The organism is Arthrobacter monumenti, from assembly GCF_054511255.1.
Genome location: NZ_JBTNCY010000005.1, coordinates 111,114 through 167,924, shown reverse-complemented (window position 1 = coordinate 167,924; position 56,811 = coordinate 111,114). Strand labels below are relative to the sequence as shown.

Below are 56,811 nucleotides of genomic sequence, written 5' to 3'. Positions count from 1 at the left end.
TGGGAATCGGGTTCATTTGCTACGTGGCCAGCATCTTCTTCCGCCGCCCAGGGAAGCGCCGATAGCCTGCAGGTACTTGTAGGCTGGATGCAGACTCAACCTACATGCCTACAGAATGAGGAGTTCCATGGCCATCGATCCTGATTTGGCCGGCCGCAGCTACCCGGCCGGGGAGCCGTATCTTGTTGGGCGGGAAAAGATCCGGGAATTCGCCCGTGCAGTCAAGGCCACCAATACGGCCCACTACGACGTCGATGCGGCCCAGGAGCTTGGCTACCGGGATTTGGTGGCGCCGCCGACGTTCGCGATCATCGTTTCCCAGCGCGCTGATGCACAGCTGATCGAGGATGACAGCGCCGGAATCGACTTCACGCGGGTTGTGCATGCGGATCAGCGGTTCACGCACCATCATCCGATTGTGGCCGGTGACGAGCTGGTTGCCGAACTGCACGTCGATTCGGTCCGGGCAATGGGCGCCGGCGCCATGGTTACCACGCGGGCGGAAATTTCCACCGTCGAGGGCGAGAAAGTCGCCACCACCAAGTCTTCGATCATCGTGCGGGGGGAAGAGCAGTGAGCGTTTCGCTGGAGCAACTCGAAGTCGGTCAGCAGATCGGTACGACAACCATTGAGGTCACACGCGCGGACCTGATCCGCTACGCCGGCGCGTCCGGAGATTTCAACCCCATCCATTGGAATGAGCGGTTCGCCAGGTCTGTGGAACTGCCCGGCGTGATCGCGCACGGCATGTTCACCATGGGTGCGGCGGTCCAGCTGGTGGTCGACTGGGCCGGTGACCCTGCCGCCGTCGTGGATTATCAAACCCGTTTCACGAAGCCTGTTCCCGTCGAAGACCTGGATGAGGGTCCGGGTGCGGAAATCGAAGTCACTGGCGTGCTGGGCGCCATTGATGCCAACAATTCGACTGCCAGGGTCGACTTGACGGTCACGTCGGCAGGTCAAAAGGTGTTGGTCAAGGCGCAGGCGGTCGTTCGGCTTTGGTGACATCCACGGTTAATCTGGCGGAGCTGACGACGACGGCGGTCGGCGGCCCGGCCCGCAAATACGTCAAGGCGCATACCGAGCAGGAAATTGTTGACGCAGTTCGTGCGGCAGACGCCGCCGGAGAACGTCTGCTGATTGTCGGCGGTGGATCGAATCTCATCGTGTCCGACGACGGCTTTCCGGGCACGGTGCTCCAGATCGCCTCCGAAGGTTACACAATCAAGTCCAGGGATACGATGGCGGGGGTGTTCGTCGAAGTCCAGGCGGGCCATCCATGGGACGACTTTGTCCGTACCGCCGTGATGCATGCCTGGTCCGGCCTGGAAGCGTTGTCCGGCATTCCTGGACTGATGGGGGCATCACCTGTGCAGAATGTCGGCGCCTACGGCGCTGACGTTTCGCACACCATAGCGAGCATCCGGACCTGGGACCGGGAAAAGAACGCCATCAAGACTTTCGCCAATTCGGACCTCAAGTTTGAGTATCGGGATTCGCTGCTCAAGCGCACCACGGTGGACGGCTCGCCCCGGTATGTGGTCTTGACCGTCCAGTTCCAGCTGGCTCTGGGGCGGGGGAGCGCACCAATCCGGTATGCCGAACTCGCACGGGTGCTTGGGGTTGAGCCCGGGGAGCGTGCCAACGCATTGCAGACGCGCAAGGCAGTCCTCAAACTGCGTGCTTCCAAGGGCATGGTTCTCGATTCGGAGGACCGGGACACCTTCAGTACCGGGTCCTTCTTCACCAATCCCATTGTGGACCGCACAGTCGCCGACACGCTGCCGGCCGGCGCCCCCCGCTATCCGGTGGTGGCCGGCCTCGCAGAGGCCGACGACAGGGTCAAGCTCAGTGCCGCCTGGCTGATAGACCAGTCCGGCTTCGCCAAAGGATTCGGGCTGCCGGATGGCCCTGCCTCCCTGTCGACGAAGCATACGCTGGCTGTCACGAATCGGGGCGGGGCCAGCGCCCAGGACCTCCTGGACGTCGCGCGCACCGTACGCGACGGAGTCGAGGCGAAATTCGGCATCAAGCTGGTTCCCGAACCGCTGCTGATTGGCTGCACCCTATAACCCGTGCGAGGACCGCGGATCCCGGGTGTAGCCTTGCCTGGCATGTTCAACTGCGATCCGCGCCTCGATCAAGGCGCAACTGTCCAGCTGGGTGTCGACCAGTCCGCGGCTGCAGAGCCACTGGGCCAGCCTCGATGTCTGGCTGATCTGGGTACGCCTGTCGTTGCCGTCATGGAGCAGCCACGGTTCACGCAGAAAGTCTGCCAAGGCATGAACAAGGTCCTCGGCGATCATGATCCTGGAGCACGCGCCATCCAGCTCGTACGCCTGCTCCAGGCCGAGCAATTCAACCTTGGAACTCTCCAGGAAGCGGTGTCCCGTTGCCTCCAGGTACCGCCGCAATTGAGCATCGACCCGTCGATAGCGTGAACACGTGGCAGGTTGTTTGTTGAAGCAGCTGGTAGCCAGGAATCCGGTCAGTATCTCGTCAACTGTTGGGTTTTTCATAGCCCCCACAGTGCCAGCCGGCACCGACAGAAACTGAAGTAGTGAAGCCGGGGTGCTACAGGTTTCCGGTGGCGATACGGAGCATCCGGCGCAACGGCTCCGCGGCGCCCCACAGCAGCTGATCGCCGATGGTGAAGGCGCTGAGGTACTCAGGTCCCATTTCCATCTTGCGCAACCGGCCGACGGGTACGTCCATGGTCCCCGTGACGGCAACGGGCGTGAGCTGCTCCATGGTCGCTTCCTTGGTATTGGGAACGACCTTTGCCCATTCATTGTCCTGCTCGATGAGCTGTTCGATTTCCGCCAGCGGCAGGTCTTCAGTGAGCTTGATCGTCAGCGCCTGCGAATGTGAACGCATGGCTCCGATCCGGACGCACAACCCGTCGAAGGGAATCCTGGCGCCATCGGTGACATTGAGGCCGAGAATCTTGTTGGTCTCTGCGCCGGCCTTCCACTCTTCCTTGGACTGGCCATTGCCCAAGTCGGCATCGATCCACGGGATGGCCGAACCGGCCAAGGGGACACCGAAGTGTGAGGCGTCCATTTCCGGGTTCCGCTGCTGGGTAACAACGCCGCGGTCGATCTCCAGGATCGCGGAGGCCGGGTCAATGAGGTGGTTGGCAACGGCGCTGTGAAGCTCACCAAACTGGTTGATGAGTTCGCGCATATGCCGGGCACCGCCACCGGAGGCCGCCTGGTAGGTCATCGCCGTGGCCCACTCCACCAGACCGTTCTTGAACAGTCCACCCAGGCCCATCAGCATGCAGGATACCGTGCAGTTGCCGCCGATGAAGTCTTTTACCCCACGGGAGAGGCCGGCGTCGATAACATCCCTGTTGACCGGATCCAGCACAATGATGGAATCGTCATTCATCCGCAGCGTCGAAGCGGCGTCGATCCAGATGCCATCCCACCCTGCATCGCGCAGCTTCGGATATATCTCGGAGGTGTAGTCGCCACCCTGGGCAGTGACAATGATGGGCAACTTGGCGAGTGTCTCGACGTCGTAAGCATCCTGCAGCTTCCCGGCACCGGCTGCAAAGTCAGGAGCCTCCCCACCGGCATTCGAGGTGGAGAAGAAGACCGGATTGATCAGGTCGAAGTCACGCTCATCCTGCATGCGCTGCATCAGCACGGAGCCGACCATGCCGCGCCAGCCAATGAGGCCTACAGAAGGAGTTGAGCTGCCGGATACGAAGGAAGTCATACCTCCATTCTAGTTTTCCGGCGCAAATCGCCAATTTGATGACGACGACGTTCCGTTCCGGCCGGAGTCCATTCGGTCCGTGCCGATCACCATATAGTGCTCAAGGGCTCGAAACGTTGCATCGTTTCGTCAGCCGTAATGAGCGTGGCTCCTTTGACGAGAGGCCAAGGAATCCAAGTGCGCGTTTGGCCGGACGTTCAAGTTTGACCAGCTTGGCAACAGGGTGCCCCGAGCGGGCGATAATAACCTCGTCGCCACGTTCCACAAGTTGCAACAGCTCCGAGAAGCGGGTTTTGGCATCCTGGACGTTGTACTGTCCCATGTTGACCAACTCTAGTTGGTCAACCTCCGCTGTGAAAGGATCAGGGCGGAGGACTAGCGGTTATGCGGTTTGCTCAGGAGCCGTTTCGTGTCCAGGTTTCGATGCGGTAGCGCGCGTCCTTGCGGGATTGGTGCCAACCTTGTTCCGGATCGCTGGCAGTTAGTGTCCAGCCGTCCTTCAGGGCCGGGGCGAAGGTGTCGCCGGCTTCATCGACGTCGATGACAGTCACCGAAGCGGTGTCGGCTCTACCCAGCATGGATTCGAAGATTCCGGCACCGCCAATGACCCAGATCTCCTCGCCGCCCTCACTGGCCGCCGCGGCATCCAAAGCTGCCTCCATGCTCCCGACGGCGATGGCCCCGGCATCGGCCAGGGCCTGCCGCTGGTCCTGATTGCCGCTAATGACGATGTTCGCGCGGCCGGGCAGCGGACGGAACTGCGCAGGAAAGGATTCCCAGGTCCGCCGGCCCATAATGACCGGGTGGCCCCTCGTCGTCGAGGTGAAGTGAGCCATGTCCTCGGGGACATCCCACGGCATGGTGCCATCGCGGCCGATAACTCCATCCGGTGTCTGGCCCCAGATCATGCCGATCATACGGCGACCGGCGCTTTGATGGTCGGGTGGTGCTGATAGTTCACGATGTCGAAATCCTCGTATTCGTAATCGAAGATCGAAGCCGGCTTCCGTCCGAGTTGCAGCTGCGGATAGGGATAGGCGTCCCGCGTCAACTGTTCGGTCACCTGGCTCATATGGTCGTCATAGATGTGGCAGTCTCCGCCGGTCCAGATGAATTCGCCGGGCTCAAGGCCGGTCTGCTGCGCGACCATTCTGGTCAACAGTGCATAGCTGGCAATGTTGAATGGCACTCCGAGGAACAGGTCCGCGCTGCGTTGATAGAGCTGGCAGGAGAGCTTCCCATCCGCCACATAGAACTGGAACATTACGTGGCATGGCGGCAGCGCCATGTTGTGCAGCTCGGATACGTTCCAAGCGGACACAATGTGCCGGCGTGAATCCGGATTCGTTTTCAGTCCCTCGACAACCTGGGCAATCTGGTCGATGTGGCCGCCGTCGGGCGTCGGCCACGAGCGCCACTGGACGCCATAGATCGGGCCGAGATCGCCGTCGTCACCTGCCCACTCATTCCAGATCTTGACCCCGCGCTCCTGCAACCACTTCGCGTTCGAGTCGCCGCGCAGGAACCACAACAGTTCGAGGGCGAGGGACTTGAAGTGCACCCGCTTGGTGGTGATAAGCGGGAAACTGTTGCTCAGATCGAAGCGAAGCTGACGGCCGAAAACGCTGCGGGTGCCGGTGCCGGTCCGGTCGGATTTGGACGTGCCGTTGGCCAGCACGTCGCGGAGGAGGTCTTCATACGGGGTCTCAATGCTCACTCGTCCATCCTATCCACCGAGTCATCGACGAGGGTGCGGCGAACGTGCTGGGAAACAAAATGATCCTGGTTTAGCGGGGAACAAGAAGGAGGAGCGACCTCAGCCCCTGGCGTGTGCCGGGCCAATGCCGTTCGAGTGCTTCGGGACCTGCAGCATGGATGACGGAACGAAGCGCGAGAACAACGATGATCGCGTCGTCTGCGTAACCGATAACCGGAATGAAATCCGGTACGAGGTCGATCGGTGAGAGCAGATAGGCCAACAGCAGCCACAATCGAACCCGCACGCTGCCGGGCAGTGTTTTGTCGGAGGCCAGGCGGCGGAGCAACCGAACGACGTCTGGCAGCAACCGGAGCGCCTCCCGCAGCGACGCCGGCTCTTTCTGCCCTCTCTGTGCAATCCATAAAGCGGCAAGCAGGAGCAGCCAGAGCAGTAACAGTCCGGCGGTGACTACCATCAGCGTTTCCCACCACATGTTTCAACTCCAATCAAGCGGACTTGTGCATCCGCCGGATTTGACCGTTGGGCCGGAGACGGGAACTGCCGGTACTTAGTCGTCGAAGGGTTTGACCTGTTCGACCGCGACGATCCGCTGGCTGTCCAGGGCGCTGACGTGCAGAATGATGATCTCACCAGGACTGAGGTAAGGATCCGACGTCGGGAGCTTGGCGGCGTCTTCGTCGCTCATTTTCGGGGCGAATACCTCGAGCAACGTGGGCAAAACCGGCCTGTGGGTGCAGATGATGACCGGTTTACGTTTCTCGAAAACACCCTCGGCAACCGCGCGTGCCTTCTTCGGCTGGCGCTTGTGCGACGCTTCCGTCAGCGCATCGATCTGCTTGATCTTCAGTTTGGCGGTTTTGGCATACGGTTTCAGCGTCTGTACACAGCGCACCCAGGGACTCGTCAATGCACGGTTGGGGCCCCAGGCGGTCAGCAGGCGTCCGACCGCTTTGGCCTGCCGCTGCCCGGACGCGACCAGGGTCCGGTCTCCTTCGGCCAGGGTCCAGGACGAGCGCGGCTTGGCCTTGGCATGCCGCAACAGGATGATGGGCCAGGTCGGCAGGTGGCCCTCCTCGAAAGCTTCGACCAGAGCGTTCAATGGATCGATATCGGACGGGTTGGAGAGCAGCGCCTTGGCCTTGTCGGGACTGACCCATTCAGCTTGATCGACTTCGTCGCCGTCCGGAAGCGGCTCCTGTTCGTCCACGTGAGCAGCCCAGTAGAGGACTTCCTTCATCCCGGAGTTGACCTTGTATTGGATGGACGGAAGCGGGATACCGAGCTTGATCCGGATACCAACCTCTTCAGCAACCTCGCGCACGGCGGCCTCCGGAAGGGTCTCGCCGTCGTCGAGCTTTCCCTTTGGCCAAGACCAGTCATCGTAGCGGGGACGATGAATCACCAGAAGCTGGAGTTCGCCTCTACGGCTGCGCCAGCACAGAGCACCTGCCGCGCGCACCGCCATACCGGCGTATCCGGCGCGCCGGGACTTTCCGGCCATCAGCGGCGGGCCGCCGCTCGCTGGCGGGCACGGGAGGCCAGCAGCCAGGACTGAACGTCGCTAAGCGGCTTTCCGTCTTCGTCAAGGTGATGGCGGGTCCATTCTCCGGAGGGTTCAAGGTGCCAGCTTGATGTGGCGTCATCCATATAACGGTCAAGCAGTGCCACCATGGCGGAAATATCCTCTGTTGAACTGAGCTGGACCAGGGCCTCGACCCGGCGGTCCAGGTTGCGGTGCATCATGTCGGCGGAACCCATGTAGACCACTTGGTCACCGGCGTTGGCGAAGGCAAAGATCCGCGAGTGTTCCAGGAACCGCCCGAGAATGGAGCGGACCCGGATGTTCTCGCTCAGCCCGGGTACTCCCGGCCGCAGCGAGCAGATACCGCGGACCACGATGTCGACGCTCACTCCAGCCTGCGAGGCACGGTAGAGGGAGTCGATAATGGCTTCATCAACCATGTTGTTGACTTTGATCTGCACCCGGGCGGCGAGGCCGGCCTTCTTGTTGGCGATCTCCTTCTCGATCCGGTCGATCAGCCCGGAACGGACCGACCTTGGGGCAACGAGGAGCCGTTTGAACGTCGATTTAGGGGCATAGCCGGAGAGCTGGTTGAACAACCTCGAGAGATCTTCGCCGACTTCGTCGTTCGCGGTGAGCAGGCCGAGATCCTCGTAGTAACGGGCGGTGCTCGGGTGATAGTTGCCGGTGCCGATGTGGCAGTAGCGGCGCAGCCCGTCGACTTCCTGCCGTACGACCAGGGACAGTTTGCAGTGCGTTTTCAGGCCCACGATGCCGTACACCACGTGCACGCCGGCCTGCTCCAGTTTGCGCGCCCAGGAAATGTTCGCCTGTTCATCAAACCGCGCTTTGATCTCCACCAGCGCCAGGACCTGCTTACCGGCCTCGGCCGCATCCACCAGGGCATCGACGATGGGTGAGTCGCCGGAGGTTCGGTACAGCGTCTGCTTGATGGCCTGCACCTTGGGGTCCGATGCGGCCTGTTCCAGGAAAGCCTGCACCGAGGTGGAGAACGAATCGTAAGGGTGGTGCAGCAGGATGTCGCGGCGGCGCATGGCGGCAAAGACGTTGGCCGCCTTGGAGGTCTCGCTCTCATTCAGGAAACGGCTGGTGTGCGCCACATGCCGCGGATACCGCAGATCCGTGCGCTCGATGTTTCCGATCACGCTCAATCCACGCAGATCCAGCGGCGCCGGAACCTCGTAGACCTCATCCTCCTCGACGCCGAGCTCGCGCACCAGCAGGGACTTGATGCTCGGATTGATGTCGGTGGTGACTTCGAGCCGCACCGGCGGGCCGAACCGGCGTCGCAGGAGTTCCTTTTCCAGCGCCTGCAGCAGGTTCTCGGCGTCGTCCTCCTCCACCTCGAGGTCCTCGTTGCGGGTGACGCGGAAGGTGTGGTGCTCGCGGACCTCCATGCCGGGGAAGAGCTGGTCCAGATGCTCGGCAATGACGTCCTCGAGTGGAATGAACCGTGCCACCCGGCCAGGAACCCGGCCGGCACGCGGTCCGTCCACGGAGATCAAACGCGGCAGTTGGTCGGGGACCTTCAGACGGGCGAAGAGTTCCTTTTCGCTGATGGGATTACGCACGACGACGGCGAGGTTCAGCGACAGCCCGGAAATATAGGGGAATGGATGCGCCGGGTCCACGGCCAGTGGCGTCAGGATAGGGAAGACCTTCTCCGAAAACAGGTTTCGCAGGTAGGTCTTGGACTGCTCATCCAGCTCGGCCCATCGTGTGAGGTAGATGGACTCGTCTGCCAACGCCGGACGGATCTGTTCCTCGAAAATCCGGGCATGGCGCTTGGTCAGCTCCTGCGCTTCATCGCCAATCAGCTCGAGCTGTTCCACCGGGCTGAGTCCGGCGGGGGAGGGAACGGCCAGCCCGGCCGCAATCCGGCGCTTGAGGCCGGCCACGCGGACCATGAAGAATTCGTCCAGATTGGAAGCGAAAATGGAGAGGAAATTCACCCGCTCCAGCAGGTACATGTTCGGATCCTCGGCCAGCTCCAGCACCCTGGCGTTGAAGTCCAGCCAGCTGACTTCACGGTCGAGGAAACGGTCCGGACCGACATCGCCGGCCGGCGTCAGGCTCGGCTCAAACTCCGGTATGTCGATGCGGTCCTGGGTGGCACGCGCCGGGGCGACCTCGGACGAGCCGAAGCGTGTTGTGGGAATCGCCGCTGTCTGGGGTTCCATGACATTCTCCTTCTGGCTCGATCCGGTTGACTGCTCCAACCTTACAAGCCGGCACCGTCCGTTTTTGGCCCGTACATCACGTCCACATCCCAGCGGGTGAAACCGAGTTTTTGGTACAGCGTGACGGCGGCCTCATTATCGGCATCGACGTAGAGCATAATCGCATTCAGCCCTGCCTCGTGGAGATATTCGATTCCGGCAATGGTCAGCGCTTTACCCAGTCCCAGTCCTTGCGCGTCAGGGGAGACTCCGACGACGTACACTTCGCCGATAGCAGGGTGGCTGCCGCTGCGCGGATGAACCTTGGTCCAGTGGAAGCCGAGGAGTTCGCCGTCGCGCTCCGCCAGCAGGAAGCCGTTCGGGTCGAACCAGTCCTCCTCCATCCGGGCCTTCAGATCGTTCAGGGTGGTGGCTCCCTGTTCCGGGTGATGGGCAAAGGCCGCGGCGTTGACCTTCAGCCATGCTTCCTCGTCCTGACCCGGTACGAACGGGCGCAGCCGCACGCCGTCGGGCAGTTCATAGTGCAACTGGGCCGCCGACTGCGACGCCCTGGTCAGGCGCATCCGCCACAGTTCGCGGACCGAGGTAAATCCGTACCGACCCGCCAGTTCCACGGCCGCCTCATGATTGCCGTGCGACCACGCGCGCAGACCGGTCAGCTTCGTGGTCTCCTTGAGGGCGCCGACCAGCGAGGTGCCGATGCCCTGGTTGCGGTAGTTCGGATGGACCACCAGCTCAAGGACCCCATGGGGATTGGTCTGCGCCTCCGGATCCAGGCTGACGACGGCGACCCCGGCCAGCGAACCGTCGTCGGAATCGCTGTATTCCTCTTCTGGAATATAGGTGGCGAAGCTGAGCATCGTGGTCTCGTCGCAGTCCTCGGAGCGGAGGTTCACCAGTGTCTGCTCGGACAGTGGCGGATTGCCGTCAGACTCATTGGCGGCGTCGGCAAGGGTGGAAATATCCCGCAGCAGGTCCCTATTGGGGCGGCCCTTGATGGTGTGCACCGGCCATGTTCCGGAGGTTGTCTGACTCATAATCGTTGACTCCTTCGCTGTAGTACCGGCCCGGCCCAGGCCGTGCATCTAAGACTAGCGCGATGGGCGCGCGATCCGCTTTGTACTACGTCTCCGAACCGACCGGGGCGTTCTCATCGGAAAGCGTACGGGTGAAGTGGTAGCCGACGTTGCGTACGGTCCGGATCAGGTTTTCGTGGTCCGCACCGAGCTTCGCCCGCAGCCGCCGGACGTGGACGTCGACGGTCCGGGTACCGCCGTAATAGTCGTAGCCCCATACTTCGTGCAGCAGCTGGTCCCGGCTGAACACGCGGCCCGGATGCTGGGCGAGGTATTTCAGCAGTTCGAATTCCTTGAAGGTCAGGTTGAGGAGCTTGCCGTTGACCTTGACGGTGTAGCTTGATTCATCGATGACGACGCCGGCAACCCGGATCTCCGTTTCGGCCGGTTCATCGGTGTTGGCTCGGACGACAACCAGCCTCAGCCGTGCCTCCACTTCGGCCGGTCCGGCAGTGTCGAGTATGACGTCGTCGGCCATCCAGCTGGGGGCGACGGCGGCCATGCCGCCTTCGGTCAGCACCAGCATCAGCGGCGCGCTCAGGCCGGTGGCTTTGATCAGCTGGGCCAGCGAGCGGGCTCCGGCCAGGTCTTTGCGGGCATCGATCATGACGACGTCGGACGGTGTGGATTCCAGCAGCGCCGTCGGTTCGGCGGGGAGAATGTGGATGCGGTGTTCGAGCAGCTCCAGGGCAGGCAGGACATCGACGGATGAGCCTTGGCTGTTGGTCAGTAACAGGATCTGCGACACGGTTCCTCCACGGTGCGTAGTCGTCCTTAAGGGGAGAACTGGCGCATCATTGAGCGAGCGGGGCTGCCTTGACTATACCGTGGCGGTTCGACGGCGGCACGGCTGGTGTTGCCTGCACGGCGCTTTCTCGCGCCGAATCGAGCGATAAGGCAGGATGGCATGGTGAAGTCTGCCAGTATTGCCGCCGCGGCGGCGGTGAGTTTGTGCGCCATCATCGGCGGCGCCTATCTCTCGCTTCCCGTCGTCGTCGTTGTACTGAGCCTGGCGTCCCTGATTGTCGGTTTCGGGTGGCCGCACCTGCTTGGAGTGCCGGCGAAGAAAACCCTCGGCAGCATCATCGCCGGATCCGGCATCGCCTCCACCGTCACTGCCAGCGTGCTCGACGGCGGACCCCTGCTGCTCTGGTTTCCCGCCATCGTGGCGGTCGGCGTGGCGCTGGTGTTCCTGGTGCAGCTGCTGCGCGGCACCGGCCAGAGCCTACGCCTGGAGTCGACGATCGGCGGCACCGCCGGTGTCCTGATCTGCGCAATGGGAGGTGGCTGGGCCGCCGCGGAGCAACTGAGGTCCAACGCGGAGGACTCGGGCATGATGCTCGTCACAGGAACCAGCGTGGTGGTAGCCCTTTTGGTCTCCTTGCTGCCATGGCCGGACCGGATCATCGCACCGGTCGGACTCGTGCTGGCGACCTCGGCCGGGCTCCTCGGCGCGATCCTGCTGGCCGACGTGCCAAACCTCGCCGCCGCCGTCGTCGGCCTGGTCTGCGGCGCCGTCGTCGTTAGTTTCCGCCGGCTGATTGTTGCCAGGCGGGGCCCGAACACGCTGGCCGGCGCGCTGGCGGTGGGCGTGGCCCCGATCGCTGCGCTGGGAACCATGGTCTATTTCCTGGAGAAGCTGCTGCTGGTCTGACGGCATGTTCATCCACGCCCCACGGTGTCACCAACGGGAATTCTGTCCGAACTTTGCGGTAGCCTTGAGCACATGAACTTGCTTGCTCTGGAGATCTTCTACATCAGCCTGCTGGTCATTGCCGGCGGCGCAATGGCCTGGTTTGCCGGATTCGTCGTCTGGCGTATGTATAAGGGACAGAAGTAAGGGCTCTAATGCCTATTGAACTTCCCACGGATTTAACGCCTGAACTTGTTCCGCTTTACTGGCTGATCGGCCGGTGGGAGGGCGTCGGTGTCCTCGGTTACGGGGATATCGAACAGCAGCAGTTCGCCCAGGAAGTGAATTTCACCCACAACGGCCTGCCGTACCTCGAGTACAGCGCGCAGAGCTGGTTGATCGACGACGACGGCAACAAGCTGCGTCCGCTGAGCTGGGAATCCGGCGCCTGGCAACTGGACCGCGAACTCAATGAGTCCGACGGCGGTCCGGGGCTTATTCCCGCTGAGATTGTTCCGGCATTGAAATCCGCTGAGGAAGTCGAGAAGCTGCGCAACAAGGACGACGGCTTCGACATCATCGCCAACGTCGTGCATCCTGGCGGAATCTGCGAACTCTACGTCGGCCAGGTCAAAGGGCCGCGGATCGACCTGTCCACCGACGCCGTGATGCGTGCGCCGGGGGCGAAGGACTACAGAGCCGCCACCAGGTTGTACGGCCTGGTCGAGGGCGACCTGCTCTGGGCCTGGGATATCGCCGCGCTGGGCCGTTCCCTCGAATCGCACGCTTCCGCCCGGTTGAAGAAGACCGCCTAATCCGCTGGGCTGAAGAAATCCGCCTGGAAATCCGCCGCCGGAATAGCGCGGCAACGCGAGGACGTTGACCCTATATGACTTACCGCAGCCCGCTACTGAACACGCCCGGAGCCGTTGAAGCAGGCGGGCCGGATGCCGGCGTCGCCGCCCATTACGGAAGCCCGCTACCCGAACAAAAGCACCTGGCCGCCGGTTCCGCCGTCGTCGATCTATCGCACCGTGGCGTTGTGACCGTGACCGGCCCCGACCGTCTGAGCTGGCTCAACACGCTCTCCTCGCAGGCACTGACCAGCCTGGCTCCCGGCGTCGGCAGTGAGACGCTGTTGCTGTCGATTCAGGGCCGCATCGAATTTGATGCCCGCGTGGTAGACGACGGCGAAACGGTCTGGTTGCTGGTTGAGACTGAAGAGGCTGCCGGTCTGACGGACTGGCTGAACAAGATGAAGTTCGCCCTGCGGGTGGAGATCGCCGACGTCTCTGCGGAGTGGGCGGTTCTCGGGTCAACCGCCGGGGTTGATGATTTTGCCGGCCGGATCGCGTGGCAGGACCCTTGGCCGAATCTTGGCGAGGGCGGCTACGCCTACACCGCGGCCGAGGAATCCACGCATCCGGGTTACGAACGGACCTGGTTCGAGTACCTGATTCCGGCCGGTGAGTTGGAGAGTGCCGTGGCCGGGCGCGGTCTGGCCGGTGTGTGGGCGGCCGAAGCCCTGCGGATCGCCGCCTGGCGGCCGCGGTTCGGCGTCGATACCGACGAGAAAACGATTCCGCATGAGCTGGACCTGATCCGCACGGCGGTGCATCTGTCGAAGGGTTGCTACAAGGGCCAGGAAACCATCGCCCGGGTGCACAACCTTGGCCATCCTCCGCGCCGGTTCGTCTTCCTTCAGCTCGACGGATCGCAGCATACGCTTCCGGCGCCGGGCAGCACGGTGATGGCTGGCGAACGGGCCGCCGGAAAGGTCACTTCGGTTGCGCAGCATTACGAAATGGGCCCTGTTGCGCTCGCCATGATCAAGCGCAATGTGGACCCGGAGCTGGAACTGGTGGTCGACGACGACGGCGAGCACTATCCGGCCGTGCAGGAGCTCATCGTCGCGCCCGACGCCGGACAGGTTATCGGGCGCCAGAAGGGTTTCATCCGCACACCGCGGTAATTGCCCCCGCGGCGGCCTGTTCCGGTGCCGGTAGCACACCCCGTGCCTGTTACCCGAGCAGTACCGTGGTTTGCGTTCCCGCCTGATCGAAGCCAAGTTTGGCCGCCGTCGCGCGCGAGGCATCATTGTCCAGCCGCGCGCGCCACTGCGGCACCAGGCCTGACGCCATCGCCTCCTCGACGGCCACGGCCGTGACATAGGTGGCCAAGCCCTGCTGGCGTAGCTCCGGGGTGACGAGCGTGCCGAGATGGGCGATGATGCCTTCCCAGATGTTGTATCCGGAGCCGGCGATGGCCAAACCGTCGCCGGTGACCAGGGCGAACTGTTCGTCCAGACCGGTCAAACCCACTTCGTTGACATCATCCGGCGGACACTGCCCCTCGACCTCGGCGCTGTGCTTCGGTTCCCGCGAGACGGCGGCCACCTCGGACGGGTCGATCTCCAGCAGGACGTCCGAGTAGTACAGCGCGGCCGCTCCCAAACCATGTCCGTCATGGTCGTGGGTCAGATCCAGCATGGTCGAATGCAGCGCCAGGGAATCATCGTCGACCTCGACGGCGGCATCGACGGCCCACTGCGGCCCGACCAGAACCCCGACGTCGAACAGCTTTACGAAGGTCACCGACTTGGCGTCGTCGTCGACTCTGGTGATTCTTTCCAGGCCATCGCGGCGGGCATTGGGGAACGCGTCGTCGGCCAGGCCCAGAAGTCTCGCCCATGCAAGTTCGACTATGGCAACGGTCGTCGGCTCAAGACTCATGTTTTCAGCCTAGCGGTTGGCGAAAACCGTGCGGACCAGCAGGGAAGCTCTAGCCGAAAAGGATGGCGGCTTCGTCGTAGCGGTGCTGCGGCACGGACTTTATCTGGCCCAGCGCATGGTCAAAGTCCACGTGCTCGACGTCGGTTCCGTTCAGCGAGACCATGGTGCCCCAGCGGCGGTCCACTACGGCGTCGATGGCGGCCATGCCCAGCCGGGTTGCCAGCACCCGGTCGAAGGCTGACGGAACACCGCCGCGCTGGATGTGGCCCAGGACGGTGGCACGTGTTTCCAGCCCGGTGCGGCGTTCAAGCTCCGGCACCAGCTGGTCGCCGATCCCGCCCAGCCGCGGCCGGCCGAAGGTATCCAGACCACGCTCGGAATGCGGCGCCTCCATGTGGTCCGGCACAAAACCTTCCGCGACGACCACCAGCGGCGCGCGGCCGCGTTCGTGTGCTTCGGTCACCCATTCGGCAATCTGCTCGATGCTGACCTGCTGCTCCGGGATGAGGATCGCATGGGCGCCGGAGGCCATGCCCGCATGCAGCGCGATCCAGCCCACGTGGCGCCCCATCACTTCGGCGATCATGCAGCGGTGATGCGATTCGCCGGTGGTGCGCAGCCTGTCGATGGCCTCGGTCGCAATCTGCACCGCGGTGTCAAAACCGAATGTGTAGTCGGTGGCGTCGAGATCATTGTCCACGGTCTTGGGCACGCCCACAATGTTCAGTCCGGCGTCGGTCAGGCGCTTCGCCGCAGCCAGCGTTCCCTCGCCGCCGATGGCGATCATCGCATCGATTCCGAGCCGGTACAGGTTCTCCTTGATTTTCTCCGGACCGCCGCCATTATCGAACGGGTTCGTCCGGGACGTTCCGAGGATGGTGCCACCCTGCTTGGAGATACCCCGGACGCTGTGCCGCGGCAGCTCCATGACGTCGCCTTCGACCACGCCCCGCCAGCCGTCTCGGAAACCGACGAATTCCTGGCCATGGACCTTGATGCCCTTGAGGACGGCACCGCGGATCACGGCGTTGAGTCCGGGGCAGTCGCCGCCGCTGGTCAGAATTCCGATCTTCATACAGGTCTCATCCTTGCAAGGGTGGGGGATTGCGTCACGGGCGCGACGTAAGAGTTCAGTTGATACTCTAACGTTCCCTCAATCGAAGGTTCGATTGCGACGACGACGGTTACCGCTGCCTGCGAGGGGTCAGCGGATGCTTTTGTCGCTCCGGTTCTCCAGGAACCCCTGCATGACGATCTTGCCATTCTGCGCCGGCAGCAGCAGCCAGGCGACAATGTAGAAAACGAAAGCCGGACCGGGCAGCAGCGAGAAAAGCAGGAAGCCAATCCGGACGTATGTGACGTCGACGTTGAACTTCGCCGCCAGTCCGCCACACACCCCGGCGACCCACCGTTCCGGTCCACGCTTGAGATTCAGTCCACGGATAATGCGAAAAAACTTGTCCATACCTATAGCTTCCCGTCTCCTAAGGCTGCTTGTCATCTTTTTCCCGGTTTTTTGCCGATATCAGTCCACCGATGACCAACGCGAGGCCCGCACCGATCAGCAAACCGATCATCACCTGGCCGAAGTCGAGACTGATGGTGGCCACCTCGGCCAGGATCAGGATCCCGGCCAGCGCGATGATAATCAGGCCCCAGACGACGGTTCCCACCCTGGCGCGCCGTTGTTCGGATTCGGCGTTGTTGTCCACATCGGCTTGGCTGCTCGAAGCGGTGCTGCCGCTGACGCCGTCGTAATTGTTGCTCATTGTCCTGTTCCATTTCCTGCTTCGGCGATCGTTACCTGACTGAAAATCCCGCGCAAATCGAGGATGATTTCCTCCCCGGGAGCGTCTTCGTTGAGCGTCTGGTCCGAGGGGTTCCAGATGCCGCTGCTGGCCGTGCCATCGCCGTCGAAGTTCAACGAGCTGAAGGCCAGATTGGAACGGACCTCAACCGGAACGCCATCGGGCACAGTTACCGTCATGTTGCCCATAGCGACCTGCACCGGCACCACAATCTCCTCGTCGAGCGGTGCCTGCTCCGCCAGCTCCTCAAGCGCCAGATGCCCTTGGGCCATGGCGGTGGTGTAGCCGGACTCGGCAACGGCGGCGCTGGGTGGATCCCAGGTTGTGTTGCTGCCGACCACGAAATTATTCGACGTTGGCGCCAGCCCAAAGACCACGGCGGCCACCAGGGCGACGACGGCGAGGAAACCGGTGGTCCCGGAGGTCCGTCCCAGCAGGCCGGTAATGACAATGCTGATACCCAGTACGACGGCGGCCGCGGCTGCCGCGACTGAGTTGGCATGGGTGCCAAGGTCGATGGCGTTGAAGTAGTGCAGGGCGAGCAAGCCACCGCCGGCGAGCAAGGCCAGCCCGGCGGAGATGGCGACCATGGCCGCGGTCGGACCACGATTGCGCGACACCTTCTGCTGCGGTGGCTGATAGTTCCGTCCCGTGGCATCGGGATCGTACCGGTACTCGTCATAAAGCGGCGGAGGCCCGTACGAATCGGACTGGTAGGCCGCATAGGGGGAAGTTGGTGCGGTTGACGGTGCGTCAACTCCGGTGCCGGTCGACAGCGGCGCCGTCGGGGCTGTCGTCATTGGAGCAGTGGGAGCCGACGGCCAGTCTGCACCCGCCGCCGTCGTGTCTCCCGCCCCCGGGGCGCTTCCCGCAGTCGTCGTCCCTCTTACGCCAGTCGTCGTCCCGCCGGACACCGTCGCCGCACCTCTCCTTTTCCTGTCGCGGGCCTTGCTGAAAAGCCACGCGCCGAGGGCGATCAAGCCGCCAACCCAGATGAGGGTCCATAGCGCGTCACCGAAGCCCAGGGAGGTGTCCCAGAAGGCGCCGAAGGGTCGGAAGAAACCGACGATGCTGACGATCAACGCGCCGGTCATGCCATCCGACCAGTAGCCGCGCGCCGCCCCTTCGAGGTGGATGCGGCCGTCGGGTTCGGGCAGGAGCGCCCAGGCGACGCCGTACGCGAGGACGCCAATGCCACCGAAGATGATGAACAGGATGAACAGTCCGCGCACGATGACGGGATCGATGCCGACCCGGTGCGCGATACCGCTGGAGACACCGCCGATCCAGCGGTCAGTGCCGCGCTGAATGCCGAGTCCGCGGAGCCAGCCATAGAACCGGTGTGATGTGCTCTGCTGGGAGCTGCTCTGGTGCGGCTGCGGCTGCGGCTGCGGCTGCGGTTGTGCGTGTGGCGGAGGCGGAGTGGATTGGCTGCTGGATGCGGTGGATCGATCAGCCGAAGGTGCGGCGGAGTCTTCCGACTCCGGCTGGCGGTTCTCCCCGCCGCCCTGCGGGTCCTGGTGTGAGTTCATACTTCGATCATGCCAACGCCCCGCGGCTCAATCTATGAGGGCCTACCCTGAACCTTCCCTGACATCTCCCCGAGTGATGCCCGATGCAGTCTCCGACGTGCTTGGATTGTCATATGGAACGCGTTCTGACCCGCTCGAGCAACGGCCTCGTCGCCGGTGTTTGTGCTGGCCTGGCGGAGCACCTGAACGTCAACCCGATCGTCGTGCGCCTGGCCATGGCTGGCCTCTCGCTGGCCGGCGGAGCGGGACTGCTGTTTTACGGCTGGTTGTGGGTGATGGTTCCGGTGGATGCGGAAGCGGCCGCCAAAACACAGAGTACGACGACGACGGCGGGGCCCGCTGCCGGTGCCACGGTTCCTTCGGGCGCCTATTCCGACGCTGGCAGGGGTGGCTCAGATGCTGCCGGGGGTGGCTCCGACGCTACCGGCCGCGGCGGCTCCGCCCGCAAGCCGTTCGGTGGCGCAATGACGCTGGGCAGCAAGGAAATCCTGCTTGGAGTTGGTCTTCTCCTGGGTGCGGCAATCCTGCTCGCCCAGCAGTTCGGCGCCAGCATTCAGTGGGCCTCCGTGGTGCCCATCGCCGTCGTACTCCTCGGTGCCGTGCTGGTCTGGACGCAGCTGGACAAGACGCGCCGCGCCGGGCTGGTCAACCGTGCCGGAGCGGACCAGGCCGGTGGCATCTTCCGTATTGGCGCCGGGCTGGTGCTGGTGATCATAGGCGTGCTGGTGCTGGTTTCCGGATCCGGACGCTGGGACCTGATGTGGTCGTCGGTCTTCGCCTCGCTGGCCGTACTGGCCGGCGTCGGGCTGGTCCTGGCACCGTGGGGACTGAAGTTCTGGCGCGATCTCGAGACTGAACGCTCCGGCCGGATCCGCGAGAGTGAACGGGCCGAAATCGCCGCCCATCTGCATGATTCGGTGTTGCAGACGCTGGCCCTGATCCAGAACCGCGCCGGTCACGAGCAGGACGTGACCCGCTTGGCCAGGGCCCAGGAACGCGAGCTGCGCGAGTGGCTGTACAAGGATGCCAGCCGGGACCCGGGCAATCTGGTGGCGCGGCTCAAAGCTGTCGCCGCGGAAGTGGAGGACGCCTACGGACACGCGGTCGACCTCGTCGCCGTCGGAGATGCGCCGATGACAACCAGGCATGACGCGCTGGTGCAGGCTGCCCGCGAGGCAATGGTCAACGCAGCCAGGCACGCAGGCCCGGCTTCGGTCTACATCGAGGCCAGCGCCGGTCAGGTGGACGTTTTCATCCGCGACCGCGGCGGCGGGTTCGTGCTGGACGACATCCCCGCGGACAGGCTTGGCGTGCGCGAATCGATCATCGGGCGAATGCAGCGCCATGGCGGGACTGCGACCATTAACAGCAAAGCCGGCGGCACCGAAGTATGTTTGTCGTTGAAGTCGGAACCGGAAGGACAACAGTGAACGCTCAGGCACCGGTCAGCATCGTCGTCGTCGATGATCACGCCATTTTCCGTTCGGGACTGCGCGCCGATCTGGACGAGGGGATCCGCGTTCTGGCCGAGGCCGCGACGGTGGAGCAGGCGATTGCCGCAATCCGCGAGCACCAGCCGGAGGTGGTCCTGCTCGATGTGCACCTGCCCGGCGGCCGCGGCGGCGGGGGAGCGGAAGTCATCGCCGGCTGCGGCGCATTGCTGGCCAGCACCCGGTTTCTCGCCTTGAGCGTGTCCGATTCCGCCGAGGATGTGGTTAGCGTGATCCGTGCCGGCGCCCGCGGCTACGTCACCAAGACCATCTCCGGCGGCGAGATTTCCGACGCCGTCCGCCGGGTTGCCGGAGGCGATGCGGTATTCTCCCCCCGGCTCGCGGGATTCGTGCTGGACGCCTTCGGCACCGCGGCGGTGGCTAACGTCGACGACGAGCTGGACCGGCTTTCTGCCCGCGAACTCGAGGTCATGCGCCTGATCGCCCGCGGCTACAGCTACAAGGAGGTCGCCAAGGAGCTGTTCATCTCCGTCAAAACCGTGGAGTCCCACGTCTCGGCCGTACTGCGCAAACTCCAGCTGTCCTCCCGGCACGAACTCACCCGCTGGGCCGCCGACCGCCGCCTGCTGTAGCTTCCTCATCGGTCAGCTGATCGTCTTCCACCCGGGCCGTCCTGAACTTGGACAGAAGCAGAACCAGACCGGCAACCAACATGATGCCGGCCGCCGCCCAGAGCGCCGTTCCAACACCTGCGACGGCGGCAATCACACCGCCCAGCGGCGCGCCAAGCACGATCATGCCCCGGTTTATGGACCGCATGGTGGCGCTCATCCTCGCGATCAACCTATCGGGAGTTACCGCTTGTTGGTAGCCCATTTCCAGCGGACTGCCGGTGCCCATCGCAAATCCGAACAAAAACTGTCCTGCCGCCGCAAAGATAAACGCGGCCCACAGCGCGCCCGGCCACTCGGCGGGGGAGCCGTAGGCCTGTCCGGTCAGGGATCCTTCGGCTGACGTGGCCGCAACGGCGGGGGACACGGCTATCAGTGCCACAGCTATTGGTTGGAACAGATCTGAAGCGATCACGGCTCGACCCGTGCCCCAAATTTCTCCGAGCCGGTGAGAGATGAGCGTGCCAAGAACGGCACCAATCCCGGCACAGCCCAGGGTCAGCCCGAGACCGAGCGCGCCCAGCCGGAGTTCGTTCAGGATGAGCGCCGGAAACACGGCTCCCATGATGGCAGAGCCGATGAACCAGATATGGCTTTTCAAGGCAAAGGGCCCTAACCGCTCGTGGCCGTACACCCACCGCAGCCCCTCCGCGACCTTCCGGCGCAGCGAATCGTTGCTCTGGACCGGTGGTGTGTCGGCCGATGTTCGTTTCAACGAAATCAGCGCAAAGCCGGAAAAGAAGTAGGACAACGCATCGATCAGTAACGCGAACGGGGCGGTCAGTAATGCGACCAGACCACCCGCGATGGCGCCTCCGGTGGTTTGCGCGACCGTCATGCTTTGCTGAAGCCGCGCGTTCGCCCGGACCAGTAACGGTCTGGGAACCAGTTGCGGCAGGAAGGATTGATAGGCGGCATCGCCCAACAGGGCCAGCGTTCCAAAGCAGAACATCAGGATGATGAGGGCAGGAATGCTGAGGATTCCCAAAACACCGAAGACGGCCACCACAACCAGCACGACGCCGCGGCCCAGGTCGGCGGCGATCACTACCTTCCGGCGACGGAACCGGTCCACCCAGATTCCCGCCAGCAGCCCGAAGAGCAGATACGGTGCCCACCGCGAAGCATTTACCCACCCCTGGTCGAGGGCGGTGCCATCCAAGGTCACCAGAATGAGGACCGAAAGTGCGACGGTCGTGATGTAGGTGCCGAAATCCGACACTGTGGAAGCCAACCAGAACCGCACGAAAGGTTGGTTGTGACGCAGCTTCATCGCTCATCGGGGAGCCATGAGATGCGGCTCCCGGCTCCTTTCAACCCGTGCGGTTTCCCTCGGTGGCTAAGGCATGGTTTCAGCCATCTTATGCGAGGGTGCCGCCCGTGCCGCCGCGTGCCGTGTTTGGAACGGGAGCCGGATTGGCATGTGAGACTTGGATTATGGACACCGGCAAGATCCCACCTTGGCCAACCGAATCGCCAGCGTTTGGATCCGTTCGGCTTCGCAAATTCGAAGATCGTGATGCTTCAATGGCTTTGGAACTCGCTAAGGACCCGTATGTTCCGACCATCGGAACTCTGCCAGCCCACGCGACGACGAACGAAGCGCTGGACTGGGTGCAGCGGCAACGAGAACGCCACTTGGACGGAATCGGTTTTTCCTTCGCCGTCGCGGACCTCGTCACCGATCGCGCCATGGGCGGGGTTGGCTTGTGGGTAACGGAGCTCAGCGAAGGGCGGGCCACGGCGGGATACAGCATCGTTCCAGTGGAGCGTGGAAAAGGGGCAGCTGCAGCGGCGTTGATGGCCGTTACGGAATTCGCCTGGACCATTCCGCAGCTCTACCGGGTTGAGTTGTACATAGAGCCATGGAACACCGCATCTATCCGAGTGGCTGAACGCGCGGGATATCTGCGTGAGGGTTTGCTTCGCAGCCATCAGGAAATTGGGGGTTCGCGGCGGGATATGCTGCTGTACGCCGCTATTCGGGAATGCTGGCAAGCGCCGTAGGGTCCGGGCGAGCCGTCGTCGCATAGGTTTTCCGTAAGCTGGGATTCAATACGAGATTGACCGGGAGGATACCCATGTCCGAAACGACTGTTGCCTGGCTAATGGCAGAGCTGGCCGCTCTCGAAGATCCCAAGATGCGCGCGGTCAATGAGAAGCACGGCGATGACCATGGGGTGAACCTCACCAAGCTGCGCGCCGTTGCCAAGCGGTTGAAGATCCAACATGACCTTGCCCGTGAACTCTGGTCGACGAATGACACCGCGGCAAGGCTTCTCGCGCTGCTGATTTGCCGGCCCAAGGCGTTCGAGCCCGAGGAGCTGGACGCAATGCTGCGCCAGTCACGGGCGCCCAAGGTTCACGACTGGTTGGTGAACTATGTGGTCAAGAAAAGCCCGTACGCCGAGGAACTGCGCGTCGCCTGGACCTCGGATCCTGACCCTGTGACCGCCAGCGCCGGATGGGCCCTCACCAGCGAACGGGTGGCAAAGAAGCCGGAGGGTCTTGACGTTCCGGGGTTACTCGACACCATCGAGGCGCAGATGAAGGACGCACCGGATCGCCTGCAGTGGGCGATGAACACTTGCCTGGCGCAGATCGGGATTCACCACCCCGAACACAGGGAACGCGCGATCGACATCGGCGAACGGCTTGAGGTCCTCAAGGACTATCCGACTCCGTCGAACTGCACGTCCCCGTTCGCGCCGATCTGGATCAATGAGATCGTGCGCCGGCAACGCCAGCTAATACAGCGCGCCAGTTAACGCACCGATCAGCGGAGGAAGTCCTGCAGCCGCTTGACACCTTCGGCGAGGTCGTCGTCGCCAAGGGCGTAGGACAACCGGATGTATCCGCTCGGTCCGAAGGCTTCGCCGGGAACCACCGCAACTTCAGCCTGTTCCAGGATCAGGGTCGCCAGTTCGGCAGAGGTGGAAGGAGTGACGCCGGCGATTTTGCGGCCGAGCAGATTCCGCACATCGGCGTATGCGTAGAAAGCACCGTGCGGGGTCGGGCACTCGATGCCGTCGATCGCGTTCAGGCCCTCGACCATCGCCTTGCGGCGGCGATCAAAGGCCCTCTTCATGTCCTCCACAGCGGTCAGCGGTCCGGCAACAGCGGCCAACGCCGCGCGCTGGGAGACGTTTGAGACATTGGAGGTCAGATGCGACTGCAGGTTCGTCGCGCCCTTGATGACGTCCTTCGGCCCGATCATCCAGCCGACCCGCCAGCCGGTCATCGCGTAGGTCTTGGCGACGCCGTTGACAATCACCATCCGGTCGCCGAGTTCAGGTGCCGCCGACGCGATCGAGGTGAACGGGACGCCGTCGTACGTTAAGTGTTCATAGATTTCATCGCTGACCACCCAGAGACCCTTCGCTGCCGCCCACTGGCCTATCCGGCGGGTCTCCTCCTCGCTGTACACGGCGCCGGTCGGGTTTGAGGGCGAGACGAAGAGCAGAACCTTGGTGCGTTCCGTCATCGCGGCTTCGAGCTGGTCGGTTGTGACCAGGTAACCCTGTTCAGGTCCGGCGAAGACCTCGACAGGTACGCCGCCGGCGAGGCGGATGGCCTCGGGATAGGTGGTCCAGAACGGGGTGGGCACGAGGACCTCATCGCCCGGATCGAGCAGGGTTGCGAACGCCTCGAACACGGCCTGCTTGCCGCCATTGGTCACGATCACCTGGGCCGGTTCAATTTCATAGCCGGAATCGCGCATGGTCTTCTCGACGATGGCGGTCTTGAGTTCCGGAAGGCCGCCCGCGGGGGAGTAGCGGTGGTTTTTCGGATCGTAGACGGCCTTGGCGGCCTCCTCGACGATATAATCCGGAGTGGGGAAATCCGGCTCTCCGGCGCCGAAGCCGATAACCGGCCGTCCGGCAGCCTTCAACGCCTTGGCCTTGGCATCCACGGCGAGAGTCGCGGACTCGGCGATGGCGCCGACCCGGTGGGATACGCGGTTGGTGCGGGTTTTGGGGGCGTCTGCAGACATGGGCTTCCCGTTCGTCGTCGCGGTCAAGGTCGCGGTTAAAGAGGTGAGTTTATGCAGACCACTCTATGCTTTTCAGCCGCTGCAGGCAGTTTTTTACCTCTTCCGACGGGGGCGCCCGTCCTCTTCCGCCAATGGCCGCGCTGCTGAGCTGGTTGGGTTCGACGTAGCGGAGACAAATGCGTAGACTATATCTTCGGTGTTGATATCACCATGATGGCCCGTGCCCTTGAACGGTTGCACCAATCCACACCGGATTGGCGGTTACAGTTAAAGGACGGGCCGGTGTGAATCACCGTTTCGAAGGGTAGTGGCGCAATTGGTAGCGCAGCGGTCTCCAAAACCGCAGGTTGCAGGTTCGAGTCCTGTCTGCCCTGCGCATGACTGTATTCATAAGTCAGCAATTCCACATCCATGGCAGGTGACACTGTCACGACAGCGATAGATGAGTGAGGCACAGGTGACCGAAACAGCTGCCAGCAGCTCCAAGGGCCGCCCGTCCGGTGGTAACGATTCCCGGAAACGGGGGTTTTTCGGGCGCATCATCTTGTTTATCCGGCAGGTAATTGCCGAGCTAAAGAAGGTAGTGACTCCGACTCGTAAAGAGTTGATCAACTACACGCTGGTGGTTCTGGTGTTTGTGATCATCATGATGATCATCGTTACTATTCTCGATTTCGCCTTTGGTAATGCCGCCATCTGGGTATTCTCAGGCCAACCCGCGGATCAGTAGCGAAGTCGCCGCGCGCCGGCAGTCCTGCGGGATGCATGGCGCCGGTGGCTTTGAGTCATTTAAATTCCCATTTAGGAAAGCAGGAAGCTAAGTGTCCGAGCAAGAGCTCGATAAAGAGAGCCGGAATCTCGAGAACGAAGATCAGGTGACTGATTCAGACGTGGAGTTCGCCGACGCTCAAACGCAGGCTGACGACGCCGGATCCGCTGAGGATTCCGCTGTTGCCGGTGATGCTTCCGTTGACGCAGCGGACGTTGACGCTCCTGCTGAGGGAACCGCCGACGTCGACGCTCCTGTTGAGGTGACCCCGGACGACGAAACTCCCGACGGCGAAACCCCGGAAACTGCCGCGGCTGATGGCGAAACTCCCGAAGCCGAAGAGGCCGAGGATGAGGTCGACCCTGCCGAGGAATTCAAGGCGAAACTCCGCCGCCAGGAAGGTGACTGGTACGTCATCCACTCCTACGCCGGTTACGAGAACCGCGTCAAGACCAACCTTGAGAACCGCATCCAGTCGCTGAACATGGAAGAGGAAATCTTCGAAATTCAGGTCCCGATGGAAGAGGTTGTCGAGGTCAAGAACGCCCAGCGCAAGATCGTGAACCGGGTCCGTATCCCGGGTTACGTGCTGGTCCGCATGTACCTGACGGACGAGTCCTGGGGCGCCGTCCGGCACACGCCGGGCGTCACCGGCTTCGTCGGCAATGCGCACAATCCGGTTCCGCTGCGCCTGGACGAAGTGTTCTCCATGCTGGCTCCCGTGTTCGAGAAGGCTCCGGAAACGTCCGGCGGCGCCGCACAGACTGCCGCTGCACCGATCACCGTCGACTACGAAGTCGGCGAATCGGTCATCGTCAAGGAAGGCCCGTTCGAGACGCTGCCGGCCACCATTTCCGAGATCAAGCCGGAGTCCCAGACCCTGGTCGTCCTGGTATCGATCTTCGAGCGCGAAACCCCGGTCTCGCTCTCATTCGGCCAGGTCGCCAAGATCTAGCTTTTCAATAATGCTTCGCGCCGGCCGGACCCGCTTAGTCCAGTTGACGCGGCGACCACCTCGCCATGGTGGTCAAAGAACCTCAGGTACGCTCCTGTGCCTGAGGAAGACAATGACAGAAGGACCCGAAATTGGCTCCCAAGAAGAAGGTCACCGGCCTCATCAAGCTGCAGATCAATGCAGGTGCTGCTAATCCAGCTCCTCCGATTGGTCCTGCCCTTGGTCAGCACGGTGTCAACATCATGGAATTCTGCAAGGCGTACAACGCCGCAACGGAATCCCAGCGCGGAAACGTTATCCCGGTGGAAATCACGGTCTACGAAGACCGTTCATTCACCTTTGTCACGAAGACCCCGCCGGCTGCCGAGCTGATCAAGAAGGCTGCAGGCATCCAGAAGGCTTCGGCAACGCCCCACACGGTGAAGGTCGCAAACCTCTCCAAGGCTCAGGTCGAGGAGATTGCTTCCACGAAGATGGAAGACCTTAACGCCAACAACATGGAAGCAGCAGCGAAGATCGTTGCAGGCACCGCACGTTCCATGGGCATCACGGTCGACGGCAAGTAAAGCCTGAACCGCTAAACAAAACTACAAACGCCGTCGGCTCAAGAAGTACGACGGCGAGTGGCAGGGCCGCGCGCGGTCCGCAGACCACAACTGCACAAGGAGAAAAAGCAGATGGCAAAGCGCAGCAAAGCATACAGGGCAGCTGAGGCCAAGATTCAGGCCGACAAGCAGTACACGCCCGTCGAGGCGATCAACCTGGCGAAGGAATCCAATCCTTCGAAGACGGACGCGACCGTTGAGGTTGCCTTCCGCCTGGGCGTTGATCCCCGCAAGGCGGACCAGATGGTCCGTGGAACGGTGAACCTCCCGCACGGTACAGGTAAGACCGCCCGCGTTCTGGTTTTCGCAACCGGCGACAAGGCAGACGCGGCAGTTGCCGCCGGCGCCGACTTCGTTGGTTCCGATGACCTGATCGAGCGGATCCAGGGCGGATGGACGGACTTCGATGCCGCCGTCGCAACTCCGGACATGATGGGTAAGGTTGGCCGCCTCGGCAAGGTTCTGGGTCCCCGTAACCTGATGCCGAACCCGAAGACCGGAACGGTCACCCCGGATGTAGCCAAGGCTGTTGAGGACATCAAGGGCGGAAAGATCGACTTCCGCGTTGATAAGCACTCGAACCTGCACTTCATCATCGGCAAGGTTTCGTTCGACCGCGAGAAGCTGGCCGAGAACTACGCGGCAGCACTGGAGGAAGTCCTCCGCCTCAAGCCGTCCGCCTCGAAGGGCCGCTACCTGTCGAAGGCGACCGTCAGTACCACGTTCGGCCCCGGCATTCCCGTCGACCCGAACATCACCAAGGTCCTGGCCGACGCGTAACAACTCCTGACGTTCCCGCCGGTCCGTTCATAACGATCGGCCGGCGGAGGCGTTGAGCAAAGGGTCCGTGCAGCAAATGCTGCACGGGCCCTTTGGCGTTTAAGCCGGGGCTAAACTGTCTGCCATGACATCGGCACCCTGGCGGATCGAACACCTCCATGTCCCCGCTTCCCTCGAAACGGAGGATGCAGCGGATTTCATTGCCGCGGGCGATCTGAGCAACCTCGTCGAGGGGCTGCGTTGGGGGAACAATGACCACTGGGTCAGTTCAGGAGTCCGGCTGGCCGCTGCACAGCCAAGTCCCTATACCGGGCGGCGGGGATTCGTCGCGAAGGTGGACGGACGGGTGGTGGGCCGTGCCGACGTCGAACTTCCCCTCACGGACAATGAGGATGTCGCCTACCCCTATGTGATTGTGCATCCCGGGTATCAACGCCAGGGTCTCGGTTCCGAGCTCTACGCCACCCTCGAGGAATGCATGAAGGGTGAAGCGCGCAGGGTGTTCATGGCCTGGACGGACCACGTGGCGGATTTCGACGTCGAAGCCGACGGGGGAGTGCGGCCGCACAGTGGTCCCGGGAGGCTGCCGGTGGATTCCGGCGTCGTACGCTTTTCCCAAGGGCTTGGCTATGAGCTGGAGCAGGTGGAGCGGTTCGGCGTCCTGCACCTGCCGATTGACCGGGATGCGGTTTTTGCGGCCGAACGGGATGCCCAGCGGGTAGCGGGGGACGAGTATGAACTTCTGGTATGGCAGGACCAGTGCCCGGACGACGCCGTCGACCAGTATGCGGAGTTGCGCCGGCTGATGAGCATCGACGTCCCGCTCGGGGAATTGGAGAGCAAGCCGGAAGTATGGGACGCGGCACGGGTGCGGGAGTCGGAGCGGAAGCTGCTGGAGCAGACCGGGCACAGCCTGGTGGTTGCAGTGCGGCATCGCCCGACCGGCAAGCTTGCCGGGCATACCATTCTCGAGTATTTTCCGGAGCGTCCGGAGGTGGTGTACCAGGAGGACACCTTGGTGCTGAACTCACACCGTGGCCACCGGCTGGGGATGCTGCTGAAGGCGCACAACCTGCTCCGGCTGCACGAACTCAGGCCGGAAAGCCGACGCCTGTACACGTGGAACGCGGCCGAAAACGTCCACATGCTCGATATCAACATCGCCCTGGGCTTTGTTCCGGCCGGCTACGTCGGGGCCTGGCAGAAGAAAATCCGCTAGCCCTGCGCTTCGTGCTCTGCGCCACATCGGTATTAGAGTAGACAAATGCGCTCAAGCAATGCGGCGATAGTTGATTTTTACGTGGGGATTTAATGAAGACGCTGTCCGTGCAGGTCGAGCAACTGTGGGTACCGGACTCACTTGATGAGGAAGGTGCGGCAGACTTTCTCGCTGCTGTGGAGGTGGCACGGCAGGTGCGCGTGCAGACGTGGGGCAACGATGACCTCGCCTACACACCGGAAGAGTTCCTTGAGGCGTTCAATGATCCCTACGAGCGGCTGGTCGTGCTGGTGGCGAAAATCGGGACCAACATCGTGGGCCGCGCCGGGATTTCCATGCCACTGGCTGAAAACACCGAAATCGCCATCGTCTCGCTGGAGATCCTGCCCCGTTACCAGGGCGGCGGCGTCGGGCGGGAACTCTTGGATGCGGCTGAACATTTCGCGCGTGGGGAGATGCGCCGGACTGTTCTGGTCGAGACACATCACCCGGGCGCGATGCTGGAAGACACCGACGGACGCGTGGTGCCAGCGGCGTATGGCGACGGCGTCCTTCCGCTGGCCAGCAGGGAAGTGGCCTTTGCACAAAGGACCGGTTATGAGCTCCAGCAAGTTGAGCGGTTCAGCTCCTGTGCGCTGCCGCTCGATTCGGCTCTGCTGCAGCAGCTGAAACAGCAGGCGGTGGAGGTCTCCGGCCCCGACTACGCCATTCACACATGGACGGACACCTGCCCTGCGGAGTGGGTCCGCGATATGGCCGTCCTCGAGGACCTGATGGGCGGGGAGGAGTCCTTCAGCGCCTACGGTTACGACGACGACGAGCAGGCCGAGGAGGCACGCGCCAATGACGTCCGTGCTGGTGATTCCCGCGGTGATTCCCGCGGTGATTCCCGCGGTGACGACGCGCGCGGTGATGACGCCCGCGTCCGCGAGGCGGAGACACTGGCAAGTGACAGCGGCCGGCAGACCATGGTGTGCGCCGTCGAGCACCGCCCCACCGGACGGTTGGTCGGATTCACTGCCATCAGCATTCTGGGCCACCGTGACGACGTCGTTTTCCAGGACGATACGCTGGTGTTGCAGGAGCACCGCGGCAGGAAGCTCGGCATGCTGATCCGGGTCTGCAATCTGGAACGGCTCGCTCTCGAGCAGCCCGCGGCCCGGCGGCTCTACGCCTGGAATGCCGCCGAGAAGGACTATATGGCCGTGGTCAATGATGCACTCGGTTTCACGACGGCCGGGTATACGGGGGAGTGGCGGAAGCAGTTCGACGCCTGAGGGCAGGCGGCAGAGGCTTGATCGCGGCATCGACGGCTCATGCGCGGCCGGTCCTGCGGAGGCAGGCGATTTGTTATGTCCACCGGCGATCCCGTAGGCTTGAAGGACCAAAGACCGTCGGTCACCAGGTTCCCGTTCATTTGAGTGGATAAAACCTGGTCGAAAGTCCCCGCGCCAGGGGCGGCCTGCGCAGGTGAACGAAGCATTTCCTCCAATGTTCAGCCATGTTCGGCATGGCCAACACTGTAGAGGCGAAGCCCCGTACATCTGTGCGGGGCGTTTTTTGTGCCAGCCCGCATTGCGGGTACGGACCCGAAACGACCGGCATTATTCCCGGAAGGAGGGTTATGGCAACGCCAATCAAGGTGTCCGCAGTTGAAGAGCTTACGGAGAATTTCCGTACGTCGAATGCGGCAGTCCTAACCGAATACCGTGGGCTTACCGTTGCACAGCTCCAGGAGCTGCGTCGATCACTGGGCGAGGACGCAAGTTACTCGGTCGTGAAGAACACCCTGACTGCACTCGCGGCGAAGGAAGCCGGTGTCGATGCATTCGACGGCCAGCTTGCCGGACCCACCGCGGTTGCCTTCATCAAGGGTGACGCAGTCAAGGCTGCCAAGGGTTTGACGGACTTCGCGAAGGCCAACCCACAGCTCGTTATCAAGACCGGTTACTTCGAAGGCAAGTCCATGGACGCCGCCGGAGTCAACGCATTGGCCGCCCTCGAGTCGCGCGAACACCAGCTCGCACGCGTCGCTGGCGTCCTGAAGGCCCCGATGGGTCAGCTGGTCCGCACGGTTGAAGCACTGCGACTCAAGCGCGAAGAGGGAGCACCTGCTTCAGAGGCTCCAGCCGCTGAGGAAGCTCCCGCCGAGGAGACGCCCGCAGCCGAAACCCCCGCCGAAACGGAAAGCACGGAGGCCCCGGCCGCCGATGCCGCACCTGAAGCGGATGCTGAGACCACGAAGGACTAGTTCCTCACAGCACCATCCCTGACTTCCGACGGGAGCAGGACTGACGATCCCGGCCGTTATCTGCGGCCACCACAAAGAAAAGGAGCGCCACCCATGGCTAAGCTCACCAACGACGAGCTCATCGAAGCTTTCAAGGAATTGACCATCGTCGAGCTCTCTGAGTTCGTCAAGCAGTTCGAGGAGACCTTCGACGTCACCGCTGCTGCTCCGGTTGCTGCTGCAGGCGGCGGCGCCGCTGTTGAAGAAGCCGAAGAGCAGACCGAATTCGACGTTATTCTCGAAGCTGCCGGCGACAAGAAGATCCAGGTCATCAAGGAGGTGCGCGCTCTTACCTCCCTCGGCCTCAAGGAAGCCAAGGACCTGGTCGATGGCGCACCGAAGCCTGTTCTGGAAGGCGCCTCCAAGGACGCCGCCGAGAAGGCCAAGGAGTCCCTCGAGGGCGCCGGCGCCACGGTGACCCTGAAGTAGTCTTTCTCCAGACACCCGCCGCCGTCCGGCGGCAGCAAGAAGCCCGCGTGATGATTCACGCGGGCTTCTTTGCGTCTGAGGTAGGTTTGCCGTTGCGGTGGCGAACTCGGCGCCGGAACATACCGAGGCGGCACCCTATCGTCACGGTGGCGCGTCGGCGTAGCGCCTTCCCGCCCAGGTAGCCCGTTGCAATGGGCTACCTCGAGGGGGAAGCCGCTACCTCAGTGGGCAGCGACACCAGCGGATGGCTTAGTCGCGGTAGAGGAGCAGCGCTTCGCCCTGTCCGCCGCCACCGCACAGCGAGACGGCGGCCTTGCCGGTTTCGCGGCGGCTCAACTCGTGCGCGGCATGTCCGGCCAGCCGCGCGCCGGAAGCACCGATCGGATGGCCCAGCGCGATCGCTCCACCGTGCAGGTTGCACTTGTCCAGGCTGATCTCCAGGTCCTTCAGGGACTGCACGGCAACGGAACCGAAGGCCTCGTTGATCTCGATGAAGTCCAGATCGTCCTTGCTCCAGCCCGCCTTCTCCAGCGCGGCCTTGATGGCGTTGGACGGCTGTGAATGCAGCGAGTTGTCCGGTCCCGCCACCTGCCCGGGAGCTCCGACGACGGCGAGGTAGTCGAGCCCGAGGGCCTCGGCGTTCGCGCGGCTCGTCAGCACCAGTGCTGCGGCGCCGTCGCTCAGCGGGGAGGAGTTGCCAGCGGTGATGCTGCCTTCCTTGTCGAAGGCCGGCCGCAGTTTGCTCAGCGACTCCACGGACGTGTCCGGGCGGACGCCCTCGTCGGTTTTGACCACAATCGGGTCGCCCTTGCGCTGCGGCACCGAGACCGGGGTGATTTCGTCGTCGAACACGCCGTCCTTCATTGCCTTGGCTGCGCGCTCATGGGATGCGGCCGCGACCTCGTCCTGGGATGCGCGGTCGATGCCGAGCACCCCGTTCTTGCGTTCGGTGGAAGCGCCCATCGACTCGTCGTCGAACGCGTCCGTCAGTCCGTCGCGGGCGACCGAGTCGACGGCGGACATGTTGCCGTAGGTCCAGCCCTGGCGGACACCGGGCAGCAGGTGCGGCCCGCGGGACATCGATTCCTGGCCACCTGCGACGACGACGGTGGCGTCACCGGCACGGATCAGCCGGGCGGCGTCGGATACGGCGGCGAGGCCGGAGAGGCACACTTTGTTGATCGTCACGGTGGGGACGTTCCAGCCAATCCCGGCCGCGATGGCGGTCTGCCGCGCGGGGTTTTGACCGGCACCGGCCTGGACCACCTGGCCCATGATCACGGCGTCGACCTTGTCGGCACCGACGCCGGACTTCTCCAGTGCCGCGGCAACGGCCTTGGCACCGAGTTCGACGGCGGTGAAGCTGGCCAGCTGCCCGTTCAGGCGTCCCTGCGGGGTGCGCGCGGCCGACAGAATGACCACGTCATTTGGGTTGGCACTCATCTTGATCAGATCCCTCTTTCGATATGAGTTCCCGGGGCCGCGGGGGCGTGCCGGAAATGTCTGCAACCGCACAGTTACAGCTTTTGTATCGAATCTAACAGGTTTGGCTGGAAGCTTGATGTACAGTTACTGCAGGAAATGCTCCGCTACCTCGGTTCCCGGCCCCGCAGGCCGGTAAAGGTAATGCGTCGAGCGCTGGACTCTGGACGCCGTCTGGCGTACAGTAGATATTTGCGTCTTCCCTCTTAACCCTTTAAGCCTTCATATAGCGGTGGGCTTCGCCGCGGCACGTTGTTGGGCCAGCCTGAATGGGCTTTTCTGCAGCGCTTCGCCGCTGGCGGCGGATCATATAGCGGATCCGGCAAGGTAGTGCAACGAGACTACCCCAGTATCGTCGGGAAGCGCTTGATCGCCTGAAGGTCTGTGGAAGGATCCCTCTTGGTCGCCTCGAGCACCCCAAATAACGAAACCGCTAACAGTGCGGCTGACAATTCTCTGGCAACGGACGGAGCGTCACGCCGGCTTTCATTTGCGAAGATTCACGAACCGCTGGACGTACCGAATCTTCTCGGCCTGCAAACCGACAGCTTTGACTGGCTGGTCGGCAATGAGCGTTGGCAGGAGCGGATTGAACAAGCTCTTGCCGAGGGTCGTCAGGACCTGCCGGTTACATCCGGACTCTCCGACATCTTCGAAGAGATCTCTCCGATTGAGGACTTCCAGGGCACCATGTCCCTGAGCTTCTCGGAGCCGGAATTCGCCGATCCCAAGTACACCATGGAGGAGTGCAAGGACCGCGACGCCACCTACGCCGCCCCGCTTTACGTCAAGGCGGAGTTCATGAACAACAACACGGGCGAAATCAAGCAGCAGACCGTGTTCATGGGCGACTTCCCCTTGATGACCGAAAAGGGCACGTTCGTCATTAACGGCACCGAGCGTGTCGTCGTCTCCCAGCTGGTCCGTTCCCCGGGCGCCTACTTCGAGCGCGCCGCCGACAAGACCAGCGACAAGGACATCTTCACCGCCAAGATCATCCCGTCCCGCGGTGCATGGTTCGAGCTGGAGATCGACAAGCGCGATCAGGTCGGTGTCCGTCTGGACCGCAAGCGCAAGCAGTCCGTCACCGTGCTGCTCAAGGCGCTTGGCTGGACCGAATCCATGATCCTGGAAGAGTTCGGCGAGTTCGATTCCATCCGCGCCACGATGGAGAAGGACACGACCGAGACCAAGGAAGATGCCCTGCTGGACATCTACCGCAAGCTCCGTCCAGGCGAGCCGCCGACAGTTGAGGCAGCGCAGTCCCTGCTGGACAACCTGTACTTCAACCCGAAGCGCTATGACCTGGCCAAGGTCGGCCGCTACAAGGTCAACCGCAAGCTGGGCACCGATATCCCGCTGGGCCAGCCGAATTCCTCCGTGCTGAACACCGAGGACATCGTCGCGATGATCAAGTTCCTCGTCACCCTGCACGCCGGCGGCAAGACCATTTCCGGCAAGCGCGACGGCGAGAACCACGAGATCCGCGTCGAGGTCGACGACATCGACCACTTCGGAAACCGCCGCATCCGTGCGGTCGGCGAGCTGATCGAGAACCAGGTCCGCACTGGTCTGTCCCGTATGGAGCGCGTTGTCCGCGAGCGGATGACTACCCAGGACGTCGAGGCGATCACCCCGCAGACGCTGATCAACATCCGCCCTGTCGTGGCCGCGATCAAGGAGTTCTTCGGAACCTCCCAGCTCTCGCAGTTCATGGACCAAAACAACCCGCTGGCCGGTCTGACGCACAAGCGTCGTCTTTCCGCGCTGGGCCCGGGTGGTCTGTCCCGTGACCGCGCCGGCATGGAAGTCCGTGACGTCCACCCCTCGCACTACGGACGTATGTGCCCCATCGAAACCCCTGAAGGTCCGAACATTGGCCTGATTGGTTCGCTGGCATCCTACGGCCGCATCAACGCGTTCGGCTTCATCGAGACCCCGTACCGCAAGGTTCACGATGGCCAGGTGACCGACGAGGTTGTTTACCTGACTGCCGATGACGAGATCGACGTCGTTATTGCCCAGGCGAATGCCCCGCTGACCGACGATGAGCGCTTCTCTGAGGACATGGTCCTGGTGCGCCAGCGCGGCGGTGGCGGCGAGCCGGTGCTGATTCCGGCCACCGAGGTCGAGTTCATGGACGTTTCCCCGCGCCAGATGGTGTCGGTCGCGACGGCCCTGATTCCGTTCCTCGAGCACGATGACGCCAACCGCGCCCTGATGGGTGCGAACATGCAGCGCCAGGCTGTCCCGCTGATCCAGTCCGAGGCGCCGTACGTCGGCACCGGCATGGAGCGTTCGGCAGCTGTTGACGCCGGCGACGTCGTTATTGCCGCCAAGGCCGGCGTCGTCTCCGAGGTTTCCGCTGATCTCGTTGTCATGCTGAACGACGACGGCACGGAGACCAACTACCGCATCGCCAAGTTCAACCGTTCCAACCAGGGCACGGCCTACAACCAGCGCGTGCTGGTCACCGAAGGCCAGCGCCTCGAGGTTGGCGGCATCATCGCGGACGGTCCTTCGACCGACCACGGAGAGCTTGCCCTCGGCAAGAACCTGCTCGTGGCATTCATGTCCTGGGAAGGCCACAACTTCGAGGACGCCATCATCCTCTCGCAGCGCGTTGTCTCCGACGACGTCCTGTCCTCGATCCACATCGAGGAGCACGAGATCGATGCCCGCGACACCAAGCTCGGTGCCGAGGAGATCACCCGGGACATCCCGAACGTCTCCGAGGAAATCCTGGCCGGACTGGACGAGCGCGGCATCATCCACATCGGTGCCGAGGTTGAGGCCGGCGACATCCTGGTTGGAAAGGTCACCCCGAAGGGTGAAACCGAACTGACTCCGGAGGAGCGCCTGCTGCGTGCAATCTTCGGCGAGAAGTCCCGCGAGGTCCGCGACACGTCCCTGAAGGTTCCGCACGGCGAGTCCGGCACCGTCATCGGCGTCCGCGTCTTCGATCGCGACAACGACGACGAGCTGCCCCCGGGCGTGAACCAGCTGGTCCGCGTGTACGTGGCCAACAAGCGCAAGATCACCGACGGCGACAAGCTTGCCGGCCGCCACGGTAACAAGGGCGTCATCTCCAAGATCCTGCCGATCGAGGACATGCCGTTCCTGGAAGACGGAACCCCCGTCGACATCGTGCTCAACCCGCTGGGTGTTCCCGGACGTATGAACGTCGGCCAGGTGCTGGAAACACACCTCGGCTGGGTCGCCAAGCAGGGCTGGAAGATCGAGGGAGACCCGGACTGGGTCCAGGCGCTGCCGAACATGCCGCGCGAAACCGGTCCGACCAACGTCGCCACCCCGGTCTTCGATGGTGCCCGCGAAGAGGAAATCACCGGACTGCTGGATTCGACCAACGTCACCCGCGACGGCAACCGTCTGATCGGTTCCTCCGGCAAGGCCCTGGTCTTCGACGGCCGCTCCGGCGAACCGTTCCCGGACCCGATCTCGGTCGGCTACATGTACATCCTGAAGCTGCACCACTTGGTCGATGACAAGATCCACGCCCGCTCCACCGGTCCGTACTCCATGATCACCCAGCAGCCGCTTGGTGGTAAGGCACAGTTCGGTGGCCAGCGCTTCGGCGAGATGGAAGTCTGGGCCCTGGAAGCGTACGGCTCCGCCTACACGCTGCAGGAACTGCTGACGATCAAGTCCGATGACATCCACGGCCGCGTGAAGGTTTACGAGGCCATCGTCAAGGGCGAGAACATTCCCGAGCCCGGCATCCCTGAATCCTTCAAGGTGCTGATCAAGGAAATGCAGTCCCTTTGCCTGAACGTCGAGGTGCTGTCGCAGGACGGTAACTCGCTTGATATGCGTGACTCGGATGAAGAAGTCTTCCGGGCCGCGGAGGAACTCGGTATCGACCTGTCCAGGGCCGAACCGAGCTCCGTCGAAGAGGTCTGATCCTCTTTCCGTAACCCGAAACGACTTTAGATTTAGAGACAAGAGAGAACAGGGACCCTATGTCCAACGAAGAATCCTCCTTCGGCCACATGCGCATCGGCCTGGCCACCGCGGACCAGATCCGCGATTGGTCCTATGGCGAAGTCAAGAAGCCCGAAACCATCAATTACCGTACCCTCAAGCCTGAGAAGGACGGTCTGTTCTGCGAGAAGATCTTCGGACCTTCCCGCGACTGGGAATGCTACTGCGGCAAGTACAAGCGTGTCCGTTTCAAGGGCATCATTTGTGAGCGTTGTGGCGTCGAAGTAACCCGTGCCAAGGTGCGCCGTGAGCGGATGGGCCACATCGAGCTGGCCGCCCCGGTCACGCACATCTGGTACTTCAAGGGTGTTCCTTCCCGTCTGGGCTACCTGCTGGACCTGGCGCCGAAGGACCTTGAGAAGATCATCTACTTCGCTGCCTACATGATCACCAGTGTCGACGACGAAGCACGTCACGCCGAGCTGCCGAACCTGCAGACCGAGCACGACATCGAGAAGAAGAACAAGGTCGACACCCGCGACTCCGACATCGCCGCGATCGCCCGTCAGCTCGAGGACGACCTCGGCAAGATGGAGGCCGACGGCGCGAAGGCTGCCGAGAAGAAGAAGGCCCGCGACGCCGCCGACCGCCAGATGGCGAATGTGCGCAAGCGTGCCGACGCCGAGATCGAGCGGCTCGAGCAGGTCTGGGACCGCTTCAAGAACCTCAAGGTCGCCGACCTTGAAGGTGATGAGGGACTGTACCGCGAACTGCGCGACCGCTACGGCCTCTTCTTCGAAGGCGCCATGGGTGCCGACGCGATCAAGGCCCGCCTTGAGAACTTCGACATGCACGCCGAAGCCGAGCACCTGCGCGACATCATCCAGAACGGCAAGGGCCAGCGCAAGACGCGTGCCCTGAAGCGCCTGAAGGTTGTCAACGCGTTCCTGACCACCACCAACAGCCCGCTGGGTATGGTGCTGGACGCTGTCCCGGTGATCCCGCCGGAACTGCGCCCAATGGTCCAGCTCGACGGCGGCCGGTTCGCGACGTCGGACCTTAACGACCTGTACCGCCGCGTGATCAACCGCAACAACCGCCTGAAGCGCCTGCTTGACCTCGGTGCCCCCGAGATCATCGTGAACAACGAGAAGCGGATGCTCCAGGAAGCGGTCGACAGCCTCTTCGACAACGGCCGCCGCGGCCGTCCCGTCACCGGACCGGGCAACCGTCCGCTGAAGTCACTGTCCGACATGCTCAAGGGTAAGCAGGGCCGGTTCCGCCAGAACCTGCTTGGTAAGCGCGTCGACTACTCCGGCCGTTCGGTCATTGTTGTCGGTCCGCAGCTTAAGCTGCACCAGTGTGGTCTGCCCAAGCAGATGGCGCTGGAGCTGTTCAAGCCGTTCGTGATGAAGCGCCTGGTTGACCTCAACCACGCCCAGAACATCAAGAGCGCCAAGCGGATGGTCGAGCGTTACCGCCCGCAGGTCTGGGACGTGCTCGAAGAGATCATCACCGAACACCCGGTGCTGCTCAACCGTGCGCCAACCCTGCACCGCCTCGGTATCCAGGCATTCGAACCGCAGCTCGTTGAGGGTAAAGCTGTCCAGCTGCACCCGCTGGTCTGTGGCGCGTTCAACGCCGACTTCGACGGCGACCAGATGGCTGTCCACCTGCCGCTCTCCCCGGAGGCTCAGGCCGAAGCACGCATCCTGATGCTGTCCTCGAACAACATCCTGAAGCCGTCCGACGGACGTCCGGTCACCCTGCCTTCGCAGGACATGATCATCGGTCTGTACCACCTGACGACCAAGCGCGTCGGCTCCGCCGGCGAAGGGCGCCAGTTCGGTTCGCTGGCCGAGGCCATCATGGCCCACGACCAGGGCTCGCTGCACCTGAACTCGACGGTGAAGATCCGCCTGACGGATTACACCCCGAACGAGGGATGGCAGGCGCCCGAAGGCTGGGAGCCGGGTCAGCCCGTCACCGTCGAGACGTCACTCGGACAGGTGCTCTTCAACGAGACCCTGCCTGATGACTACCCGTGGGTTGACGCCGTGGCCGACAAGGGCCAGCTCTCGACGATCGTCAACGATCTCGCCGAGCGTTACCCGAAGGTCATCGTCGCGCAGACGCTGGACAACCTGAAGGACTCCGGTTTCTACTGGGCAACCCGCTCCGGCGTGACCGTTGCGATTTCGGACATCGCCAAGCCGGCGGAAAAGCCTGCCATCCTCGAGAACTACGAGGGCCAGGCCGCCAAGGTGGAAAGCCAGTACGAGAAGGGACTGATTGCCGACGACGAGCGGCGCCAGGAACTGATCGACATCTGGAACAAGGCCACCAACGAGGTTGCCGACGCGATGCAGAAGAACCTTTCGGCGTCGAACACGATTAACCGCATGGTCTCCTCGGGTGCACGTGGTAATTGGATGCAGGTCCGTCAGATTGCCGGTATCCGTGGCCTGGTGGCGAACCCCAAGGGTGAAATCATCCCGCGTCCGATCAAGTCCTCCTACCGCGAGGGCCTGTCGGTGCTGGAATACTTCATCGCCACGCACGGTGCCCGTAAGGGTCTGGCCGATACTGCTCTGCGTACCGCTAACTCCGGTTACCTGACACGTCGTTTGGTCGACGTGTCGCAGGATGTCATCGTCCGCGAAGACGACTGCGGGACCGAGCGTGGCCTGACGCTGCCGATCGCCCTCGAAGTTGGAGGCGAGCGGACGCTGCACGAGGATGTCGCATCCAGCGTGTACGCCCGTACCTTGGCAACCGACGTCGTCGATTCCAATGGTGAGGTTCTTGCAGAAGGCGGCGCCGACGTCGGCGACGTCCTCATCGACCGGTTGTTCAAGGCCGGGGTCACCGAGATCAAGATCCGCTCCGTGCTGACTTGTGAATCACGGGTGGGAACCTGTGCGCAGTGCTACGGCCGCTCCCTGGCCACGGGTAAGACCGTGGACATCGGCGAGGCCGTCGGCATTATCGCCGCACAGTCCATCGGTGAGCCGGGTACCCAGCTGACGATGCGTACGTTCCACACCGGTGGTGCTGTTTCCGCTTCCCGCGGCGACGACATCACCCAGGGTCTGCCCCGTATCCAGGAGCTGTTCGAGGCACGTACGCCCAAGGGTGTCGCGCCGATCGCAGAGTCCGCGGGCCGGGTCACTATCGAGGAGACCGAGCGCCAGCTGCGCCTCATCGTCACCCCCGACGACGGATCCGAGGAGCAGGCCTACCCGGTTCTGCGCCGTGCCCGCCTCTTGGTTGAGGACGGCGACCACGTCGACGTCGGCCAGCAGATGGTCGTCGGTGCCGTGGACCCGAAGCAGGTTCTGCGTATCCTTGGCCCGCGTGCCGCCCAGAAGCACCTGGTGGACCAGGTCCAGGGCGTGTACCGCAGCCAGGGTGTTGGTATCCACGACAAGCACGTCGAGGTTATCGTCCGGCAGATGCTGCGCCGTATCACCATCATCGAATCCGGCGACTCCGAGCTGCTCCCCGGCGAGCTGGCCGAGCGTGGCCGTTTCGAAGAGGAGAACCGGCGCGTCGTGTCCGAGGGCCAGACCCCGGCATCGGGCCGTCCGGAGCTGATGGGTATCACCAAGGCTTCGCTGGCGACCGATTCCTGGCTGTCCGCGGCTTCCTTCCAGGAGACCACCCGGGTTCTGACCCAGGCGGCCATGGAAGGCAAGTCCGATCCGCTGCTCGGCCTGAAGGAAAACGTCATCATCGGTAAGCTGATCCCGGCCGGTACCGGCCTGGCACGCTACAACGACGTCAAGGTTGAACCGACTGAGGAAGCGAAGGCCAATCTCTACACCGGCCCGAGCGCCTTCAGCGACTTCGACTACGCAGGAGTCGGCGGAGACGTGAACCCCGAGTTCCACGCCATCCCGCTCGATGACTACGACATGGGCACCGAATACCGGTAACCACTCACCGGATTCACCCAAACGAAGAGCCCCGTACCGAAAGGTGCGGGGCTCTTCGCGTGCCTGGGACGGTTCTTGGTCCAGGCAGGGCCAAGTCGCGCCGCGGATCTGTTGCACACGTCACTACCTGTGAGCTAAACTACAAACGTTCGCAACTCGTACATGTGTGCGCATACCGTTCAATATTTGGAAGCCGCTTTTGGCGCTGGCAGATGTGAGCGGGGGATGTGGGGGCGTCTGTCGGCGGACTGACATAACGACAATGAAGTGTGTGAGACAAAGGAGCCGACCATGCAAATGCTCAAGCAGGGAAAAGGTGGATCAGTGCCGAACTCCAGACGCAACTTAAGAAAGCGCGCACTGCGCGTGACTGGTACTGCGGCTGCCGCTGTGAGTCTGCTCGGCTTGACTGCTTGTGGCAGCGGCGGCGGAGGAGGAAGTGAATTTCCTTCCGAGACCATCGAAATGATCATCCCGTATTCCGCGGGCGGCAGTACTGATGTCAGCGTCCGCGGTATGGCTGCCATTGCAGAGGACACTTGTGGCACGAACATAATTGCGAGTAACCAGACCGGCAGCGCAGGAGCCGTCGGGTTCACCGCAACCGCGAATGCCGCGCCCGACGGTTACACCGTTGGTGCCACCGCCACCGAGCTGGCCTATCTGTACAAACTGGGTATCACCGACGTCAACCCTGAAGACGTCAAGGGCGTCATGAGGTATGCGCTCAACCCGCATGTGTACTTCGTTCCCGCTGACTCCCCCTACAAGACGATGGAGGAGCTCATCGCTGCGGCTGAAGACGGGGAGACGATCAACGCTGCAACCAGCGGAACCGGGTCCGTCTATCACCTGGCTGCGGCAGGACTCGCCGTCGAAGCGGGGGTGAAGGATTCCTTCAGATACTTGCCCTTTGAAGGCGGCGCCTCCGCGGTGCAGGCAACGATTGGCGGCCAGGCCGATCTCACCGTTGTTGTCCTGAGCGAAGCCATCGGCCAGGTCGAATCCGGCAGGTTGCGGCCGCTGGCCGTAGCGGGAGAGGAGCGGCTCGACGCCATCCCGGATACTCCGACGCTGTCTGAAATCGGAATCGATTGGACTTCCGCTTCCCACCTCGGTCTCGCAGTGCCGGCAGAAACCGAAGACGCCACCGTCCAAAAGCTGGATAGCTGCCTTCACGAGGCAATCGAGTCGGAGGAGTTCCAGCAGTCCATGGCCGAGCAGAACCTGACGCTGGACTACCTTCCCCCGAAGGAATTTGCAGATTACCTGAATGGGCTCACAGAGCAGTATTCAAAGGTAATCGACGAAGTCGGAATAGGCGCGGAGTAGTCCCTCATGACAACCAATTTGGGTGACCGGATAGCGGGAGTGCTGCTGCTGGCACTCGCGGTATCCGTGTTCGTGTACAGCTTCACGTTGCCCGACCCGGTCCAGACGCTGGATCCCGGCGTCGCAGCATTTCCACGGGCACTGGCAGTGGTGATCGGGCTGCTCGCACTGGTTCCCCTGTTGCGTCCGCAGCCCGGTGAAGCGCTGCCTCGGGACGGCAACGCCTGGCGCATCGTCGGCACGGTGTTGCTGCTGGTCGGATATGCCCTGGTTCTCGACGTCATCGGTTTTGTCATTACCACGGTGCTGTTCATCCTGGCGGAACTGTTGTTGTTGGGAATCCGGCGGCCGGTGACGCTGATCGTTATGCCACTGGGAGTCGGTCTGGGATTGTTCTACCTTTTCCGCGTGCTTCTCGGTGTGGCTTTGCCGACCAGTGGCTTGGGAGGTTTGCCGATATGAGTAATTGGCTCGCAGGCATGGAAGCTGTCCTGGACCCGTCGGTACTGATCCTGACGGTCCTGGGAATTCTGCTCGGCGTCGTCGTTGGGGCGATGCCAGGGTTATCGGCAACAGTGGGCATTGCGGTATTTCTGCCCTTCACGTTCACGCTGGATCCGCTGCCCGGCCTGGTACTGCTGTTGGGAATCTACAACGGTGCCTGTTATGCCGGTTCCATCCCGGCCATCCTGCTGAGGACGCCGGGTACACCGGCCTCAGCGGCCACGGTTTTGGACGGGTATCCGATGACCCGGAAGGGGCAAGCAGGCTACGCGCTCAGCGTCTCGTTGGTGGCATCTGTTGTGGGCGGATTCCTGGCGACGGTGATGTTGATCGTCTCGGCACCAGCGGTCGCCGAAGTTGCCCTGCAGCTCGGTCCCGCCGAGTACTTCGCGTTGGCAGTCCTTGCCCTGACGATCATCGCCTCGTTGGGCGAGGGGGCGCTGGCCAAAGGCGTGATCAGCGCCGCAATTGGTGTGCTGATCGCGATGGTCGGACTGGATGGCATTTCCGGTGCGCAGCGCTTTACCTTCGGTAATACCGAACTCAGTGGCGGCATCGAACTCATCGCCTTGCTGGTGGGGCTCTTCGGCGCAGCCGAGGCATTGTTCCAGATTGAACACATGCACAAGGAAAACCGGGTATCGACAATGGGCAGCTTCAGACTAAAGCTGGCCCAGCTGCGGTACATGGGGCCGACGACGATAGGCAGCGGTGTGCTCGGCTTCTTCATCGGAGCCCTTCCAGGAGTCGGCGGCGATATCGGCGGCTACGTTGCCTACAACGAGACCCGGCGGTTTGCCCGTGGCGACAAAAAGGTGTTCGGCCAGGGCGATGCGAGAGGTGTAGCGGCAGCGGAATCGGCCAATAACTCGGCCCAGGTCGGTGGTCTGGTGCCAACGCTGACGCTCGGAATTCCCGGTAATACAGCGGCAGCGGTCCTGATTGGTGCCCTGCTGGTCCAAGGACTGCGCCCCGGACCGCAGCTGTTCGAATCGAACCCTGACCTTGTCTACGGCTCGTTCATTGCGATCCTGGTTGGATTTGTGGTTTTGCTGGTGGTCGGTGCCGTCGGTATTAGGGCTTGGGCGCAGGTCATCCGGATTCCACCGGCACTGCTTTGGCCGATTGTCTTGATCCTATCCATCGTGGGTGCGTATGCGGTACGGACCAATCCGTTCGACGTTCTGGTGATGCTGGTGGCCGGTGTGCTGGGCTACTTCATGATGAAGGGCGGATTCCCGATTGCGCCGCTGCTGATCGGCGTGATCGTTGGGCCGCTCGCCGAAGACAATTTCCGCCTGGCCATGATCCAGTACGGCGGCAGTTACAGCTGGATGCTCCAGCCACTGCCGTTCGTGCTGCTCGCACTCGGCGCGGCATCGCTGTTCTTCTCACTCTGGCGGGCTAAGAAGGGCCGCAAGGAGTTGTCGGAAGAAGTGGAAAACACGAACCAGAAGTGATTCCAAATCCGTATGCGGCGGGAATGCTTCCGCCGCATACGGCTACCGGTTCCGGCCCGGTCTCAGCACTCGCATCCTGCAGGGCTCATGCAATACCACAAGGACGAAGGCGGCGGTCGCGGCAGCGGACAATGCCGCGGTAGTGATTTCTGCCAGTGGGAAGCCAACTCCCGTAGAGGATGAAGCGATGAGCAATAGCATCCAAGCGGCGGCGACTGCTGCGAAAGCTGCACCTGCCGCCGTCGGCGCCGAATTCCCGGAACGCAATACGAAGTAGCTTGCGACACTACCGATAACGCCCAGGAACGTGCCTGCGATAGCTCCGAAGATCAGGTTCCAGGTCAGCAGTCCGACGACGACATCAGGAGCGTCGGCTTTGGCGTAGCTCAGCCAATATGTTGCCGGCGCTGTCATAGCTCCTGTCAACGCCGCTATGGGGATCAGCCAAAAGACTGCATTGACGCGGATCATGACGGACCGGTCTCTTTGCCCGTTGGAGGATCTCCGGATCCGTCGTGGTCCGGGCCGGTGTCATCGGCGCCCAACGCATCCTCCTGAAATGGCTTTTCCTCGGCCTCGGGCATGTTTGGCCGGAAGCCGCTGCCACCAGCGAACCGCGAATCGCTAAGGGGTGCATAGGCAAAGTATCCGCCTCCGGCTCCGGGCTGCGGATACGGCCCGAAATCCCTATCTTCGTCTTCGCCTCCACCGAAACCATCCCGGCCCCCGGCCCCGGTGCCGGTGCCGCTGCCGAGCAGGCTTCGGGTGAGGGCTGCGGTGTCGGCCATCAGCTCATCGACTGCGGCGAACAGGTGCCGCTCAGCAATGTCTGTTCCTTCGAGCGTCGCGGCGACGACGGAGCGGCGCACCAGTTCCTTGGCAAAGGATGCGGTTGTCCCGGCAGTGCGTTGCGCGGCCTCTGCGATGGCCTCCGGGCTGAAAGCAATATGCCGCGCGTAAAGGGTTAGCAGTGCCGCCCGCTCCACTGTTTCCGGCAGGGGAATCTCGACCGCCAGATCCACCCTGCCCGGACGCTGGGCGAGCGCTCGTTCCAGCATGTCCACACGGTTGGTGGTGAGGATGAAGGCTACGTCGGCGTCGTCGTCTAGACCGTCCATGGCATCGAGAACCTCGAAGAGGAGCGGCTGCGGTCCGTGCCCAAAGCTACGGTCTTCTGCGATCAAATCGCAGTCCTCAAGGATGACCATGGAGGGCTGCAATGCACGGGCCATTCGGGCGGCCTCGGAAATGTAGGCGAGCGAACCGCCGGAGAGGATGATCGCCGTCGTACCCTCACTTTGGCTCAATAGGTAGCGCACGGTGTGTGTTTTGCCGGTTCCCGGCGGCCCATAGAGCAAGATGCCGCGTTTGAGATGTTGGCCCAGGGACTTCAGCGCCGTCCGGTGCTCCGCCATTCCAACAGCGTGGTCCGCTACTTTCTGCAACAACCCCGCGGGCAAAATAACGTCCGACGGCGTCAACCCGGGCCGGGCGTGGAAAGTCACCCCGGCCCCCATGGAGCCATATTCGTCCATGGTCAGCGAGACCACCTGACCCTTCAGCACGCTGCGCGTTTTCATCCCGGTCCGCACTGTCGCGAGGAAATCCGCGACAACGTCCGAATCAGGTGAAAGCACTTCCAGCAGTGCCGTTGGACGGTCAAATCCGGGACTTGCTTTCCGTTGCAGCACGGCCAGCGGTGCACCTGCGTACTTGAACAACCAGATCCCGAGGGCTACCGCCTGCCGTTGTTCATTGGGGCCGACGGCCAGGTTTGCATAGTCAGGCTGGGCCAGCGGAAACTGCGGGAACATATGGGCCTGCTGGAGCATGTCGCTCAAGGAGGAGTGGTGGCGCTGGTCGCCGCCGCCGATACCAACCAGTCGCTTGTCCGGGTCCTCGGCTGTCAGCTCTGCCAGCAGGATGTCGACGTCGACGAACCGGTGTGCCGGAATCTCCTCCACCACGACCGGAATTTCATGCGCCGGACCGCCAAGGTGCTCAGTGAGAGTGGCAAGCAACTGCTCACCTCTGGGAAACCGCTGCTGCCTCGCCTGCGCCAGCTGCACCAACTCGGCGAAGTCATCCATGAACTTCCCCAGATTCTCCGTCATGGCATGACATTACCAGGGCTCCCGGGACTACGATCGAGCCATGGACGCAGACGTCATCGTTGTTGGTGCCGGCCTCGCCGGCCTGGTTGCAACCGCAGAGCTTGCCGACGCCGGCAAAAGGGTCATCCTGCTGGAGCAGGAACCGGAGGCGAGCCTGGGCGGGCAGGCTTTCTGGTCGCTGGGCGGACTGTTCATGGTCAACACCCCGGAGCAGCGCCGGATGGGGATTCGCGACTCGCATGAACTCGCCCTCCAGGACTGGATGGGAAGCGCCGGTTTCGACCGGGACGAGGACTACTGGCCACGTAAGTGGGCGGAAGCCTACGTCGATTTCGCGGCAGGGGAGAAGCGGGCCTGGCTGCGCGAAAAGGGGCACCGGATCTTCCCGGTCATCGGCTGGGCGGAACGGGGCGACGGCCGCGCCAACGGGCATGGGAACTCTGTTCCCCGTTTCCACCTCACTTGGGGCACCGGCCCCGGCATCATGGAGCCATTCGAAAACCGGGTGCGCGACGGCGTCGCCGAGGGCTTGGTCTCCCTGCGTTTCCGGCACCGCGTGGATGAACTGGTCAAGACCGGCGGCGCGGTTGAAGGCGTCCGCGGCAAGGTCCTTGAGCCAAGTGACGCCGGCAGGGGAGAGGCGAGCAACCGGAACGGGATCGACGACTTCGAGCTGCGCGCGCAGGCGGTCATCGTCACGTCCGGCGGCATTGGCGGCAACCACGACCTGGTGCGGAAGGCGTGGCCGGCACGGCTCGGCAATCCGCCGGCGCGGATGATCTCCGGCGTTCCTGCCCATGTGGACGGGCGCATGCTGACAATCACCGAAGCCAGTGGTGGGAGGATCATTAATCCGGACCGGATGTGGCACTACGTGGAGGGCGTTCAGAACTGGAATCCGGTCTGGGAGAACCACGGCATCCGCATACTGCCGGGGCCGTCGTCGTTATGGCTCGATGCCGAGGGTCGGCGGCTCCCCGCCCCACTGTTCCCGGGGTTCGATACCTTGGGCACGCTCGAGCACATTGTGAAGACCGGCTACGACTACAGCTGGTTCATCCTGACGCAGAAGATTATCGAGAAGGAATTTGCGCTGTCCGGCTCCGAGCAAAATCCGGATCTCACCGGCAGGAGCATCAAAGACGTCCTGGCCCGCGTGAAACGCGGTGCGCCGGCGCCGGTCCAGGCCTTCAAGGACCATGGGCGGGACTTCGTGGTTGCCGATACGCTGACGGAACTGGTGGGCGGCATGAACGCCTTGACCGGCGATGGACTGATCGACGCCGGAACGCTGGAACAAACCATAGTTGCCCGGGATCGGGAGATCCTCAATCCGTTCAGCAAGGACGCACAGGTCACGGCAATCCGTGGAGCCCGGCGATACCGCGGCGACAGACTGATCCGGGTAGCTTCGCCGCACCGCCTGCTCGACCCAAAGGCCGGGCCGCTGATCGCCGTCCGGCTCAATATTCTCACCCGCAAGACGCTTGGGGGATTGGAGACCGATCTGCAGGGCCGCGTGCTCCAGGTGGGCGGTGAAGCTTTGCCCGGTCTCTATGCAGCGGGTGAAGTCAGCGGATTCGGCGGCGGTGGGATGCACGGTTACAACTCGCTGGAAGGAACATTCCTGGGAGGATGCCTCTTCTCCGGCAGGGCCGCGGGACGCGCGGCGGCGGCGGCCGTCGGTTAATAGCCATGAGGGCGGCACAGTCAACCTGGCACAGCCACCGCGGCACAGCTACCGCGGCACAGATAACACGGCATTGCTCTGCCCGGTGTTCAACTCAATAGTTGACAGTTCAACTCCGAGCTGGAACACTTTATATTGAAGCGTCAACCAATTAGGCGCGAAACGGCTTGATTCGCACGCTGTGATACCAACTAAATCTTCCTATCGAATGGTGAAACATATGAACAACCCCTCACTGAATGCTGCTGCCCGCACGGTCCTCCGCGTCGTCGCCGGCTTCCTTTTTGCCGCGCACGGCTGGCAGAAATTCAACGAGTTCACTATTGCGGGCACCCAGGGCGCCTTCGCCGAGATGGGCGTTCCCGCTGCGGACATCGTGGCCCCGGTTGTGGCCACCCTTGAGCTCGCCGGCGGAATCGCGCTGATTCTCGGCCTGTTGGCCCGGCCGTTTGCCATTCTGCTGACCTTGAATATGCTCGGCGCCATCGTTTTGGTCCATGCTCCCGCCGGAGTGTTCGTGACGGCGGGCGGCTACGAGCTTGTCCTCATGCTCGGCGCAGCGGCACTGGCCGTGGCTCTGGTCGGTCCGGGGCGGCTGTCGCTGGACAACGCAATCTTTGCCCGTAAGGGTTCGAAGCTGAACGCCCTGGCATAACCGTCGTTCCATCGCTGCCATACCGGCACCGGCTGGTGGCTCCATTTCGGAGTTGCCGGCCGGTTTCGTCTGTGCCGTGCGGTCGCCCCGGTTTCGTCTGTGCGGTGCGGCCGCCGGATCTCCGGGCGGATTGGAAAGTCTGCTAGGATGGAAGTCAATTGTTTGTGTGGCAGTGGATGAAGGCCGGTTTCAACCCAGATTTCTGATCTGGCGACGAAGCCGGGGCCTGTTTCCGGGTTGCAGGGTTCTTGTGCAACGAATGCCACGTTTTTGCATGCCTAGGCTCCTTCTGCGAATGGACCACCGCAAAGTGTGCAGATTGAGTCAACAGTGCTTTGCTTCGGCAGTCCGCCGTCGTCCGGTTTCAATGATCCGGGCAGGATGGGGCCGCGGGGGCCGAGTGAATGAGAATTATCTCGAGAAAATACGGAGAACACGAAAGTGCCTACGATTAACCAGCTGGTCCGTAAGGGCCGCACCCCCAAGGCGACCAAGACGGACGCCCCCGCGCTGCAGGGCAGCCCGATGCGCCGTGGCGTCTGCACCCGTGTGTACACCACCACCCCGAAGAAGCCGAACTCGGCTCTGCGCAAGGTCGCCCGTGTACGCCTCAACGGTGGCATTGAAGTTACCGCCTACATCCCCGGCGTGGGACACAACCTGCAGGAACACTCCATCGTGCTGGTGCGCGGCGGACGTGTGAAGGACCTGCCCGGTGTCCGTTACAAGATCGTGCGCGGTGCGCTTGATACCCAGGGTGTCAAGAACCGCCAGCAGGCCCGCAGCCTGTACGGCGCGAAGAAGGAGAAGAAGTAATGCCCCGTAAAGGCCCGGCGCCCAAGCGCCCACTAGTTATTGATCCGGTTCACGGATCCCCGCTGGTCACGCAGCTGATCAACAAGGTCCTGGTTGACGGCAAGAAGTCGACCGCTGAGCGCATCGTTTACGGTGCACTCGAAGGCGTCCGCACGAAGTCCGGCGGAGACCCCGTTGCAGCCTTGAAGAAGGCCATGGAAAACGTGAAGCCGGCCCTCGAGGTCCGCTCCCGCCGTGTCGGTGGCGCCACCTACCAGGTCCCCGTCGAGGTCAAGCCTGGTCGTTCAACCGCCCTCGCGCTGCGCTGGCTGGTTGGCTACTCCAAGGCCCGCCGCGAGAAGACCATGACCGAGCGCCTCCAGAACGAGATTCTGGATGCCTCGAACGGTCTCGGTGCCGCTGTGAAGCGTCGCGAAGACACCCACAAGATGGCCGAGTCCAACAAGGCCTTCGCCCACTACCGCTGGTAGAAAACCGACGTACGACGACGGCGGCCCGCACCGGTCCTGCCGGAGCGGGACAACCGCATTAACCGCCGTCGTACTTGGCCAACCTGAAAGGCAGACACCGTGGCACTTGACGTGCTTACCGACCTCAACAAGGTCCGCAATATCGGCATCATGGCCCACATCGATGCCGGTAAGACCACCACTACCGAGCGAATCCTGTTCTACACCGGTATCAACCACAAGATCGGCGAGACCCACGACGGCGCCTCGACGATGGACTGGATGGCACAGGAGCAGGAGCGTGGTATCACTATCACCTCCGCCGCCACCACCTGTTTCTGGGACGACAACCAGATCAACATCATCGACACCCCGGGCCACGTGGACTTCACCGTTGAGGTGGAGCGTTCACTGCGCGTGCTCGACGGCGCCGTCGCAGTTTTCGACGGTAAAGAGGGCGTTGAGCCGCAGTCCGAGACTGTCTGGCGCCAGGCCGACAAGTACGACGTCCCGCGTATCTGCTTCGTCAACAAGATGGACAAGCTTGGTGCGGACTTCTACTTCACCGTGGACACCATCATCAACCGCCTCAAGGCCAAGCCGCTGGTTCTCCAGCTGCCGATCGGCTCCGAGAGCGACTTCGAGGGTGTCGTCGACCTGATCCACATGCGTGCACTCACCTGGCGGGGCGACTCCAAGGGTGACGTCACCATGGGGGCCAAGTACGAGATTGAAGAGATCCCGGAAGACCTGAAGGAACGCGCCGCGGAATACCGCGTTGCACTGGTCGAGGCAGTTGCCGAGGCCGACGAGTCCCTGATGGAGAAGTACCTTGAGGGTGAAGAGCTGACGATCGACGAGATCAAGGCCGGCATCCGCAAGCTCACCATTAACTCCGAGATCTACCCGGTCCTGTGTGGTTCAGCATTCAAGAACCGCGGAGTGCAGCCGATGCTGGACGCCGTCGTCGATTACCTGCCGACCCCGCTGGACGTGCCGGACATCGAGGGCCACCCGGTCAACGATCTCGAGTCGATCATCACCCGTCCGGCGAACTCCGAGGCACCGTTCTCGGCGCTGGCGTTCAAGGTCGTGACCCACCCGTTCTTCGGGCGTCTGACCTACATCCGCGTTTACTCCGGCAAGGCAGCTTCCGGCGCCCAGGTGATCAACTCCACCAAGGGTAAGAAGGAGCGCATCGGAAAGCTCTTCCAGATGCACGCCAACAAGGAAAACCCGGTTGACGAGATCACCACCGGTCACATCTATGCGGCGATCGGGCTGAAGGACACCACCACGGGTGACACCCTGTGCGACTCCCAGAACCCGATCATCCTTGAGGCCATGAGCTTCCCGACGCCGGTTATCGACGTCGCGATCGAGCCCAAGACCAAGGGTGACCAGGAGAAGCTTTCCATCGCCATCCAGAAACTCGCCGAGGAAGACCCGACATTCCAGGTCTCCCTCAACGAGGACACTGGCCAGACGGTGATCGCCGGTATGGGCGAGCTGCACCTGGACATTCTGGTGGACCGCATGCGCCGTGAGTTCAAGGTTGATGCCAACGTGGGCAAGCCCCAGGTGGCCTACCGCGAAACCATCAAGGGCACCGTTGCCAAGCACGACTACACGCACAAGAAGCAGACCGGTGGCTCCGGCCAGTTCGCGAAGATCCAGATCAAGATCGAACCCCTGGATACTGCCGAAGGTGCAATGTACGAATTCGACAACAAGATCACCGGTGGCCGCGTGCCCCGTGAGTACATCCCCAGCGTTGATGCAGGCATCCAGGATGCCCTCAACGATGGTGTGCTCGCCGGTTACCCCGTTGTCGGTATCAAGGCGACTCTGCTTGATGGCGCCTACCACGACGTCGACTCTTCGGAGATGGCGTTCAAGATTGCCGGCCGGATGGCTTTCAAGGAAGCTGCGCGGATGGCAAAGCCGGTTCTGCTCGAACCGCTGATGGATGTTGAGGTCCGTACGCCTGAGGAATACATGGGCGAAGTTATCGGTGACCTCAACTCCCGGCGCGGCCAGATGCAGTCCATGGAGGATGCAAGCGGTGTGAAGGTCATTCGCGCGCATGTTCCACTGTCCGGTATGTTTGGATACATCGGTGACCTTCGGTCGAAGACTCAGGGCCGCGCTGTGTACTCCATGCAGTTTGATAGCTACTCCGAGGTCCCCAAAGCGGTGGCCGAGGAGATCATTCAGAAGGTCCGCGGCGAGTAGCAGCACCATTGGTTGGCACCTGCACTCCAGGTGCCAACCGCTACCTGCCAGCAACCGGCTCCGTGCCGGAAGCGGCGAACCATCGAAGAAATTTAAACAAATTAGAAGCCCCCAGTAGACTTGCATGGGTTTCAGTGACGAGAAGCGCCACTGAATGTAAGTTTTACTACCAAACGTTCTAGGAGGAACCAGTGGCGAAGGCAAAGTTCGAGCGGACTAAGCCGCACGTCAACATCGGCACCATCGGTCACGTTGACCATGGAAAGACGACGTTGACGGCTGCCATTTCCAAGGTGCTCGCTGAAAAGTACCCGGATATCAACGATGCGTCGGCATTCGATTCGATTGACGCGGCTCCGGAAGAGAAGCAGCGCGGCATCACCATCAACATCGCGCACATCGAGTACCAGACCGAGAAGCGTCACTACGCACACGTTGACGCCCCCGGCCACGCTGACTACATCAAGAACATGATTACTGGTGCAGCTCAGATGGACGGTGCGATCCTCGTGGTTGCCGCCACTGACGGTCCGATGGCCCAGACCCGCGAGCACGTTCTGCTGGCCAAGCAGGTTGGCGTTCCCTACCTGATGGTCGCGCTGAACAAGTCCGACATGGTTGACGACGAAGAGCTCCTCGACCTGGTCGAGATGGAAGTTCGTGAGCTGCTCAGCTCGCAGGAGTTCGACGGCGACAACGCCCCGGTTGTCCGCGTTTCCGGCCTCAAGGCCCTGGAAGGCGACGAGAAGTGGGTTGAGTCCATCATCGAGCTCATGGATGCTGCGGATGAGAACATCCCGGACCCGATCCGCGACAAGGACAAGCCGTTCCTGATGCCGATCGAGGATGTCTTCACGATCACCGGCCGTGGAACCGTTGTTACGGGCCGCGCCGAGCGTGGAACCCTCGCCATCAACTCCGAGGTCGAGATCGTCGGCATCCGCCCGATCCAGAAGACCACGGTTACCGGTATCGAGATGTTCCACAAGCAGCTCGACGAGGCATGGGCCGGCGAGAACTGTGGTCTGCTGCTGCGCGGTATCAAGCGCGAAGACGTCGAGCGTGGACAGGTTATTGTGAAGCCGGGCTCCATTACCCCGCACACCAACTTCGAGGCCAACGTCTACATCCTGTCCAAGGATGAGGGTGGACGGCACAACCCGTTCTACTCGAACTACCGCCCGCAGTTCTACTTCCGTACCACGGACGTCACCGGCGTCATCACGCTGCCGGAAGGCACCGAGATGGTTATGCCTGGCGACAACACTGAAATGAGCGTTGAGCTGATCCAGCCCATCGCCATGGAAGAGGGCCTCGGCTTCGCTATCCGCGAGGGTGGCCGCACCGTTGGTTCAGGCCGTGTCACCAAGGTGACCAAGTAGTCTTCGGCTACACGCGCTCCGCGGACTGACGTCTCAGGCACGGCCTGGGGCAGCAGATCTGTCCGACGGAACCGCTTTCGAGGAAGGCCCCGTTGCTCCGGCAGCGGGGCCTTTCCCATGCCCGGGACGTGGTCCAACCTCTTGCGTCAGCCCCTTGCCCGTGGGTCAGGCCCTCGATCAGCACGTTGGCCGCTCGTCAGCCCACTGCAGCTACCTGACCGGCGGTTTAGGGGCTGATACGGCGCGGAAAGCAGGCAACGGGGCGGGTAGCGAACTGTTCAGCCCAATGCTCGACGCCAGCGAGTGGGCAGGGACGGACTGTGCTCAGTTTTCAGGGGCGCAAAGTGGGCTGGAGTGACGGCGGGCGGTGGGTCAGTCCGGTAGGTGCAGGTTCGGTCCTTGAGCCAGCCCCTTAGCCGCGGTCCGGGCCTGGAGCGGCCAATCGGCTCCGGACTGCATCAAAACTGCCGGACCGAGTGACGCTGAGCACCCTGGACCGCCCCGGTTTGCGATCGTTGTTCCCGCATGGCAGACTAGTGGAGTTGTTCAAGCGCTTCGATGCGCCGTGTCCCGACCAAGATAATGCTTGGTGCAGGGTCCCGGGGCGAGGCCCATATATAACCCACCTCCTTGAGAATATGCGTGTGCGTCCACTTGGACGAAACGACACGCCCGACTTCGGGGGTCGGAGCTTCGGCAGGGTGAGGAACCCGGAATTTTCCGGATTCAGCTTGTTGGAAGAAGAGCCGGACTGGACGCGGGAAATCGCCCAGGGCCGCGCATAAGGGATGTATTTCCATAGAGAAGCCGTACTTCAGAAAGAGAGTCACGACGCCATGGCGGGACAAAAAATCCGCATCCGGCTGAAGTCATATGACCACGAGGTCATTGATTCTTCAGCGCGGAAGATCGTTGAGACGGTGACGCGCGCAGGCGCTACGGTTGTTGGCCCCGTGCCGCTGCCGACGGAGAAGAACATTTACTGTGTAATCCGCTCGCCGCACAAGTACAAGGACAGCCGTGAGCACTTCGAGATGCGTACTCACAAGCGTCTGATCGACATCATCGACCCCACGCCCAAGGCTGTTGACTCGCTGATGCGACTCGACCTGCCCGCCGACGTGAACATCGAAATCAAGCTGTAGAAGGATCGCATCGTAATGTCTACCTTAACTACGCGCCAGGTGAAGGGCCTGCTGGGCAAGAAGCTCGGCATGACCCAGGTCTGGGACGAGAACAACCGCTTCATACCGGTAACCGTCGTCCAGGCAGACTCCAACGTCATCACCCAGCTGCGCGCACAGGATACCGACGGCTACACTGCCGTCCAGATCGGCTACGGTGCGATCGACCCTCGGAAAGTCACCAAGCCGCTGGCTGGTCACTTCGAGAAGGCCGGCGTCACCCCCCGCCGCCATATTGTCGAACTCCGTACCGCGGATGCCGACACCTACGAGCTGGGCCAGGAACTCTCAGTGGAACTCTTCGAGGCCGGCCAGCTGGTCGACGTCGTCGGGACCACCAAGGGTAAGGGCTTCGCCGGTGTGATGAAGCGTCACGGCTTCCACGGCGTCGGCGCCTCCCACGGTGCCCACAAGAACCACCGCAAGCCCGGTTCCATCGGTGGCGCTTCCACTCCGAGCCGTGTCTTCAAAGGTCTGAAGATGGCCGGCCGTATGGGCGGCGTCCGCCACACCACGCTGAACCTGACCGTTCATGCCGTCGACGCCGAGAAGGGCCTGCTCCTGATCAAGGGCGCCGTCCCCGGTCCCCGCGGCTCGGTCGTTCTCGTCCGTACCGCCGTGAAGGGAGCATAAGCTCATGGCAACCAAGACCGTAAAAGTCGACCTGCCTGCAGAGATCTTCGACGTACAGACCAACGTGCCGCTGTTGCACCAGGTCGTCGTCGCGCAGCTCGCTGCCGCCCGCCAGGGCACGCACAAGACCAAGACCCGCGCCGAGGTCAGTGGAGCCGGCCGCAAGCCGTTCAAGCAGAAGGGCACCGGCCGCGCCCGTCAGGGTTCGATCCGCGCTCCTCAGATGACCGGCGGTGGCATTGTCCACGGCCCGACGCCGAGCGACTACTCGCAGCGCACGCCCAAGAAGATGAAGGCAGCTGCCCTGCGCGGAGCACTCTCCGACCGGGCCCGCAACGGCCGCATCCATGTGGTTTCCGAACTGGTTGCAGGCACCAAGCCTTCCACCAAGGAAGCCATGACGGCCCTGCGCAACGTGTCAGAGCGCAAGAACCTGCTCGTCGTCATCGAGCGCGCCAACGATGTTGCAGCCCTGTCGCTGCGGAACCTGGAGAAAATCCACGTTCTGTATGTTGATCAGCTCAACACCTATGACGTGCTGATCTCCGACGACGTGGTCTTCACCAACGCGGCTTACGAGGCGTTTGTTGCAGCCCGCTCCGCCGGTGCTTCCGCCACGGCGAACGGTGCAGGCTCGTCCAGCAAGGCATCGGAAGCGGCTACTGAGAAGGAAGAGGAGACCGCCAAGTGAGCGCGACCGCTATCAAGGATCCCCGCGACGTAGTGTATTCACCCGTCGTGTCGGAGAAGAGCTATGGCTTGATCGATGAGGGTAAGTACACCTTCCTGGTTGACCCCCGCTCGAACAAGACCGAGATCAAGTTCGCGATCGAGAAAATCTTCTCGGTCAAGGTGGACTCGATCAACACCATCAACCGTGCCGGTAAGCGCAAGCGCACCCGCTTTGGCTGGGGTCAGCGTAAGGACACCAAGCGTGCCATCGTGACTCTCAAAGAAGGCACAATCGACATCTTCGGCGGTCCGCTCAGCTAGGGCGGAGACCACTTTAACGAGGAAATGAATTATGGGAATCCGTAAATACAAGCCGACAACACCGGGCCGCCGCGGCTCGAGCGTTGCCGACTTCACAGAAATCACACGGTCGACGCCGGAGAAGTCGTTGGTGCGTCCGCTGCCCAAGAAGGGCGGCCGCAACAACACCGGAAAGATCACCACCCGGCACAAGGGCGGTGGACACAAGCGCCAGTACCGGTTGATCGACTTCCGCCGGCACGATAAGGACGGTGTCGACGCCCGCGTTGCGGAGATCGAATACGATCCGAACCGCACCGCGCGCATCGCGCTGCTGCACTACGTTGACGGAACCAAGCGCTACATCTTGGCTCCCAACAAGCTGAAGCAGAACGACGTCGTCGAGTCCGGCCCGGGTGCCGACATCAAGCCCGGCAACAACCTGCCGCTGCGCAACATCCCTGTAGGTACTGTCCTGCACGGTGTTGAGCTCCGGCCCGGCGGCGGCGCCAAGATGGCCCGTTCCGCGGGTGCCTCGGTGCAGCTCGTTGCCAAGGAAGGCCGCTTCGGCCAGCTGCGTCTGCCCTCCGGCGAAATCCGCAACGTTGACGTCCGCTGCCGCGCGACTGTCGGCGAGGTCGGCAACGCCGAGCAGACCAACATCAACTGGGGCAAGGCCGGCCGTAACCGCTGGAAGGGCATCCGCCCGACCGTCCGCGGTGTGGTCATGAACCCGGTCGACCACCCGCACGGTGGTGGTGAAGGTAAGACCTCCGGTGGACGCCACCCGGTCAACCCGAACGGTAAGCCTGAGGGCCGTACCCGTCGTCCGAACAAAGAGAGCGACAACATGATTGTTCGTCGCCGTCGTACTGGCAAGAACAAGCGATAGGAGCCTGGAAACATGCCA

Annotated in this window: 56 protein-coding genes and 1 tRNA gene (2 of these 57 running past the window's edge); 37 read left to right on the top strand and 20 right to left on the bottom strand. The window is 62.6% G+C overall.

The window, feature by feature from the left end; translation table 11 throughout:
- The 4 genes from ACX80B_RS09150 to ACX80B_RS09135 all read left to right on the top strand — a co-directional run.
- A protein-coding gene (locus ACX80B_RS09150; RefSeq protein WP_459295307.1) for a hypothetical protein crosses the window boundary here: on the top strand, window positions 1-65 show its 3' portion. It extends 148 nt beyond the left edge of the window; the window shows 65 of its 213 coding nt (coding positions 149-213); its start codon lies beyond the left edge, outside the window; the stop codon is at window positions 63-65.
- 62 nt (window positions 66-127) lie between these two features.
- On the top strand, window positions 128-577 hold the full coding sequence (locus ACX80B_RS09145; protein ID WP_459295305.1) for an FAS1-like dehydratase domain-containing protein: 450 nt from the start codon (window positions 128-130) through the stop codon (window positions 575-577).
- On the top strand, window positions 574-1,005 hold the full coding sequence (locus ACX80B_RS09140; protein WP_459295304.1) for a MaoC family dehydratase: 432 nt from the start codon (window positions 574-576) through the stop codon (window positions 1,003-1,005). Before ACX80B_RS09145 ends, ACX80B_RS09140 begins: the two co-directional genes overlap by 4 nt.
- Window positions 1,002-2,072, top strand: coding sequence for a UDP-N-acetylmuramate dehydrogenase (locus ACX80B_RS09135; RefSeq protein ID WP_459295302.1), 1,071 nt, complete (start codon window positions 1,002-1,004; stop codon window positions 2,070-2,072). The genes ACX80B_RS09140 and ACX80B_RS09135 overlap by 4 nt, the downstream gene beginning before the upstream one ends.
- On the opposite strand, the gene ACX80B_RS09130 is transcribed toward ACX80B_RS09135, so the two are convergent.
- The 10 genes from ACX80B_RS09130 to ACX80B_RS09085 all read right to left on the bottom strand — a co-directional run bounded on the left by ACX80B_RS09130 (window position 2,067) and on the right by ACX80B_RS09085 (window position 10,993).
- Window positions 2,067-2,519, bottom strand: a complete 453-nt coding sequence (locus ACX80B_RS09130; protein WP_459295300.1) for a hypothetical protein — start codon at window positions 2,517-2,519, stop codon at window positions 2,067-2,069. The genes ACX80B_RS09135 and ACX80B_RS09130 overlap by 6 nt on opposite strands.
- A gap of 55 nt (window positions 2,520-2,574) precedes the next feature.
- On the bottom strand, window positions 2,575-3,726 hold the full coding sequence (gene asd, locus ACX80B_RS09125; protein ID WP_459295298.1) for an aspartate-semialdehyde dehydrogenase: 1,152 nt from the start codon (window positions 3,724-3,726) through the stop codon (window positions 2,575-2,577).
- 100 nt (window positions 3,727-3,826) lie between these two features.
- A complete protein-coding gene (locus tag ACX80B_RS09120; protein WP_459295296.1) occupies window positions 3,827-4,048 on the bottom strand; it encodes a type II toxin-antitoxin system Phd/YefM family antitoxin in 222 nt (73 codons plus the stop codon).
- A 73-nt stretch (window positions 4,049-4,121) separates the two neighbouring features.
- The gene (locus tag ACX80B_RS09115) at window positions 4,122-4,643 is read right to left on the bottom strand and encodes a dihydrofolate reductase (protein ID WP_459295294.1); all 522 of its coding nucleotides are present in this window, start codon (window positions 4,641-4,643) and stop codon (window positions 4,122-4,124) included.
- On the bottom strand, window positions 4,640-5,443 hold the full coding sequence (locus ACX80B_RS09110; protein ID WP_459295292.1) for a thymidylate synthase: 804 nt from the start codon (window positions 5,441-5,443) through the stop codon (window positions 4,640-4,642). The genes ACX80B_RS09115 and ACX80B_RS09110 overlap by 4 nt, the downstream gene beginning before the upstream one ends.
- A 70-nt stretch (window positions 5,444-5,513) precedes the next feature.
- Complete coding sequence (locus tag ACX80B_RS09105; protein ID WP_459295290.1) at window positions 5,514-5,918, bottom strand: YkvA family protein; 405 nt, start codon at window positions 5,916-5,918, stop codon at window positions 5,514-5,516.
- A 75-nt stretch (window positions 5,919-5,993) separates the two neighbouring features.
- Window positions 5,994-6,947, bottom strand: coding sequence for an NUDIX hydrolase (locus tag ACX80B_RS09100; RefSeq protein ID WP_459295288.1), 954 nt, complete (start codon window positions 6,945-6,947; stop codon window positions 5,994-5,996).
- Window positions 6,947-9,169, bottom strand: coding sequence for an RNA degradosome polyphosphate kinase (locus ACX80B_RS09095; protein WP_459295286.1), 2,223 nt, complete (start codon window positions 9,167-9,169; stop codon window positions 6,947-6,949). Before ACX80B_RS09095 ends, ACX80B_RS09100 begins: the two co-directional genes overlap by 1 nt.
- A 41-nt stretch (window positions 9,170-9,210) precedes the next feature.
- A complete protein-coding gene (gene mshD, locus ACX80B_RS09090; protein WP_459295284.1) occupies window positions 9,211-10,206 on the bottom strand; it encodes a mycothiol synthase in 996 nt (331 codons plus the stop codon).
- An 85-nt stretch (window positions 10,207-10,291) separates the two neighbouring features.
- Entirely contained in the window at window positions 10,292-10,993 is a 702-nt protein-coding gene (locus tag ACX80B_RS09085; RefSeq protein ID WP_459295282.1) for a winged helix-turn-helix transcriptional regulator, read from the bottom strand.
- 159 nt (window positions 10,994-11,152) lie between these two features.
- Here ACX80B_RS09085 and ACX80B_RS09080 point away from each other — a divergent pair, with 159 nt between their 5' ends.
- The 3 genes from ACX80B_RS09080 to ygfZ all read left to right on the top strand — a co-directional run bounded on the left by ACX80B_RS09080 (window position 11,153) and on the right by ygfZ (window position 13,850).
- Window positions 11,153-11,899 carry a hypothetical protein gene (locus ACX80B_RS09080; protein WP_459295280.1) on the top strand — a complete coding sequence of 249 codons (747 nt, stop codon included), beginning with the start codon at window positions 11,153-11,155 and terminating at the stop codon, window positions 11,897-11,899.
- A 194-nt stretch (window positions 11,900-12,093) separates the two neighbouring features.
- On the top strand, window positions 12,094-12,693 hold the full coding sequence (locus ACX80B_RS09075) for a heme-binding beta-barrel domain-containing protein (protein WP_459295278.1): 600 nt from the start codon (window positions 12,094-12,096) through the stop codon (window positions 12,691-12,693).
- Between the two features lie 74 nt (window positions 12,694-12,767).
- Window positions 12,768-13,850 carry a CAF17-like 4Fe-4S cluster assembly/insertion protein YgfZ gene (ygfZ, locus tag ACX80B_RS09070; protein WP_459295276.1) on the top strand — a complete coding sequence of 361 codons (1,083 nt, stop codon included), beginning with the start codon at window positions 12,768-12,770 and terminating at the stop codon, window positions 13,848-13,850.
- Between the two features lie 49 nt (window positions 13,851-13,899).
- Here ygfZ and ACX80B_RS09065 read toward each other — a convergent pair whose 3' ends face one another.
- The 5 genes from ACX80B_RS09065 to ACX80B_RS09045 form a co-directional block, all read right to left on the bottom strand.
- The gene (locus tag ACX80B_RS09065; RefSeq protein WP_459295274.1) at window positions 13,900-14,610 is read right to left on the bottom strand and encodes a GNAT family N-acetyltransferase; all 711 of its coding nucleotides are present in this window, start codon (window positions 14,608-14,610) and stop codon (window positions 13,900-13,902) included.
- A gap of 49 nt (window positions 14,611-14,659) precedes the next feature.
- The gene (locus ACX80B_RS09060; RefSeq protein WP_459295273.1) at window positions 14,660-15,685 is read right to left on the bottom strand and encodes a 6-phosphofructokinase; all 1,026 of its coding nucleotides are present in this window, start codon (window positions 15,683-15,685) and stop codon (window positions 14,660-14,662) included.
- Window positions 15,686-15,814: 129 nt separating this feature from the next.
- The gene (locus tag ACX80B_RS09055; protein ID WP_459295271.1) at window positions 15,815-16,075 is read right to left on the bottom strand and encodes a PspC domain-containing protein; all 261 of its coding nucleotides are present in this window, start codon (window positions 16,073-16,075) and stop codon (window positions 15,815-15,817) included.
- 19 nt (window positions 16,076-16,094) lie between these two features.
- Window positions 16,095-16,379, bottom strand: coding sequence for a hypothetical protein (locus ACX80B_RS09050; protein WP_459295269.1), 285 nt, complete (start codon window positions 16,377-16,379; stop codon window positions 16,095-16,097).
- On the bottom strand, window positions 16,376-17,950 hold the full coding sequence (locus ACX80B_RS09045) for a PspC domain-containing protein (RefSeq protein WP_459295267.1): 1,575 nt from the start codon (window positions 17,948-17,950) through the stop codon (window positions 16,376-16,378). The genes ACX80B_RS09050 and ACX80B_RS09045 overlap by 4 nt, the downstream gene beginning before the upstream one ends.
- Before the next feature lie 113 nt (window positions 17,951-18,063).
- On the opposite strand from ACX80B_RS09045, the gene ACX80B_RS09040 reads away from it, so the two are divergent.
- Together ACX80B_RS09040 and ACX80B_RS09035 are read left to right on the top strand one after the other, a co-directional pair.
- Window positions 18,064-19,380: an ATP-binding protein gene (locus tag ACX80B_RS09040; RefSeq protein ID WP_459295265.1), complete on the top strand. Its 1,317-nt coding sequence runs from the start codon at window positions 18,064-18,066 to the stop codon at window positions 19,378-19,380.
- Between the two features lie 20 nt (window positions 19,381-19,400).
- The gene (locus tag ACX80B_RS09035; protein ID WP_459295572.1) at window positions 19,401-20,033 is read left to right on the top strand and encodes a LuxR C-terminal-related transcriptional regulator; all 633 of its coding nucleotides are present in this window, start codon (window positions 19,401-19,403) and stop codon (window positions 20,031-20,033) included.
- Here the strand turns inward: ACX80B_RS09035 and ACX80B_RS09030 are convergent.
- Window positions 19,999-21,345, bottom strand: coding sequence for an MFS transporter (locus ACX80B_RS09030; protein ID WP_459295263.1), 1,347 nt, complete (start codon window positions 21,343-21,345; stop codon window positions 19,999-20,001). The two genes, ACX80B_RS09035 and ACX80B_RS09030, sit on opposite strands and share 35 nt — an antisense overlap.
- Before the next feature lie 164 nt (window positions 21,346-21,509).
- On the opposite strand from ACX80B_RS09030, the gene ACX80B_RS09025 reads away from it, so the two are divergent.
- Window positions 21,510-22,079: a GNAT family N-acetyltransferase gene (locus ACX80B_RS09025; protein WP_459295261.1), complete on the top strand. Its 570-nt coding sequence runs from the start codon at window positions 21,510-21,512 to the stop codon at window positions 22,077-22,079.
- A 74-nt stretch (window positions 22,080-22,153) separates the two neighbouring features.
- Window positions 22,154-22,840 (top strand): DNA alkylation repair protein, encoded by a 687-nt coding sequence (locus ACX80B_RS09020; RefSeq protein WP_459295259.1) that lies wholly within the window; start codon window positions 22,154-22,156, stop codon window positions 22,838-22,840.
- Between the two features lie 8 nt (window positions 22,841-22,848).
- Here the strand turns inward: ACX80B_RS09020 and ACX80B_RS09015 are convergent, their stop codons facing one another.
- A complete protein-coding gene (locus ACX80B_RS09015) occupies window positions 22,849-24,066 on the bottom strand; it encodes a pyridoxal phosphate-dependent aminotransferase (RefSeq protein ID WP_459295257.1) in 1,218 nt (405 codons plus the stop codon).
- A gap of 301 nt (window positions 24,067-24,367) precedes the next feature.
- Between ACX80B_RS09015 and ACX80B_RS09010 the strand changes: the two genes are divergently transcribed.
- The 9 genes from ACX80B_RS09010 to rplL all read left to right on the top strand — a co-directional run bounded on the left by ACX80B_RS09010 (window position 24,368) and on the right by rplL (window position 31,113).
- Window positions 24,368-24,440: transfer RNA gene (locus ACX80B_RS09010), tRNA-Trp, on the top strand.
- A 68-nt stretch (window positions 24,441-24,508) separates the two neighbouring features.
- On the top strand, window positions 24,509-24,796 hold the full coding sequence (gene secE, locus ACX80B_RS09005) for a preprotein translocase subunit SecE (RefSeq protein WP_459295255.1): 288 nt from the start codon (window positions 24,509-24,511) through the stop codon (window positions 24,794-24,796).
- A gap of 91 nt (window positions 24,797-24,887) precedes the next feature.
- Window positions 24,888-25,790 carry a transcription termination/antitermination protein NusG gene (gene nusG, locus ACX80B_RS09000; RefSeq protein WP_459295253.1) on the top strand — a complete coding sequence of 301 codons (903 nt, stop codon included), beginning with the start codon at window positions 24,888-24,890 and terminating at the stop codon, window positions 25,788-25,790.
- Window positions 25,791-25,921: 131 nt separating this feature from the next.
- Window positions 25,922-26,356 (top strand): 50S ribosomal protein L11, encoded by a 435-nt coding sequence (gene rplK / locus ACX80B_RS08995; RefSeq protein WP_459295251.1) that lies wholly within the window; start codon window positions 25,922-25,924, stop codon window positions 26,354-26,356.
- Window positions 26,357-26,467: 111 nt separating this feature from the next.
- A complete protein-coding gene (gene rplA, locus ACX80B_RS08990) occupies window positions 26,468-27,175 on the top strand; it encodes a 50S ribosomal protein L1 (RefSeq protein ID WP_459295249.1) in 708 nt (235 codons plus the stop codon).
- A gap of 124 nt (window positions 27,176-27,299) precedes the next feature.
- A complete protein-coding gene (locus tag ACX80B_RS08985) occupies window positions 27,300-28,394 on the top strand; it encodes a GNAT family N-acetyltransferase (protein ID WP_459295247.1) in 1,095 nt (364 codons plus the stop codon).
- Between the two features lie 92 nt (window positions 28,395-28,486).
- The gene (locus ACX80B_RS08980) at window positions 28,487-29,671 is read left to right on the top strand and encodes a GNAT family N-acetyltransferase (RefSeq protein ID WP_459295245.1); all 1,185 of its coding nucleotides are present in this window, start codon (window positions 28,487-28,489) and stop codon (window positions 29,669-29,671) included.
- A 347-nt stretch (window positions 29,672-30,018) separates the two neighbouring features.
- Window positions 30,019-30,645: a 50S ribosomal protein L10 gene (gene rplJ / locus ACX80B_RS08975; RefSeq protein WP_459295243.1), complete on the top strand. Its 627-nt coding sequence runs from the start codon at window positions 30,019-30,021 to the stop codon at window positions 30,643-30,645.
- A gap of 93 nt (window positions 30,646-30,738) precedes the next feature.
- Window positions 30,739-31,113 (top strand): 50S ribosomal protein L7/L12, encoded by a 375-nt coding sequence (rplL, locus tag ACX80B_RS08970; protein WP_459295241.1) that lies wholly within the window; start codon window positions 30,739-30,741, stop codon window positions 31,111-31,113.
- Between the two features lie 249 nt (window positions 31,114-31,362).
- Here the strand turns inward: rplL and ACX80B_RS08965 are convergent, their stop codons facing one another.
- On the bottom strand, window positions 31,363-32,556 hold the full coding sequence (locus ACX80B_RS08965) for an acetyl-CoA C-acetyltransferase (protein ID WP_459295239.1): 1,194 nt from the start codon (window positions 32,554-32,556) through the stop codon (window positions 31,363-31,365).
- A gap of 438 nt (window positions 32,557-32,994) precedes the next feature.
- Between ACX80B_RS08965 and rpoB the strand changes: the two genes are divergently transcribed.
- The 5 genes from rpoB to ACX80B_RS08940 all read left to right on the top strand — a co-directional run bounded on the left by rpoB (window position 32,995) and on the right by ACX80B_RS08940 (window position 43,771).
- Window positions 32,995-36,516, top strand: a complete 3,522-nt coding sequence (gene rpoB, locus ACX80B_RS08960) for a DNA-directed RNA polymerase subunit beta (protein WP_459295237.1) — start codon at window positions 32,995-32,997, stop codon at window positions 36,514-36,516.
- 59 nt (window positions 36,517-36,575) lie between these two features.
- Window positions 36,576-40,475, top strand: a complete 3,900-nt coding sequence (locus ACX80B_RS08955; protein WP_459295235.1) for a DNA-directed RNA polymerase subunit beta' — start codon at window positions 36,576-36,578, stop codon at window positions 40,473-40,475.
- Window positions 40,476-40,841: 366 nt separating this feature from the next.
- Window positions 40,842-41,807 (top strand): tripartite tricarboxylate transporter substrate binding protein, encoded by a 966-nt coding sequence (locus ACX80B_RS08950; protein ID WP_459295233.1) that lies wholly within the window; start codon window positions 40,842-40,844, stop codon window positions 41,805-41,807.
- Window positions 41,808-41,813: 6 nt separating this feature from the next.
- Window positions 41,814-42,269 (top strand): tripartite tricarboxylate transporter TctB family protein, encoded by a 456-nt coding sequence (locus ACX80B_RS08945; protein WP_459295231.1) that lies wholly within the window; start codon window positions 41,814-41,816, stop codon window positions 42,267-42,269.
- The gene (locus ACX80B_RS08940; RefSeq protein ID WP_459295229.1) at window positions 42,266-43,771 is read left to right on the top strand and encodes a tripartite tricarboxylate transporter permease; all 1,506 of its coding nucleotides are present in this window, start codon (window positions 42,266-42,268) and stop codon (window positions 43,769-43,771) included. Before ACX80B_RS08945 ends, ACX80B_RS08940 begins: the two co-directional genes overlap by 4 nt.
- A gap of 42 nt (window positions 43,772-43,813) precedes the next feature.
- Here ACX80B_RS08940 and ACX80B_RS08935 read toward each other — a convergent pair whose 3' ends face one another.
- The gene (locus ACX80B_RS08935; protein ID WP_459295227.1) at window positions 43,814-44,185 is read right to left on the bottom strand and encodes a hypothetical protein; all 372 of its coding nucleotides are present in this window, start codon (window positions 44,183-44,185) and stop codon (window positions 43,814-43,816) included.
- Between the two features lie 53 nt (window positions 44,186-44,238).
- Window positions 44,239-45,885, bottom strand: a complete 1,647-nt coding sequence (locus tag ACX80B_RS08930) for an AAA family ATPase (protein ID WP_459295225.1) — start codon at window positions 45,883-45,885, stop codon at window positions 44,239-44,241.
- 40 nt (window positions 45,886-45,925) lie between these two features.
- On the opposite strand from ACX80B_RS08930, the gene ACX80B_RS08925 reads away from it, so the two are divergent.
- The 12 genes from ACX80B_RS08925 to rpsS form a co-directional block, all read left to right on the top strand.
- Window positions 45,926-47,575 (top strand): FAD-binding dehydrogenase, encoded by a 1,650-nt coding sequence (locus tag ACX80B_RS08925; RefSeq protein WP_459295223.1) that lies wholly within the window; start codon window positions 45,926-45,928, stop codon window positions 47,573-47,575.
- 220 nt (window positions 47,576-47,795) lie between these two features.
- Window positions 47,796-48,230 carry a DoxX family protein gene (locus ACX80B_RS08920; RefSeq protein WP_459295221.1) on the top strand — a complete coding sequence of 145 codons (435 nt, stop codon included), beginning with the start codon at window positions 47,796-47,798 and terminating at the stop codon, window positions 48,228-48,230.
- A 441-nt stretch (window positions 48,231-48,671) separates the two neighbouring features.
- Window positions 48,672-49,046, top strand: coding sequence for a 30S ribosomal protein S12 (rpsL, locus tag ACX80B_RS08915; RefSeq protein WP_459295219.1), 375 nt, complete (start codon window positions 48,672-48,674; stop codon window positions 49,044-49,046).
- On the top strand, window positions 49,046-49,516 hold the full coding sequence (gene rpsG, locus ACX80B_RS08910; protein WP_459295217.1) for a 30S ribosomal protein S7: 471 nt from the start codon (window positions 49,046-49,048) through the stop codon (window positions 49,514-49,516). The genes rpsL and rpsG overlap by 1 nt, the downstream gene beginning before the upstream one ends.
- A 99-nt stretch (window positions 49,517-49,615) precedes the next feature.
- Window positions 49,616-51,730, top strand: a complete 2,115-nt coding sequence (gene fusA / locus ACX80B_RS08905) for an elongation factor G (protein ID WP_459295215.1) — start codon at window positions 49,616-49,618, stop codon at window positions 51,728-51,730.
- 191 nt (window positions 51,731-51,921) lie between these two features.
- Window positions 51,922-53,112, top strand: a complete 1,191-nt coding sequence (gene tuf / locus ACX80B_RS08900; protein ID WP_459295213.1) for an elongation factor Tu — start codon at window positions 51,922-51,924, stop codon at window positions 53,110-53,112.
- A gap of 836 nt (window positions 53,113-53,948) precedes the next feature.
- Window positions 53,949-54,257: a 30S ribosomal protein S10 gene (rpsJ, locus tag ACX80B_RS08895; protein ID WP_024366135.1), complete on the top strand. Its 309-nt coding sequence runs from the start codon at window positions 53,949-53,951 to the stop codon at window positions 54,255-54,257.
- 15 nt (window positions 54,258-54,272) lie between these two features.
- Window positions 54,273-54,929, top strand: coding sequence for a 50S ribosomal protein L3 (rplC, locus tag ACX80B_RS08890; protein ID WP_459295211.1), 657 nt, complete (start codon window positions 54,273-54,275; stop codon window positions 54,927-54,929).
- Between the two features lie 4 nt (window positions 54,930-54,933).
- Window positions 54,934-55,620, top strand: coding sequence for a 50S ribosomal protein L4 (rplD, locus tag ACX80B_RS08885; RefSeq protein WP_459295209.1), 687 nt, complete (start codon window positions 54,934-54,936; stop codon window positions 55,618-55,620).
- On the top strand, window positions 55,617-55,922 hold the full coding sequence (gene rplW, locus ACX80B_RS08880) for a 50S ribosomal protein L23 (protein WP_026534046.1): 306 nt from the start codon (window positions 55,617-55,619) through the stop codon (window positions 55,920-55,922). Before rplD ends, rplW begins: the two co-directional genes overlap by 4 nt.
- A 31-nt stretch (window positions 55,923-55,953) precedes the next feature.
- Window positions 55,954-56,793 carry a 50S ribosomal protein L2 gene (rplB, locus tag ACX80B_RS08875; protein ID WP_459295206.1) on the top strand — a complete coding sequence of 280 codons (840 nt, stop codon included), beginning with the start codon at window positions 55,954-55,956 and terminating at the stop codon, window positions 56,791-56,793.
- A 12-nt stretch (window positions 56,794-56,805) separates the two neighbouring features.
- Window positions 56,806-56,811, top strand: partial view of a 30S ribosomal protein S19 gene (rpsS, locus tag ACX80B_RS08870; RefSeq protein WP_459295204.1) — the 5' portion only. It continues 282 nt past the right edge of the window; the window shows 6 of its 288 coding nt (coding positions 1-6); its start codon is at window positions 56,806-56,808; its stop codon lies beyond the right edge, outside the window.

Coding starts and splice junctions, on each gene's coding strand:
- ACX80B_RS09120 (WP_459295296.1), bottom strand. CDS start 4,048: ATGGGACAGTACAACGTCCAGGATGCCAAAACCCGCTTCTCGGAGCTG.
- ACX80B_RS09055 (WP_459295271.1), bottom strand. CDS start 16,075: ATGGACAAGTTTTTTCGCATTATCCGTGGACTGAATCTCAAGCGTGGA.
- ACX80B_RS09045 (WP_459295267.1), bottom strand. CDS start 17,950: ATGAACTCACACCAGGACCCGCAGGGCGGCGGGGAGAACCGCCAGCCG.
- mshD (WP_459295284.1), bottom strand. CDS start 10,206: ATGAGTCAGACAACCTCCGGAACATGGCCGGTGCACACCATCAAGGGC.
- ACX80B_RS09105 (WP_459295290.1), bottom strand. CDS start 5,918: ATGTGGTGGGAAACGCTGATGGTAGTCACCGCCGGACTGTTACTGCTC.
- ACX80B_RS09060 (WP_459295273.1), bottom strand. CDS start 15,685: ATGAAGATCGGAATTCTGACCAGCGGCGGCGACTGCCCCGGACTCAAC.
- ACX80B_RS08925 (WP_459295223.1), top strand. CDS start 45,926: ATGGACGCAGACGTCATCGTTGTTGGTGCCGGCCTCGCCGGCCTGGTT.
- rpsJ (WP_024366135.1), top strand. CDS start 53,949: ATGGCGGGACAAAAAATCCGCATCCGGCTGAAGTCATATGACCACGAG.
- ACX80B_RS09065 (WP_459295274.1), bottom strand. CDS start 14,610: ATGAGTCTTGAGCCGACGACCGTTGCCATAGTCGAACTTGCATGGGCG.
- ACX80B_RS09080 (WP_459295280.1), top strand. CDS start 11,153: ATGGTGAAGTCTGCCAGTATTGCCGCCGCGGCGGCGGTGAGTTTGTGC.
- rplD (WP_459295209.1), top strand. CDS start 54,934: ATGGCAACCAAGACCGTAAAAGTCGACCTGCCTGCAGAGATCTTCGAC.
- ACX80B_RS08920 (WP_459295221.1), top strand. CDS start 47,796: ATGAACAACCCCTCACTGAATGCTGCTGCCCGCACGGTCCTCCGCGTC.
- rplJ (WP_459295243.1), top strand. CDS start 30,019: ATGGCAACGCCAATCAAGGTGTCCGCAGTTGAAGAGCTTACGGAGAAT.
- rpsG (WP_459295217.1), top strand. CDS start 49,046: ATGCCCCGTAAAGGCCCGGCGCCCAAGCGCCCACTAGTTATTGATCCG.
- ACX80B_RS08945 (WP_459295231.1), top strand. CDS start 41,814: ATGACAACCAATTTGGGTGACCGGATAGCGGGAGTGCTGCTGCTGGCA.
- ACX80B_RS09030 (WP_459295263.1), bottom strand. CDS start 21,345: ATGAAGCTGCGTCACAACCAACCTTTCGTGCGGTTCTGGTTGGCTTCC.
- ACX80B_RS09025 (WP_459295261.1), top strand. CDS start 21,510: ATGGACACCGGCAAGATCCCACCTTGGCCAACCGAATCGCCAGCGTTT.
- ACX80B_RS08955 (WP_459295235.1), top strand. CDS start 36,576: ATGTCCAACGAAGAATCCTCCTTCGGCCACATGCGCATCGGCCTGGCC.
- ACX80B_RS09020 (WP_459295259.1), top strand. CDS start 22,154: ATGTCCGAAACGACTGTTGCCTGGCTAATGGCAGAGCTGGCCGCTCTC.
- ACX80B_RS08980 (WP_459295245.1), top strand. CDS start 28,487: ATGAAGACGCTGTCCGTGCAGGTCGAGCAACTGTGGGTACCGGACTCA.
- rplA (WP_459295249.1), top strand. CDS start 26,468: ATGGCAAAGCGCAGCAAAGCATACAGGGCAGCTGAGGCCAAGATTCAG.
- rplB (WP_459295206.1), top strand. CDS start 55,954: ATGGGAATCCGTAAATACAAGCCGACAACACCGGGCCGCCGCGGCTCG.
- ACX80B_RS09095 (WP_459295286.1), bottom strand. CDS start 9,169: ATGGAACCCCAGACAGCGGCGATTCCCACAACACGCTTCGGCTCGTCC.
- ACX80B_RS09145 (WP_459295305.1), top strand. CDS start 128: ATGGCCATCGATCCTGATTTGGCCGGCCGCAGCTACCCGGCCGGGGAG.
- ACX80B_RS08985 (WP_459295247.1), top strand. CDS start 27,300: ATGACATCGGCACCCTGGCGGATCGAACACCTCCATGTCCCCGCTTCC.
- secE (WP_459295255.1), top strand. CDS start 24,509: ATGAGTGAGGCACAGGTGACCGAAACAGCTGCCAGCAGCTCCAAGGGC.
- ACX80B_RS09015 (WP_459295257.1), bottom strand. CDS start 24,066: ATGTCTGCAGACGCCCCCAAAACCCGCACCAACCGCGTATCCCACCGG.
- ACX80B_RS09130 (WP_459295300.1), bottom strand. CDS start 2,519: ATGAAAAACCCAACAGTTGACGAGATACTGACCGGATTCCTGGCTACC.
- ACX80B_RS08930 (WP_459295225.1), bottom strand. CDS start 45,885: ATGACGGAGAATCTGGGGAAGTTCATGGATGACTTCGCCGAGTTGGTG.
- ACX80B_RS08965 (WP_459295239.1), bottom strand. CDS start 32,556: ATGAGTGCCAACCCAAATGACGTGGTCATTCTGTCGGCCGCGCGCACC.
- asd (WP_459295298.1), bottom strand. CDS start 3,726: ATGACTTCCTTCGTATCCGGCAGCTCAACTCCTTCTGTAGGCCTCATT.
- ACX80B_RS09050 (WP_459295269.1), bottom strand. CDS start 16,379: ATGAGCAACAATTACGACGGCGTCAGCGGCAGCACCGCTTCGAGCAGC.
- ACX80B_RS08940 (WP_459295229.1), top strand. CDS start 42,266: ATGAGTAATTGGCTCGCAGGCATGGAAGCTGTCCTGGACCCGTCGGTA.
- ACX80B_RS09040 (WP_459295265.1), top strand. CDS start 18,064: ATGGAACGCGTTCTGACCCGCTCGAGCAACGGCCTCGTCGCCGGTGTT.
- ACX80B_RS08935 (WP_459295227.1), bottom strand. CDS start 44,185: ATGACAGCGCCGGCAACATATTGGCTGAGCTACGCCAAAGCCGACGCT.
- ACX80B_RS09075 (WP_459295278.1), top strand. CDS start 12,094: ATGCCTATTGAACTTCCCACGGATTTAACGCCTGAACTTGTTCCGCTT.
- ACX80B_RS09100 (WP_459295288.1), bottom strand. CDS start 6,947: ATGGCCGGAAAGTCCCGGCGCGCCGGATACGCCGGTATGGCGGTGCGC.
- ACX80B_RS09115 (WP_459295294.1), bottom strand. CDS start 4,643: ATGATCGGCATGATCTGGGGCCAGACACCGGATGGAGTTATCGGCCGC.
- rplL (WP_459295241.1), top strand. CDS start 30,739: ATGGCTAAGCTCACCAACGACGAGCTCATCGAAGCTTTCAAGGAATTG.
- ygfZ (WP_459295276.1), top strand. CDS start 12,768: ATGACTTACCGCAGCCCGCTACTGAACACGCCCGGAGCCGTTGAAGCA.
- rplC (WP_459295211.1), top strand. CDS start 54,273: ATGTCTACCTTAACTACGCGCCAGGTGAAGGGCCTGCTGGGCAAGAAG.